This is a genomic window from Rhizobium sp. WSM4643, from assembly GCF_025152745.1.
Lineage (GTDB): Bacteria > Pseudomonadota > Alphaproteobacteria > Rhizobiales > Rhizobiaceae > Rhizobium > Rhizobium leguminosarum_I.
Genome location: NZ_CP104040.1, coordinates 3592501 through 3650171 on the forward strand (window position 1 = coordinate 3592501; position 57671 = coordinate 3650171).

The following is a 57671-nucleotide window of genomic DNA, read 5'->3' on the forward strand; positions in this document are numbered from 1 at the left end:
CAGATGAGGGAGCGGCGCCCACCGCAGAAGACGCGTGAGCGGACAAAGCCCGCCGACAACGCCGCGGCTAAGCGGGTTACCCTTCACCGCGCCCTTTCCAAGCTCGGTTATTGCTCCCGCACGCAGGCCGAACGTCTGATTGCCGAAAATCGCGTTGCGGTCGACGGCCGCACCGTCAGCGATATCTCCGCATGGGTCGATCTTGCCACCGCAAGGATCAGTATCGATGGTCTCGTCATCGCTGCCGAAGCGAAAATCTATCTGATGCTCAACAAGCCCCGCGGTCTCGTCACCACCCGCCACGATCCCGAAGGCAGGCCGACGGTCTATGATTGCCTCAGGGATTTCGACATTCCGCATCTCTCTCCGGTCGGCCGGCTCGACAAGGCAAGCGAGGGCCTGCTGCTTTTCACCAACGACACCGAATTCGCCCAGATACTGCTCGATCCGGTCACGCATGTGACGAAGACCTATCATGTCCAGATCGACCGCATCATGGACGATGAGGACATTGCCGCCATGACATCGGGCATCCGCCACGACGGCGAATTGCTGACGGCGACCGCCGCGCGGCGCCTGCGCCAGGGCGACAGGAATTCATGGATCGAGGTCGAGCTCGACGAGGGCCGCAACCGCCAGATCCGCCGGATGCTGGAGGCGCTGGGCACCGAATGCCTGCGCCTTGTGCGCGTCGCAATCGGCGGGCTCGAACTCGGCGAACTGCCGAAAGGCGCCGTGCGTGCGCTGAGCGAACCGGAATTGCAGGCGCTGCGCCGGAGAACCGGCATGGAAAGGACGAGACGCAATTGACTGCTGCGACGGAAATGGCGCCGCACGATTTCTGGCAGGAGCTTCACCCGCCCGGCACCTTTGCCGGCAATGGGGAATTTACCTCCTTCTATGTCGCCGTGCTCGAGGACGGCCGTCAGCTTCGCCTGCCGATCCGTGTGCTGGCCGATGGCGATCACGCCCTCGCCTCGCTGATCGTCAATCAGGCAAGCTTCGCCGTGCTCGATGCGCTCGCCGAACGCCTTACCGAAAAGATCAGGCCCATGCGCATCGATGTCGTCGCCGGCATGCCAACGCTCGGCCTGACGCTGGCCGCCGCCGTGGCGCAGAAACTCGGCCATAGCCGCTACGTTCCGCTCGGCACCTCGCGTAAATTTTGGTATCGCGACGAGCTCTCCGTTGCCCTGTCTTCAATCACCACGCCGACACAGCAGAAACGCCTCTATATCGATCCGCGCATGTTGCCGCTGCTTGAGAGACGGCGCGTCGCACTCATCGATGACGTCATTTCCAGCGGCGCCTCGATCGTCGCCGGCCTTCATCTGCTGACGGGCTGCGGTATCGAACCCGTCGTTATCGGTGCCGCCATGCTGCAATCGGAGCGGTGGCGCGACGGCCTCGCAGCCGCCGGGCCGCAATGGAACGCGCGCACCGTCGGCGTCTTCGCAACCCCCATTCTGGAGCGGAACGCCATGGGCCGGTGGCAGGCACCACCAGCTTGACGCGAGATATGAGGATTGTTCAATCTCTGCCTGAAAGCGCTCTGTACAGCGCATGAGGAACGATTACAGTCCGCCTGATCGATGAAACAACGGACCCGCCCATGTCGTTCGATGCGCTCGCCAAGGCGACCGGAACCGGCTTTCGCTTCTTCGATTTCGCCTATGTCGGCCTGCCGGCGATACCCGATCGACTTGACTTCCCCAGCAATGAAACTAGAGCAGGAAGTCTTCACCCAATAATGAAGGACAGTCGAGCGCCGTGCGAATTCTCTCCGAAGCCCATTTCCCGGAATTGCCCAACTATTACCGCGGTAAGGTGCGCGAGAATTACGATCTTCCGGACGGACGCCGCATCATTATAAGCACCGACCGGTTGAGCGCTTTCGACCGCATCCTCACCTGCATCCCCTATAAGGGCCAAGTGCTGACGCAGACGGCGCGCTACTGGTTCGAGGCGACGAAAGACATCTGCCCGAACCACGTTCTCGACTATCCCGATGCGAATGTCGTCATCGGCAAGCGGCTTGACATCCTCCCGGTCGAGATCGTCGTGCGCGGTTATCTCGCCGGCACCACCGGCACCTCGATCCTGACGCTTTATAAAAAGGGCGAGCGCGAGATGTACGGCATGCGTCTGCCCGACGGTATGCGCGACAACCAGGTCCTGCCCGAACCCGTCATCACGCCGACCAGCAAGGAATTCGACGGCGGTCACGATGAACCGCTGACGCCGGCCGAAATCGTCACGCGTGGCCTTCTCACGAAAGAGCAATGGCAGACGCTGTCGACATATGCGCTCGCCCTCTTTGCCCGCGGCCAGGAGATGGCGGCGAAAAACGGCCTGATTCTGGTCGATACCAAATACGAGTTCGGCACTGATGGTGACGGCAACATTATCCTCGCTGACGAGATCCACACGCCGGACAGCAGCCGCTACTGGCTTGCCGAAAGCTATCCGGCAAGCTTTGCCGCCGGGAAACGCCCGGTAAGCTTCGACAAGGATTTCGTCCGCGCCTGGGTGGCGGAGCGTTGCGATCCCTATAAGGACGAGATCCCGGAAATCCCCGCCGAACTGATCGAGCAGACCTCGGCCGTCTACATCAAAGCCTACGAGGCGATCACCGGTGAGCGTTTTGTTCCAGACAACAGCGGCGAGACGCCGCTTGCTCGTGTCCGAACCAACCTCGCCCGCTATTTCCCTTGAAAAGACGAACGCGAAGGCCGCCAAGCCGTTCACCGGCTTGCGACGTTTCACCCATCGCGCTAGAGCGCCGCGCGTCCGAGAGGACGCGATAAGGACGCTCTATCACTTTGAATTGGCGCATAATCCTTCCCGAAAATCGATTCCGATTTTCGGGGTTATGCGCTAGCATCGGAAAAAAGGGGTATCGGGCTCAGCCCGGCGGGGAACAAATGGCAAGAAGGCCAAGACGCAAGGCCGAGGAAACGCGGGAAGACATTCTCTCCATGGCGGAGATGCTGTTTCGCGAGCGGGGCTTCGTCGCGGTGTCGATCGCCGATATCGCCGGCGCGCTCCACATGTCGCCCGCCAATGTCTTCAAACATTTCCGTTCCAAGGTCGCGCTCGTCGATGCGATCGCCGGACGCCATCTCGACGATGCCGCCGAGCGCTTCGCCGCCTTCGATGAGAAGCTGCCGCCAAAGGAACAACTGCTCCGCTTCATCCTGCGCCTGCTGGAAAGCCACCTGCAGGACATCCAGAAGAACCCTTACATCTTCGAAATGGTACTTTCGACGATCGAAGCCAAACTCGAGGCCGGCAATCGTTACCGCGCCCGCATCGAGGCGAAGCTCGGCGAGATCATCCGTGAAGGCATGGCGGAGGGACGTTATCATTGCCGCCATCCCGAGAGCGCGGCGCGTACCGTTGCAGACGTCCTGGCCTGCGTGCTGCACCCTGTCCTGATCGCTCGCGACGACAAGGAGACCCTTGTGCACCGCGCCGAAAAAATCGTGTGTTTCGTCGATGCCGCACTGCAAAATAGCGCTTGCTAAGTGATGATTGCTGAATTACGTCACTTCGTAAAGCTTTTGTTAAATTCGGATAACGGCATTTGAAACCAATCCTGATGCTTGTACAAGCCTGTGCTCGGCCCAGCCGAGCGCTGGATCGAGCGCATAGATTGAATGGCGAATGCTACCGCACAGGAATTCAGCATGATACGGCGTGCCCTCCTCATCCCCTCGGCCCTGGCATTCGCAGCCCTTCTCGCCGCCTGCAGCGACAGTGGCTCCAAGCCTGCGGGCAATGCGGGTGCAGGCGCGGCACAGCAGGCTGCCCCGGTCGGCGTGATCGCGTTGACGAAGGGCACGTTCCCGATCACCACGATCCTGCCTGGCCGTGCCGAGACATTTCAGACCGCCGATATCCGGCCGCAGGTGAGCGGCCTGATCCGCGAGGTCGCCTTTAAGGAAGGCGGCGAAATCAAGAAGGGCGACCTTCTCTACCAGATCGAGGATGCACCCTACATAGCCGCCGTCGAGCAGGCCAAGGCGGCAATCTCCAAGGCGCAAGCCAGCGTACCGAGCGCTGAAAGCAATCTCGACCGCTACCAGCGCCTCGTCGGCAGCGGTGCCACCCAGATCGAATTCGAAACGGCCAAGACGACGCTGCTCCAGGCCAAGGCCGAAGTCGAGTCGGCGAAGGCCGCGCTTTCCGCTGCACAGATCGACCTCGACCATACCAGGATCGTCGCCCCTTTCGATGGCATCATCGACCAGACGGCCGTTAATGTCGGCAACGTCGTCTCTGCCAACCAGACGACGGCGCTGACGACGATCCGCCAGCTCGATCCGATCTATATCTCTCTGACGGAATCGAGCACCAACCTGCTGAGGTTGCGCGACGCGATGGCCGCCGGCAACATCGAGGGTGCGGAGAACGTCGCCTTCCACCTGATCCTCGAAGACGGCAAGGAATACAATCAGCAAGGCAAGCTCGACATGTCGAAGCAGGTCGTCAGCGAGACCACCGGCACCTTCATCATTCGTGTGCTCTTTCCCAATCCCGACCGCATCGTGCTGCCCGGCATGTATGTCCGCGCAACCGTCGAGCTCGGCGCCGAGGCCGGTTATGCGCTGCCGCAGTTGGCGACAAGCCGTGACGCCAACGGCCGGCTGACGGCACAATTCGTTTCCGCCGACGGCAAGGTCGAAACCCGCGCCTTCGAGAACAGCTCGCCCTCCAACAATTCCTGGCTCGTGACCGAAGGCATCAAGGACGGCGACCAGTTGATCGTCACCGGCCTCCAGTCCGTCACGGCGGGCATGCCGGTGAAACCGGTCCCGATGAAAATCAATGACAACGGCGTGGTCGTGCCTGCCGAACAGCCTGCGGCCGGTGACGCTGAGAAGGCCGCAGCGAAATAATCGCTGCAGGCCCGCATCGTCACCGTCCCAGCCGCACAGGAACAACCGATGGCCAAGTTTTTCATCCGACGTCCAATTTTCGCCTGGGTCATTGCGATCACCATCATGCTCGCCGGCCTGCTGGCGATTTTCACCCTGTCGATCTCGCAATACCCCGACATCGCCCCGACGACGGTTCGCATCAACGCCACCTATCGCGGCGCCAGCGCCGAGACGGTCGAGAAATCGGTGACAACGATCATCGAAGACGGCATGACCGGCCTCGACGACCTCACCTATATGACCTCGACCTCGTCGACCGGGTCGGCCAACATCCAGCTCACTTTCGGAACCAGCATCGATCCTGACATCGCCCAGGTGCAAGTGCAGAACAAGCTGCAGCTGGTCCAGTCGCAGCTTCCGGGCGACGTCATCGATGCCGGCATCAGCGTGACGCGCTCGACCTCGAGCATCCTTCTCGTCGGCTCGCTTGTTTCGACCGATGGCAAACGCAACTCCGTCGACCTCGGCAATATCATGTCGACCTCGATCGAGGATCAGATCCAGCGCCTGGAAGGCGTCGGCAGCATCAATGTCTTCGGTTCGGGATACGCCATGCGCGTCTGGCTCGATCCGTTCAAGCTACTGAAATACCAGTTGACGCCGAGCGACGTGACGTCTGCCATCCAGGCCCAGAACACCCAGGTCTCCGTTGGCTCGCTCGGCGCCCAGCCGACGATCCCCGGCCAGCAGATCAACGTCACCATCACCGCCCAAAGCCAGCTGACCACCGTCGCCGATTTCGAGCACATCATCCTGAAGGTCGAAAAGGACGGCGCGACGGTGCGCTTGAGCGACGTCTCGCGCATCGAGATCGGTCAGGAAAGCTATGGGGGGAGTTCGCGCTACAACGGCATGCCTTCGAGCGGTTTTGCCGTCAACCTCGCAATCGGCGCCAACGCGATCGATACCGCCGCCCGCGTGCGGTCCGCACTGGATGTCATCGGCCGCACTCTGCCGGAAGGCGTAAAGATCACCTATCCCTATGACACGACACCCTTCGTCGAACTGTCGATCGAGAAGGTCGTGCATACGCTGATCGAGGCAATCGTGCTCGTCTTCGTGGTGCTGCTCGTCTTCCTGCAGAATCTGCGCGCCACGCTGATCCCGACCATCGCCGTTCCCGTGGTGCTGCTCGGCACCTTCGGGGTGCTGGCGGTCACCGGCTACTCGATCAATACGCTGACGATGTTTGCCATGGTGCTGGCGATCGGCCTTTTGGTCGACGATGCGATCGTCGTCGTCGAAAACGTCGAACGCATCATGTCGGAAGAGAAGCTTTCGCCGCTCGAAGCGACGGAGAAATCGATGGGCGAGATCACCGGCGCCATTGTCGGCATTGCGCTCGTGCTGACCGCCGTCTTCATTCCGATGGCCTTCTTCGGCGGCTCGACAGGCATCATCTATCGCCAGTTCTCGATCACCATCGTATCGGCCATGCTGCTGTCGGCACTCGTTGCGATCGTGCTAACGCCGGCGCTCTGCGCCACGATGCTGAAGCCGGTCAGCGAACACCGGAAACACCGGGTCGGCGACTGGTTCAACCGCAACTTCACGCGCTCGACCAACGCCTATGTCAGGACCATCGGCTATCTCCTGAAACGGCCGATCCGCGTCATGCTGGTCTTTCTTCTCGTCGGCACCGGCTGTGCCTATCTATTCACCCGACTGCCGAGTTCTTTCCTGCCGCAGGAAGATCAGGGCGTGCTGCTGACCATCGTCACCACGCCGCCTGGCTCGACCACGCAGCAGACCCAGGCCGTCGTTGAGAAGGTGGAAAACTATTATCGCCAGAATGAGAAGGATGCCGTCGAATCGGTCTTCGGCGCCCTCGGCTTTGGATTCAACGGCTCCGGCCAGAACAGCGCCATCGTTTTCACCAAGCTCAAGGATTTTTCGCTGCGCACCGATCCAAATCTGAGTGCTCAGTCGGTTGTCAGCCGGGCGCTTCGCAGCTTCTTTGCGATGCGCGAGGCACAGGTCTTCGCGCTCCTGCCGCCGGCAATCCAGGGCCTCGGCGTGTCGAGCGGCTTCTCGATGTATCTCGTCGATACCGGCGGCCACGGCAACGACGCTCTGACGGCAGCCTCCAAGCGGCTAATCCAGATGGGCAACAGCTCGGGTAAAGTCGTGGCGCTGCGCAGCAGCAACAAGGAAGTCGAGCCGCAGATGCGCATCGTACTCGATCAGGAAAAGATCGGCGCCATGGGCGTCGACATCGCCTCGGTCAATTCGATGCTGTCGATCATCTTCACCGGCCGCGACGTCAACGACTTCACGTTGAACGGCGAGATCAAGCCGGTCTACGTCGAGGGCGATGCGCCCTTCCGCATGCAGCCGAGCGATCTCAACCACTGGTACGCCCGTAACAATGACGGCGAAATGGTGCCATTCTCCGCCTTTACCCGCACCGAGTGGGTGAACGGCGCGCCCTCGCTTGCCCGCTTCAATGCCGTCAGCGCCATTCCGCTTGACGGCGCTTCCGCACCCGGAGTTTCCTCCGGCGATGCGATGAACGAAATGGAAGCCCTGACCAGTGAGCTCGGCGGCGGCTACACGGTCGCCTGGCAGGGCATTTCCTATCAGGAGCGCCTTTCCGGCTCGCAGGCGCCGATGCTTTATGCGATCTCGGTTCTCGTCGTCTTCCTCTGCCTGGCAGCGCTTTACGAAAGCTGGTCGATCCCCTTCTCGGTGATCATGGCGGTGCCCGTCGGCATCCTCGGAGCGTTGACGGCGGCAACCCTTTTCGGCCAGGCGAACGACGTCTATTTCAAGGTTGGCCTGCTCACCACCATCGGGCTGGCGGCGAAAAACGCCATCCTGATTGTCGAATTCGCCAAGGATCGTATGGAAAGCGGCATGGGACTCTACGAGGCGACATTGGAAGCGGCCAGATTGCGCCTGCGACCGATCATCATGACTTCGCTTGCCTTCATTCTCGGCGTCGTGCCGCTGGCGATCGCGACAGGCGCGGGCTCGGCGGCACAGAATGCCATTGGTATCGGCGTTCTCGGCGGCATGCTGGCGGCGACGATGCTCGGAATTTTCTTCGTGCCGTCGTTTTTCGTCGTCATTCGACGCATCTTTGCCACACGCGGCAAAAATGCGGCAGGACTGTGATATAAATGCACTGTGATAATGCAGTTCGCGTTGCTACATTGCGCCCGACTGCTTCGGAATGGTGTTTTTGGTAGAACGAAGCGCGGCGGCCGATAGTGAAGCATGAAGCTTCGGACAAGAATTGACTTGCTCGAGTACAGGATGAAATGAATGGTATCTCTTCGTTTTGCCACACCGGCATTATTGTTATTGTTGTCGGGCTGCGTTGTGGGCCCGGATCATGTTCCTCCTGAGATGCCGCTGCCCGCCAAATTCGGAGAGGGTGGAACCAAGAGCGATGGCGATGTTGCTACTGCAGCATGGTGGACCGCCTTCAAGGATTCAAGACTGAACGGCTACGTCAAGGCCGGCCTCGATCAGAACCTGACAGTTCAGCAGGCGATCGAAAGAATCAATGCAGCTTCCGCAAACGTCACCACCGCCGGTGCCGGCGGCCTGCCGAACCTGAACGTCGGCGCTTCGCAGACGGTCAGCGGCGAGAAAGGCGAGCTGCGCAACCAGTTCGACACGCGCCACACCAGTGCCGGCGAAGTCCAGCTGAGCTGGCTGCTCGATCTCTTCGGGCTCTACAAGCGCAGCACCGAGAGCGCGCTTGCCTCGCTTGATTCTGCTTACGCATCGGCTGACGTTGCCAGGCTGACCCTCATACAGGACCTTGTCTCGAGCTATATCGACGTTCGCTTCTTTCAGCAGCGCCTGGCGCTTTCGAAGGCCAACCTGAAGTCTCGCCAGGAAACCTACGAACTCACCAAGTTTCAGCTGGAAGCCGGCGCCGCCTCGCGTCTTGACGTCGTTCAGGCCGAAGGTCTCGTCCAGTCGACGCTCGCCGAAATTCCCGGCCTCGAAACCAATATCCGCATATCAGCCCATCACATCGCCACGCTGCTCGGCCTGCCGGCTTCGGCTCTTGTCGATGAATTGCTGAAGGGCTCCGGTCAGCCGGTATTCCGCGGCGGCATCACCTCCGGCATCCCGGCCGACCTGATCCGCAATCGTCCGGACATCCGCGTCGCGGAACGTGATCTTGCCGCCGCAACGGCCAATATCGGCGTTGCCCAGGCGCAGCTTTATCCGAGCATCTCGCTTAGCGGCTCGATCTCGCCGTCTTACATCAACCAGCGTGGCATCCATGGCGGCCTGACGCCATGGTCCTTCGGCCCGACGCTCAACCTGCCGATCTTCGATGGTGGCCGCCTTCGCGCCAACGTCAAGTCGGCACAGTCCGATGCCGCCACTGCCTATCTCAACTGGAAATCGACGGTGCTGACCGCGGTCGAGCAGGTCGAGAATGCGCTCTCGGCCGTCCGGCGTGACGCACAAACGGTCGCGGCGCTTCAGGCCCAGGTGAAGACCACGCAGGAAACGCTGGAACTTTCGACTGCATCCTACAAGGACGGCGCCTCCTCGCTGCTCGACGTTCTCGACGCGCAGCGCCAGGTTTCGCTGGCCCAGGCAAGCCTTGCCGCATCCGTCCAACAGATGGCAAAGGACTATGTCTCGCTGAACATCGCGGTTGGTGGTGGCTTCGCCCCCGGCGGCAAGACGACCGCACCGGCGGCGAAGGTTGTGGCTGTCAAGGGCTGACGGCTGCCGCAATCGACTTGAGAAGTACAAAGCCTCGCGATTGCCTCGCGGGGCTTTTTCTTGCCTGCGGCGTGCCGCAATCGAATAATTGCGATAAGATGCATTTGGATTCGACATGCAGAAAAAGCTGCGCTATCACTCTGATTAAACGATTAATCAGAGTGATCGTCGATCATGGCAGCACCGCGCCCGGGACCGAACCTCAGCAGGATAGCGATGTCGCTCGGCGTCTCCGTCGCCACGGTCTCCAATGCGCTTTCCGGCAAAGGCCGGGTCTCCGGCCAATTGGTCGAAAGAATTCGCGAGCATGCGGCGGAACTTGGTTACGTCCCGAGCCAGGCCGGCCGGGCGCTACGGACCGGCCGCAGCGGCGTTCTCGGCCTGGTGCTGCCCGATATCGCCAATCCGCTGTTCCCGAAGATCGCGCAGGCGATCGAATTCGCGGCCTCCGCCGCAGGTTACGGCGTGCTGATCGCCGATTCCCGCGGCGATGTCGCCGCCCAGACCGAGGCGATCAACCGGCTGGCCGAGCGCGGCGTCGACGGCATGGTCATCATTCCCCGCCGCGCCACCCGCATTTCGGCCGCGGCCTGTCCGGTCGCCATCATCGATACTCCCTCGACGCCTGGAAACACCGTTGCCGCCGACCATTGGCAGGGCGGCCACGAAATCGCCGTTCATCTCGCGGGCCTCGGCCATCGCCGTATCCTCATCATCGGCAACAATCAGGAATCCAACGTCCAGAACGACCGCGCCGGCGGCATCCGCTCCGGCATGCGCCCGGGCATGCATTCGGAAACCCTGTGGATCGACCGGCTGGAGCGGGAGAACGGCAGTGGCTGCCCGCTCGGCCTCGCCGAAAAAGTCAGACAGGGTTTCACCGCCTTCGCAGCCCTCTCCGACCTGCAGGCGTTGCGGGCGCTGACGGAGTTGCAGCAGGCTGGCATCAACATTCCCACTGACGTCAGCGTCACCGGTTTCGACGACCTCATCTGGTCGCCTGTTGTCACGCCATCGCTGACGACGGTCCGGATGGACATGGATAGGATTGCCGAAATTGCCGTATCGGCGCTGGTGGATACTATAAAAACAAGCACCATCCGGGAGGGCGTGCTCGTTACCGCGGAGATCGAACGCGTCGCCATGCAGCTGATCGTCCGCCAATCATCCGGTCCTGCGAAGCCGGCACCAAAAACCTCGGAGATGGAGAAAATGTGAGATGAAAAAAGCTTTCATTGCCTCGGCAGCACTCCTCCTCGACACCGCGCTCGGCCCGATCAAAGCCGAGATCGATGCATGCCTGCCGTCGCACGAGACCGGCAGTGCACTCACCTTCGATCTGCCGGTTGCAGGTGCTGCAAACCTCAAACGTTTCGGGTGAAATCATGGGCGTCTGGATCGACACCGATATGGGCTTCGACGACATCGCCGCCATTCTGGTGGTGCTGCAGTCGGAATTCGAGATCGACGGCGTATCGCTGGTCTTCGGCAATACGCCTCTGGCGCAGGTAAGAGTGAACGCCGCCGGCGCCGCCAGTGCCTTCGGCTGGAAGTTTCCCATCCACACCGGCCGCGCCATGCCCGTGCTCGGCAAGCTCGAAACCGCGCAGGCGATCCTCGGCGAAACCGGCATCCCGACATCAGGCAAGAGCCTGCCGAAGGCGGCGGCCCTTGCCGACAGCGATGCCTTCGCAGCACTCTGCCGTTGGCTGGAGCGCCAGGGCCAGCACCGTATCCTGGCGCTCGGGCCCCTCACCAACATCGCCGCCGTGGCGCTTGCCCGGCCCGATCTTGCCGCCCGTATCACCGAACTCGTCTGGATGGGCGGCGGCGTCACCAGCGGCAACCATACGGCCTCCGCCGAATTCAACGCGCTCGCCGATCCCGAGGCCCTCTCGATCGTCATCGCCCATGGCCTTCCGCTGCGCATGGTCGATCTCGACCTCTGCCGCAAGGTGCTGGCAAGGCCCGAGGACACCGAACCCATGCGCAATGCCGGCGGCGCCAATGCAGAGCTGATCACCGATATGTTCTCGGCCTATATCCGCATCGGCACCAGCCGCGGCCGCCCGGCCATGGCAATCTACGACCCCTCTGCCGCCGTCGCCTTCGTAGCCCCTGATGTCGTGAGCTTCCGTCCCGCCCGCATCGACGTCGAGCTGCAGGGTGCCCTCACCCGTGGCCGCACCATCGTCGAGACCCGCGCCACGCATGCGACCTTCAATGCCCAATTCGCCGCCGACATCGATGCCGACACGGCGCGTGTCATCATTCTCGCCGCTTTGGTCAACGAGGCCCGCAAATGAACGCCACCCCTCGTCAGGAACCCGCCGATCTCAATGATCCCGCCTTGCGCGCCCGCGCCGTCACTGCAGCGCGCGGCGACGCCCCTTTCGACGTGCTGATCACCGGCGGCCGGCTGCTCGATGCGGTAACGGGCCTGATCCGGCAAGCCGATGTCGGCCTCGTCGGCGCGCTGATATCAAGCGTCCATGCCCCGGCAAGCCGAACGGATGCCGTCAAGACAATCGATGCTTCGGGCCGCATCCTGACGCCCGGCCTGATCGACACGCACATGCATGTCGAAAGTTCGATGGTGACGCCGGCCGAATATGCGAACGCCGTCTTGCCGCGCGGCGTGACGACGATCGTCTGGGATCCGCACGAATTCGGCAACGTCCATGGGCTCGACGGCGTGCGCTGGGCGATCGAGGCGGCGCGCGGCCTGCCACTGCGCGTGATCCTGCTCGCGCCCTCCTGTGTGCCTTCCGCGCCAGGCCTGGAAATTGCCGGCGCCGATTTCGATGCTGCCGTCGTCGCCGAGATGCTGCGCTCCTCCGCCGTCGGTGGCGTCGCCGAAGTGATGAACATGCGCGGCGTCATCGACGGCGATCCGCGCATGACCGCCATCGTCAATGCCGGCCTTGCCGCCGGCAAGCTCGTCTGCGGCCATGCCCGCGGCCTCGAAGGCGCCGATCTCAACGCCTTCATGGCATCGGGCATCACCTCCGACCACGAACTTACCTCCGGCGCCGATCTCCTTGCCAAGCTTTCCGCCGGCCTGACGATCGAGCTGCGCGGCTCTCACGACCATCTGCTGCAGGAGTTCGTCGAGGTGCTGAACGGTCTCGGCCACCTGCCTCCCACCGTCACGCTCTGCACCGACGACGTCTTTCCCGACGAACTCCAGGAAGGCGGCGGCCTCGACGACGTCATCAGGCGCCTGGTGCGCTACGGCATGAAGCCGGGATGGGCCATCCGTGCAGCGACCTTCAATGCCGCACAACGTCTGCAGCGTCCCGATCTCGGCCTCCTCGCCGCCGGCCGCCGCGCCGACATGGTGCTCTTTGACGACCTCACGGAATTCCGCGCGCGGCTGGTCATATCAGGCGGCCGTATCGTCGCCCGCAACGGCAGCATGCAGGTGGCCGTCCAGCAGATTGATACGGCGCCGCTTGTCAATTCGATGAAGCTGCCGCCGCTGACCGAGAATGATTTCCGCATTCCGGCCCAGGGCGAGCGCGTCCGCGTCGCCACCATCGACCGCCCGCGCTTCACGCAATGGGGCGAGGCCGAAACCGAAGTCAGGGACGGTTTCGTCGTGCCGCCCGTCGGCAGCGCCATGATCTCCGTCGTCCATCGCCACGGCAAGACCGACAGCATCCCGCGCATCGGCTACCTCACCGGCTGGGGTGAATGGCGCGGCGCCTTCTGCACCACCGTTTCGCATGACAGCCACAACCTCACCGTCTTCGGCGGCAATGCGGGCGACATGGCGCTCGCCGCCAACGCCGTCATATCAGCCGGCGGCGGCATGGCGGTCGCCAAGGACGGGCGGATCGAAGCGATGCTGCCGCTACCGCTCTCCGGTCTGGTGACGGAGGCATCACTGAAGGACACCGCCTTGGCCTTCGTCCGCATACGCAGCGCAATGGAAAAGATCGTCGACTGGAAACCACCCTATCGGGTCTTCAAGGCCTGTTTCGGCGCAACGCTCGCCTGCAATGCCGGCCCGCATCAGACCGATCGCGGCATTGCCGATGTGGTAACGGGGACAGTGATGGCGAGCCCGGTGCTGGAGATTCTGTAAGCCGGGACGCACAGACAATATGACGATGGGTGCGCCGTGTGGCCCGCTCATCCGGCTGCCGCCACCTTCTCTCCGCTGGGGAGAAGAGACTCGAGACTCGCCGCGACGTCTCGATTCCACCTTCTTCCCTCGGGGAGAACGTGCCCGTAGGGCGGGTGAGGGGGCGGCAAACGCCGGAGCTTACCCTTGCAACTCCCGCTCCACCAACGCCACCCAATAAGCCGCTCCATAGCCAAGCGCGGCATCGTTGAAATCATAAGCCGTATTGTGGTGCAGCGCCCCGTCCATCGCCGGACCGTTGCCGAGCCAGACATAGCAGCCCGGTGCATTCTGCGCGAAGAAGGCGAAATCGTCTCCCGCCGTCGATGGCGGAAAGCTTGTCCGCACCTTCTCATTAAAGACCGCACCAGCCGCACCAAGCGCCCGCGCCGTCGCATCCGCATCGTTGACGACAGGCGGAATCCGCCGCTCGAACGCATAGTCCACGGCGATGCCGTACATGGCCGCAGTACCATGCGCCAACCGTCCGATCTCGGTCTCCAGCTGATCGCGCACCTCAGGCGAATAGGCCCGCGCCGTTCCGCCGATCTCGACGACATCGGGAATGACGTTCAGCGCCTTCGGGTCGCCCGCCTGCAGGAAACAGGCGCTGACGACCGCCGGTTGCAGCGGATCGATCACCCGTCCGACAATCGTCTGCAGCGATGACAGGAAGGTGCCGGCGGCCGTGATCGGATCGCGGCCGAGATGCGGCTTGGCGCCATGTGTGCCGGTCCCGCGGAAGGTAATCCGCCAACTGTCGGAGGAGGCAAGCTGCGGTCCCTCGACCACGGCGATCTCATCGACCGCAAGCCCAGGCATGTTGTGCAGCCCATAGACGGCATCGCAGGGAAAAAGTTGAAACAGCCCCTCCTCCACCATGCGTTTCGCTCCGCCGCGCCCCTCTTCGGCCGGCTGGAAGATGAAATGCACTGTACCGGAAAAATTCCGTGTCGCCGCCAGATGCCGGGCGGCGCCGATGAGCATTGCGGTATGTCCGTCATGGCCGCAAGCATGCATCTTACCTGATACTGTCGATTTATAAGGCCGCTCCGCCATCTCAGACATGGCAAGCGCATCCATGTCGGCGCGGAGCCCGATCCTGCGCGTGCCGTTGCCGAGCTGCAGCGTACCGACCACGCCGGTACCGCCGAGTCCGCGATGCACGGTGATGCCGGCCTCTTCGAGAAGCCTCGCGACAATGCCGGCGGTACGCTCCTCCTCGAAACCGAGTTCGGGATGGGCGTGCAGGTCGCGGCGCAGGGAGGTCAGAAACGGCAGCTCGTCATTCATCCGGGCGGGAATGCTCATCGGGCAATGCTCATGGGCCTGGATATCCTGTCAAGCGAAACGGGCGCCCAACCGGCGCCCGTATCAGATCATCCGTTGTTCATCAAACGGCCCACAAGTTCAACCCCTCAGGCTTCCTCGACGAACACCGCCTCGCGCTTCTTCTTGACGCTCGGCAGGAAGACGACGATGAGGACGGCGGCCGCAATCGCCAGGAGAACGGCGCTGATCGGTCGCGTGACGAAGGTCGTGGGATCGCCGCGCGACAGGATCATGGCGCGCCGGAGATTTTCCTCGAGTAGCGGCCCGAGCACGAAACCGAGTAGGAGCGGCGCCGGCTCGCAGCGAAGCTTTGCCAGCACATAGCCGATGAGCCCGAAGAAGGCGACGGCATAGAGGTCGTAGACGTTGGCGTTGACGCTGTAGACCCCGATCGAGCAGAAGGCCATGATGACGGGGAAGAGCACGTAGTAAGGCACGGTCAGCAGCTTCACCCAGAGCCCGATCAGCGGCAGGTTGAGGATGACCAGCATCAGGTTGCCGATCCACATTGAGGCGATGATGCCCCAGAACAGCGCCGGCTGTTCGGTGGCGACGTTCGGCCCCGGCACGATGCCCTGGATGATCATCGCACCGATCATCAGCGCCATGACAGGATTGGCCGGAATGCCAAGCGTCAGCAGCGGAATGAACGAGGTCTGGGCCCCGGCATTGTTGGCCGATTCCGGTCCCGCGACGCCGGCAACCGCACCCTTGCCGAATTCCCCCGGCGTCTTCGACATCCGCTTTTCCACCGTATAGGAGGCGAAAGAGGCAAGGACGGCGCCACCGCCCGGCAGGATGCCGAGCGCCGAGCCGATCGCCGTACCGCGAATGACTGGCGCAATCATCTCCTTGAATTCCTGGCGGGACGGCAAAAGGCCGGTGACCTTGGCCATCAGCACCGTGCGTGTCGACTCGCCCTCGAGGTTGCGAAGGATTTCGGCAACCCCGAAGACGCCGACGGCAAGCGCCACGAAGTTCAACCCGTCGGCATATTCGCGGATGCCGAGCGTGAAGCGCGGCGTGCCGGTATAGATGTCGGTGCCGACCAGGCCGAGTAGCAGCCCGAGCGCCACCATCGCCAGCGCCTTGACGACAGAACCGTGGGCGAGAGCAATCGAGGAAACGAGACCGACGACCATCAGCGAGAAATATTCTGCCGAACCGAATTGCAGCGCGATTGCGGTGAGCGGCGGCGCGAAGATCGCGACGAGGAAGGTCGACACGGTGCCAGCGAAGAATGAGCCGAGGGCCGCAATCGCAAGTGCTGCCCCCGCCCTGCCCTTGCGGGCCATCTGGTAGCCGTCGATCGCGGTGACGGCCGAGGAGGATTCGCCCGGCATGTTGATCAGGATCGCCGTCGTCGAACCGCCATACTGCGCGCCGTAATAGATGCCGGCGAGCATGATCAGCGAGGAGACTGGTTCGAGCTGGAAGGTGATCGGCAAAAGCATGGCGATCGTCGCCGTGGCGCCGATGCCGGGCAGCACGCCGATCAGCGTGCCGAGCAGCACGCCGATCAGGCAGAAGAACAGGTTTTCCGGAGTGCCGGCTGTTGCAAAGCCGAGCGCGAGATTGCTGAAAAGATCCATCATCGCCTCCTAGAACCGGACCCAGGGGCCGAAGCGCTCGAACGGCAGGCCGAGCCCGTAGCTGAAGACCGCCACCGAAAAGATCGTCAGCAGCAGCGAGAGGATGATCGCGAAGAACACGTTCATCTTTTGCGATGCGAAGCAGGCGATGAAGGCGGTGAGGAACAGTGACGGTGCAAATCCGAGACCGCGCACCGTCAGCCCGAAGAACACCGGTGCCGGCAGGATGAAGAGCATGCCGCGCCAGGCAAACGGGTCGATTGGCTCGCCCTCGACGCGGAGTGCCTGAATGAAGATGATCGCGCCGAGAAGCACGAGCACACCGGCAAGCACCAACGGAAAATAACCAGGCCCCATGCGCACTGCCGTGCCGAGGTCGAGCCCCAGCGACTGGATGGCGAAGAAAGCACCGGTCGCGACGAAAAGCGCGCCGCAGATCGCATTGGTGGTATCGAAACTGATGGACTTCATGGTGTCTCCTGGGGTTGGAGATGATTGATGTGACGCGGTCACAAAGAAAGTAGCCCCTCATCCGCCTGCCGGCACCTTCTCCCCGCACGCGGGGAGAAGGGGATACGCCGCAGACCTCTCGCCCTATCCCACCGTTGTGTTAGGCAGGTCCCCTCTCCCCGCACGCGGGGAGAGGGTTAGGGTGAGGGGCTTGGCCAGCACGCCCAGGATGCGGGTATACTCTCAGTCGGCATACTCGCCGGCGGCCTCGATGATCGGCTTCCAGCGGGCGATCTCGCTTTCGAGCTTGGCCTTCAGCGCAGCCGGCGTCGCATCGGCGTCGGAAGATGGCGCCGTGCCGAGCTCGGCGAAGCGGGCGCCGACATTCGGATCCTTCAGCGCGACCTGCAGCGACTTCGACAGACGTTCGTTGATCGCAGCCGGCGTGCCCTTCGGCGTATAGATGCCGTGCCAAATGCCGACTTCAAAACCCGGCAGCCCGGCTTCGACGGCCGTCGGAATGTCCTTCATCACGTCGAGCCGCTTGGGCGAGGTCACGGCATAGGCCTTGATCGTGCCGCCCTGAATCTGCTTGGTCGTGTTGGTCGTCTGATCGCACATCACATCAACCTGACCGCCGAGCAGATCGGTCATGGCAGGGCCGGTGCCCTTGTAGGGAACGGTCGTCAGCGGCGTCTGGATGGCGCTCATGAACATCATGCCGCAGAGATGCGAAGCCGCGCCGATGCCGGCATTGGCGACCGTCACCTTGTCCTTGTTGGCCTTGATATAATCGATCAGTCCCTTGAGGTCGGCCGGCTTCATGTCCTTGCGCGCAACGATCGTCATCGGCACCTCGGTGACGAGGCCGACATAGTCGAAGGCGCCGAGCGTGTCGTAGGCGAGCTTGCGGTAGAGTGTGGCGCTGGTCGCCATGCCAATATGGTGCAGCAGGATGGTGTAACCGTCGGGATCGGCACTCGCCACCCGGCCAGCGCCGAGCGTGCCGCCGGCGCCGCCGACATTTTCGACGACGATCTGCTGGCCGAGATCCTTCGACATGGATTCGGCGACCAGGCGCGCGACGGTATCGGTGGGGCCACCGGCCGCAAAGGGCACGACCATGGTGATGGTGCGCTCGGGATAGGTCTGCGCCGAAGCGGCGCCGACGAGAAGAGAGACCGCGGCGGCCGCGGTCAGACCGAGCATGGCCTTCAGAATTTTCATCGTTTCCTCCCTGATGAAATAAGCGAGCCCGCCGACACATCCTCCGCGCCGGGGATGACCTATTTGCCGCCGGGAAAAATCGACCCGCAATCATTGCAGCTGCTTTCGAAAGACGATTTTGCAACAGTGCGATGCAGCATGGGTCGATTTGGAAACAAACGGCCGATGCGATGGGTGGAAATCCACCCATCGCACTATGAAGTCTGCCTTATTTTTTGGGAGGCAGCACCACTTCGCCGGTCTCGATCAGCGATTTGAGGTTGGAGAGAATGCGTGGCCAGCCGCCGGAAACGGCGTTGATAAGCTTGGAATTCTCGACCGCGATGGAATGGGTCACCGTCAGCTTGGTGGCCGCATCGTTGACCGCCTCGATCTCCATCACGCATTGCGAATAGCCCTCGGCCTTCAGCTCCGGCATGAACTCGTTCCGCCATTTCAGCACGAGCCGTTTCGGCGGATCGCATTCCAGGATCTCGCCGGTATCGGCGACTGATCCGTCCTCGAACAGAAGCTTCCAGGCAGCGCCCGCTCGCCACTCGGTCTCGAAATGGGCGCCAAGCCAGAATTTCTTCATGAACTCGGCCGTCGTCAGCGCCGCCCAGAGCTGCTCCGGTGTCGTGCGGATAAAGGTGACATAGTTGTATGTACTGCCAGCCATGATGATACTCCCTTTCGGCCAGGACCAGAACAGGATGATTTTAGGCCGACCCGGCCAAAAATCTGATTCCTGTTCTCAATTAAATAGCTGGAGCATGATGTCGTCCGAAAACCGCTTACACTTTTCGGCATCATGCTCCGGATACTCTCGATGGCCAGGCCGCGGATCTAGTGGCCGCCCTTGCCTTCGAGGGTCTGCTTCAGATCGGCGAGCGCATTCAGCTGCTGCCGTTCGAATTTGTTGATCCAGCGTTGCGCGATCTCGTTGATCGGCACGGGATTGATGAAGTGCAGTTTCTCCCGGCCCTGGCGCTTGGACGAAACGAGGCTCGCCTCCTCCAGGATCCCAATATGTTTGGCCACGGCCTGGCGCGTCATCGCAAGCCCCTCGCAGAGCTCAGCCAGAGTCTGGCCGTTCCTCGCATACAGCCGATCTAGCAACTGCCGCCGGCTCGCATCCGCCAGAGCCCGGAAAACCCCATCATCATCCATGTCTTTATATGGAACCATTTGGTTGCCTATCTTTCCTCCTTATAGGCAACCAAATGGTTGCATGTCAAGCCGTAAAATGTGGTTGGAATGCATGCGCCTTTAAAAGGGGCGCTAACTTTCGGCGGTCAGCATCCGCTTGTCGAGACCGTATTTCTGCATCTTTTCGTAGAGTGTCTTCCGGGAAATGCCGAGCGATTCATAGACCGGCCTGAGGCTGCCGCCATGAGCCACCAGCGCGCTGGCAATGACCCCTCGTTCGAATTCGGCGACACGTTCAGCAAGCCCGGTCGCCTCCTCGGCTTGGCGCCCGCCATTGTCGAGACCGAGGACCAGACGGTCTGCGGCATTCCTCAATTCACGCACATTGCCGGGCCAGTCGCGCTGAGCGATGTCGGAAATCACGTCCGGCGGCACGGCCATCTCGTCGCGGCCGTAGCGGGCCGCCGCCTCCCGCATCAGCTGCAGAAAAAGCAACGGAACATCCGCCCGCCGCTGCGACAGCGACGGCACATGCAGTGTCGCGACGTTCAGTCGATAGAAGAGGTCGGCGCGGAAGCGCCCCGCCGCCACCTCCGCCTCCAGATCGACCTTGCTTGTCGCGATGAAGCGCACGTCGAGCGCCACCACCTCGTTCGATCCGAGCCTGGAGATCACCCGCTCCTGCAGCACCCGCAGGAACTTCGCCTGCAGGTCGAAGGGCATGGAGCCGATCTCGTCGAGCAGAATCGTGCCGCCGCGCCCATGTTCGAATTTTCCGTAGCGCGGCCTTACCGCGCCCGGAAAGGCCCCCACCTCATGGCCGAAGAGTTCGCTCTCGATCAGGTTTGCCGGAAGTGCGGCGCAATTGATCGCGATGAACGGTCGGCTCGCCCGGGCGCTGATGTCGTGGAGTGCCCGCGCCACCACCTCCTTGCCGGCCCCCGTTTCCCCGACGATAAGCGTATCGGCATCGCTCGCCCCGATCGCCCGGATGCGGTAGCGCAGGTCCACCATCACCTGCGTGCGCCCCGGCAGCCGCGCCTCGAGATCGTCGCGCTTGCCGGCGACCGCCTTCAGCAGCCGGTTTTCGAGCACGAGGCCACGCCGTTCCATCGCTCGGCGGATGACGCCGGCAAGCATTTCCGGCGTGAACGGCTTCTCGATGAAATCATAAGCGCCTTCGCGCATCGCCCTCACCGCAAGCTGCACGTCGCCGTGGCCGGTGACGAGAATGACAGGTACCTCCGGGTCGATCTCGCGGATCTTCTGCATCAGCGTCATGCCGTCGATGCCGGGCATGCGGATATCGCTGACGACGACGCCGGGGAAGCTGTAGCCGATCAGCTCCAGCACATGATCGCCGTTCGAAAAGGTCTCGACGCTGAAGCCGGAGAGCTCCAGCGCCTGCGCCGTCGAGCGTCGCAGTTCCTCCTCGTCGTCGACCAACAGGATCTTCGCATCGTTCATTCCGCCGCCTCCGGCATCAGCCCTGCCGCCGATCGCAGCTCGATGCGGAACACCGCGCCCCCTTCGGGATGATTGGCAGCAGTGAGACTGCCGCCGAAATCCTTGATGATGTTATAGGAGATCGAAAGCCCGAGACCGAGGCCCTTACCGACGCCCTTCGTCGTGAAGAACGGGTCGAAGATGCGCTCGGCGATTGCGGCTGGCACGCCCGGCCCATGGTCCCGCACCGTCAGCACCACCTTGCCGGCCTCCTCGAAGGCCGAAACCTCGATGCGCCGGTCATTAAGCCCTTCCACCGCATCGGCCGCATTCGAGATCACGTTCACCAGCACCTGCTGCAGACGCACGGAACCGGCGCGCACCACCGGCGGACGTGGCCCGAGATCGAGCAAGAGCTCGGCATCTGCCGCCTTCAGCCGCCAGGCGATGATCTCGAGCGTGTCGCGCATCGCCTCGTCGAGGGAAACGGGACCGAGCTTCTCGTTCGGCTTGCGGGCGAAGTTGCGCAGGTGCCGGCTGATCGATGCCATCCGGTCGATCAGCCCGCCGATACGCCGGATATTGTCGCGCGCCTCCTCCGTCCGTCCGCGATCGATGAGCACCGAGGTACTGTCCGTATAGGTCTTGGCCGCGGCGAGCGGCTGGTTGAACTCGTGCGAAAGAGCAGCCGACATCTGTCCGAGACCGGCGAGTTTTCCGGCCTGGATCAGGTCGGCCTGCGTTTGGCGCAGCTGCTGCTCGGTCAGCCGCCGCTCGGCGATCTCCTCTTCGATACGGCTGTTGACGCGGGCAAGATCGGCCGTGCGCTCCTCGACACGTCGTTCCAGCTCGTTGCGCGCCTCGGCCTGCATCTGCATGCGCTCGGCGAGCCGCGTCCGCCGCTGGCGCAGAACCGCCACCGTAAGCCCGGCGATGCACAGGATGAGAAAGACGGCCGCAAGCGCCGTGCGCGCCTGGGTGCGGATGGAACTCGTTTCCATCAGCACGTTCACCGTCCAGTCCTCGGCCGGCATGTAATGCGAGAGCACCAGATATTCGCTCGAGCCGCGCTCGTCGGCCAACGTCATCAGCTCATGCTGCTCGAAACGATGTCGCGTCACTGGCAGCGCCGTCAGCCTGGCATTGGCATAGCGCCGCGACGCCTCGGTGCGGGCGATGCGATCGGCCGTCAGCGGCAGGATGGCGCCGTAAAGCCATTCCGGGCTGCCGGACATGAAGATGATGCCCTCGGGATCGGAGACGAAGATCTTGTATTCGCCGCCGCCCCAGGAGGATTCGATCGTGTCGATATCGACCTTGAAGACGATGACACCGCGAATATCCGCGCCTGTCCGGATCGGTGCGGCAAAATAATAGCCGCGCTTCAGCGAGGTTGTGCCGAGCGCGTAGAACCGCGCCTGCCGGCCTTCGATCGCATCCTGGAAATAGGGTCTGTAGCTGAAATTCTGTCCGATGAAGCTTGCAGGCCTATCGTAATTGCTGGCCGCGATCGTCTCTCCATCCGGCTTGACCACATAGATGTCGGAGGATTTAAGCAGCCCATTAATCGCCTTGAGATAGAGATTGGCCGCATCGCGCAGCGCCGCATCTTCAGGCGCGCTCACCAGTTCCTTGATATCGTCGTGATCTGCGATCAGCGCCGGTAGCGCCTCGTAGCGGTTGAGATGGCCGCTGAGTGCCGAAACGGCAAGGCGCAGCGCCGTTCCCGCCTGCGCCGAGGCTTCTTCCATATAGGCGCGCGTGGCAATCGCGCTTCCATAGGTGAAGAAAGCGAAGATGATCAGCGGCACCACCAGCAACACCGCTATCGCACGATATCTCGAAGACAGAACCGGCTCCTCCCTTCCTGCCTCCACTCCCCAGCGAGGCATGCCCGACGGCACCGAGTTTAGTGAGGCCGGCAAGGATTTCCAAGGGGCTGCCCAAACTTGACACCGCCAAGGGCGGATGTCCTATTGCTGCACTGCAAGGAGACCCCGCCCATGAGCGACGACCAGACGCCCGCCGACAGCAAGCTCACCACATCCAAGCGCCGCTGGGCGGCCGAGGGAAAGTTCCTGACCGGCCGCATCAGCCGCCCGGAAGCCGAGCGCCTGCCGCCCGGCCAGCACCTTGTCAAGAACTGGCCGGTGCTCGATCTCGGCCAGCAGCCTGTTGTCTCCACTGGTACCTGGCGGCTCGAGGTGCGCGGCCTCGTCGAAACGACGCTCACCCTCACCTGGACCGACTTCCAGGCGATCGAACAGAGCACCAGGGTCAGCGATATCCACTGCGTCACCACCTGGTCGCGCTACGACAACAAATGGAACGGCGTTTCGACGCGCGATCTGCTCGACCTCGCCATGCCGAAGCCGGAAGCAGCTTACGTCATGCTGACGAGTTATGACGGCTATACCACCAACCTGCCGCTCGCCGATTTCGCCGCCGAGGATGCGATCCTCGCCACCGCCTGGGAAGCCCTGCCGCTGACGCCGGAGCATGGCGGCCCGATGCGGATCGTCGTGCCACATCTCTATTTCTGGAAAAGCGCCAAATGGCTGCGCCGCATCGAGCTGATATCAGCCGACCAGGCAGGCTTCTGGGAAAAGAACGGCTACCACATGTATGGCGATCCGTGGCGCGAGCAGCGCTATTCCGACGACTGAGCCTTCGGTTGCGAGAAGCGGCGAAGCGCAAACACACCCAGGCCGAACAAAGAGGCAAGCCCCGTCAGAGACGCCATGCTGGCGGCATGGAATGGGATCCCGCTCCAGCGCGGCTTGACGATATCGGCTGTGTTGAAGGCCTCGCCGCTGAACCGGCAGGTGATGAGCGCGAGACCGCGCCGCACCATGTCAGCATCGACAGCGGAAATGATTTCGCCTGCAGCAGCCCTCTCCCGCGGCATCTCGCGCATCGAAAGCAAGACGGCCTTGGTCGCGGCCAGATAGGCATGGGCGCATTCGTTGAACGGGCTTTCCTCAGCCGTCACGCTGCCCGGCATCCGGCCCCACAGACAGTAGGAATACTGGATCTCGGCATAGTTCAGCATGCGGCGAAACGGCTCGTTCGTATCGACTGCACGGGATGCAAGGTCGATAATCCCACTGCGATAGTCAGACATGACTGCCATCTCGCCATGGGAAATTTCCGGGATATCCAGGCCTGCATGGCTGCCGCCATCGCTGCGACTATGGGCAAAAGCGCTTCCGGCAATGAATAGAAGCAAGGTCGCGCTGAGACCAAGAAATGCAAGCCGTCGATAGAGATAGCGTGCCATCCCGCCAACTTGCCTTCCTGTCCTCGGACTCCTGACGGACGAGAGAGGAATACGGCGCCGCCACATATCCCTTCTCCCCAAGGGGAGAAGATGCCGGCAGGCAGATGAGGGGGTGAGCAGCAAAGCTGCGAATGCACTGAGCACAAGCGAAGGGCAACATATAGGGCGCGCCGTGCGGCCCCCTCATCCGACCCTTCGGGCCACCTTCTCCCCGCTGGGGAGAAGGGGTAGCAAGTCGCCACCTCGATACGCCGGATCACCGAAACGCTGGCCGCAGCCCGCCCTTAACCGCAAGCCGCTTTTCCGCCAATGCTCCGAAGGCAAGGCCCAAGGTTGCCCAGAGGATCACATGCATGCCGAGTGAGGTCGTGCGGAACCGCCAGAGCATCATCGCCGAGAAGTTCTCCGGCACCTCGTTGATCGGCGGCAGCAGATAGAGCACGAGGCCGATGAAGACGAGATAGGCGATGCCGGCGATGATCGCGCCGTTCCAGAGACCGAAACGCTCGGAAAGGCGGCGCGACAGCGCCACTGCGGCAACCAGCGCCGCAAGCGAGACGACGATCATCAGGAAGAAAAGCTCGGTCCTGGCACCGATCGTGTCGGGATTGCCGACCGCCGGCGGGTTGGCCGGATACTTGATACCGGGAACGAGGACAACCGCCACGAACGCGGCGATGGCGATGACGGCCGAGGTGCCGCGTGGCGAAAGGCTGCTGAAGCGGCCTTGCACGAAAGCGAAGGCGAGCGCAAAGAGCCCGCCGACGGCGACGCTGTAGGCCATGACGCCGGTGAAAAGGCCAAGACCGGCCTGTGTGGCGCGGCTTACGATTTCGGGTTCGGCAGCCTCGCCGGCCGCCTGGGCGCTTGCCTCCTCGAAGGCGATCGCCGCATCGACCAGCGGCTCGCCGAAAGTATGGGCGAAAGCGAAAACGAGGATGCCAGCCATCAGGCCCGCGAGCATGCCGCGAAGCAGAAGATTTCCAACCATGTTAGGAACTCCGATCGCGAAGCGCGTTAATGGCAGGGAAAGCCGAGGAGATGGCGGCCGTCATGCACGAATTCGTGCACATACATGCCGTTGAACAGCGCCATCGCGCCTTCCTCGGTGCCGACGAAATAGAGGACGATGAGCATCAGCAGGCCGCCGAAGATCGCCCAGGGCAGGATCTCGCCTACAGGGATCGGCGCCGGTACAGCAACGGGCGCGAAAGTGGTGTCAGACATGTATTCCTCCGGGAATGACGCGTTCAGTCGAAAGAGTGCTTGTGCAGTAGGGTCTGACTTCCAGCGCGAAGAGCTCACGCTGGTCACAGTGGCGCGACCGCGCCGGACTTACACCGGCTTCCAAACCCGCAACAGCACGGTTATATCTGCACGCCGAAGAGACTGTCAACGAAACTTCACAAGCCGGCGAAGGACGCTGTCGCAGCATTCGGGAGACAAGAACGACTGTGAACACGCGCCTCACCTGGATCTGCCACGGCGCGACGGCAGCAAGCCGCAAGGCCCTGTTCCCGCTCGACGAACCGCTCGAGGACAAGGCAGTAGAGGAGGCCGGCAGGATGACCCCCCCGCCCCGCGCCGATCGCATTGTCACGAGCCCCGCCTTGCGCGCCCGTCAGACTGCTGACGCGCTCCGCCTCCAAGCCCGGATAGATCAGGCGCTTTGCGACTGTGACCATGGCCGCTGGGCCGGCAGGTCAATCGCGGCGATCGGGACCGAAGAGCCGGAAAACCTCATGGGGTGGATGAGCGATCCGGAAGCGGCTCCGCATGGCGGCGAGAGCCTTGTTGATCTGCGCAAGCGCATCGCCGGCTGGATGGATGGACAGACTGTTCTCGACGGCCACATCATTGCAATCAGCCATGCGGCCGTCATCCGGGCAGCGATCGTGCATGTGCTTCAGGCGCCACTCTCCTCCTTCTGGCTGAGCGACGTCGAGCCGCTTTCCGTTATCCGCATGACCAGCAACGGACAGCGTTGGTCTCTGCGCTTCCAGCATTAGAGACTGCTGATCTTATCCAGCTTTGCACAAGCAAATCGCGTCATCTCTGTTGAACCCGGCTTTGCGGGAACTACTTCCTTGTCCCAAGGAGATGGAAGAATGACATATGATTGGAGTGGCGAGCGCACACGACGCCTGCGTTTCATGCGTGTCGCCACAGTCACGGTTCTGGTCGGTCTCATTGTCAGCGTTCCGCTGCTGATCGTCACCGCCTGAAGCACTGGAAAGGGCGAGCGATGCATTAGCACGCTCGCCTTCGTTCTCCCGCATGAGCCAGTCTTCCGAACAATCAAGGGCATCGCGCTGATAACGACGCCCTGATTCCCCACAAGCCTGTCGGGTCTCTCTGCGGCACGCAACAGGCTGCTGCCTCTGATAATTCGCCTTCTGGTTTCAACAAACATTTCAGACTTTCGTGATATTTCCGCGAAGGTGGAGATGGAGAAGGCATGATGCCGGTGTTTTTCCAAAGCAGGGCCGGACGGCAATGCGTGTCGATCGTGGTGTCTGGAGTGACCCTCTGGCTTCTCGGCACGCTGCTACAGCTCGACGACAGCCTGGTCGCCTTCCTGATCGGATTCGGCGAGTATGGCGCCGACAAGCTCGTTCTGGCGCTCGGCATCGCCGGCGCCATGAGCTTCATCTATTCGGTGCTGCGCATCGCCGACCTGCGTAAGGAAATGGAACTGCGCGCGGCCGCCCAGGCAAAAGCCGATTGGACCGCGACCCACGACCATCTCACCAAGCTGCCCAACCGCTACGCCTTCGAGCGCAAGATCCTCTCACGGCCGATCAAGGACGACGAGGCCGAGATCGAGGAGTGGGACCGCAACGTCACCATCTTCTCCGTCGACCTCGACGGCTTCAAGAAGGTCAACGATCTTGTCGGCCATAAGGGCGGCGACATCCTGTTGATCGAGGTTGCCAGACGCATCTGCGCGCTCGGCAATGCCGACTGCGTCTATCGCTTCGGCGGCGACGAATTCATCATCGTCGCCTTCGCCCTGACGGCACAGCGTGAGGAGCGTTTTGCCAAGCTGCTGATCCAGGCCGTCACCCGGCCCATCCATATCGATGGCTTTGCCGTCGAAGTCGGCGCCAGCGTCGGCTACGACCGCTGGGCCGAGGGAGCCGAGCCGCTGGAAGATGCCGCCCACCGTGCCGACCTCGCCATGTACGAGGCGAAATCGCGTGGACCCAACCACTGTTTGGTTTTCGAACCTTCGATGCAGGACAAGGTAACGGAACGTGCCGCTCTGGAAACCAGGCTGCGTGCCGCAATTTCCAACAAGGCGATCAAGCCCTTCTATCAGCCGCTGATCGACCTGAAGACCGGTCAGCTCTGCGGCTTCGAGGCGCTGGCGCGCTGGATCAGCGACGACGGTGTCAATATTCCTCCGCCGGTCTTTATCGATATCGCCGAGGAAACCGGCATGATCACGGCGTTGTTCGAGGATCTTCTCGCCCAGGCCTGCAGCGACGCCCTCACATGGCCGGAGCATGTGACGTTGTCCTTCAACGTCTCGCCGGTGCAGATGGAAGACAGATTGCTGACGTCGCGCATTCTCAAGGTGCTTTCGGCAAGCCGGCTGCCGCCGCAGCGCCTGGAAGTGGAGATCACCGAAAACGCGCTGATCCAGGATCCCGCCGTCGCCGCCCTCATTCTTGACGAGCTTCATGCGGCCGGCATCCAGATCGCCCTCGACGATTTCGGCACGGGCTATTCGAGCCTCGCCCAGCTCGCCCGCTATCGTTTCGACAAGATCAAGATCGACAAAAGTTTCATCGCCACCTATCGCGACGACGAGCGCCAGGAAAAGATCGTTCGCGCCATGCTCGGTCTCGGCAGGAGCCTCAACATCAAGACGACGGCCGAAGGCATCGAGGAGCACGGCCAGCTCGCCTTCCTGCTGCAGCTCGGCTGCGATATCGGCCAAGGTTACCTTTTCGGCAAGGCGATGCCCGCCGCCGCGGCGGGCATCTTCATCGGCGATCGCAATGCCAGCCTGGCCTCCATGGCCTGACGGTATGCTCTAACCTTTTGTTCTGACGCAATTCCCGGCAACCGCTTCGCGCTTTGCCAGGAGCTTTCTCTAAAAAACCTGGCGCATGATCACGAAGAGCACGAAGGCGATCGCGATCGAGGCCGGCAGCGTCAGCACCCAGGCCATCAGCATGTTGCGCACCGTCGACCATTGCAGGCCGGAACCGTTCGCCGCCATGGTGCCGGCAACGCCGGACGACAGCACATGGGTGGTCGAGACCGGCAGGCCGAGATGGTCGGCCGAAGCGATGGTGACCATCGCCACGACTTCGGCTGCCGCACCCTGACCATAGGTCAGATGCGTCTTGCCGATCTTTTCGCCGACGGTGACGACGATGCGCTTCCAGCCCACCATGGTGCCGAGGCCGAGCGCGATTGCGACCGCCACTTTCACCCAGAGCGGGATGAACTTGGTCGCGTTGTCGACTGCCTTGTGGTAGTTCGTGACCGCGCTGAGGTCGCCGGCGTCCATCGGCAGCAGCTTCTGTTTGTCGATCAGCTTCAGCGCCTCGCCGATCAGATAGATGTCGTTGCGGACGTTGCCGACGAGATTGGTCGGCACCGCTTCGAGCGTCGCGAAACCGGCGACCTCGGCACTGGTCTGGTGGATATATTGCTGCAGGGCCGGCGTCGTCGCATCCGTCCAGGTCTTGTTCTTGACGGCGTTGCCGACCTCGGCCTTGTAGTCCGTGGCGGTCACGCCAGGCTTCACATATTTGCCGAGCGCGGTTTCCACTTGAGTCGATGCCGACTTGTAGGCTTCGAGATAGTTGACATCGGGCGTGCGGTTCAGCGCGAAAGCCGTCGGCACCAGGCCGATCAGGATGAGCATGATGAGGCCCATGCCCTTCTGGCCGTCGTTGGAGCCGTGAGCGAAGCTGACGCCGGTGCAGGTAAAGATCAGGATCGCGCGGATCCAGAGCGGCGGCGGCTGGCTGCCCTTCGGTTCGGCATAAAGCGCCTTGTTGCGCACCAGAACCTTCATGACCAGCAGGAGAACAGCGGAAAGGCCAAAGCCGATCAGCGGCGAGATCAAAAGCGACAGGCCGATATTGGTCGCCTGCGACCAGTCGACGCCGCTGGTGGCCGTGCCTGCCGGCGCCAGGACCTGGTTGGCAAGGCCGACGCCGATGATCGATCCCACAAGCGTGTGCGAACTCGATGACGGCAGGCCGAGATACCAGGTGCCAAGGTTCCAGACGATCGCGGCGATCAGCAGCGCGAAGACCATGGCAAGGCCGGAGCCGGAACCGATCTGCAGGATCAATTCCACCGGCAGCAGCGCCAGGATGCCGAAGGCGACGGCACCGCTCGAAGTCAGCACGCCGAGGAAGTTGAAGAAGCCGGACCAGATGACGGCAAATTCCGCCGGCATGGAACGGGTGTAGATCACGGTGGCGACCGCATTGGCCGTATCATGGAAACCGTTGACGAACTCGAAGCCGAGCGCGATGAGCAGCGCAAGGCCGAGGAGAATCCAGGGAACGGCAACTGCGGTCGTCAGGTCGCGGGCGAGTGCATAGGCGACATATCCAAGGCCGCAAACCAGAACGAGTGCGAACAGCGGCAAGAACCACTTGCCGGCCGAATTCGAACTGTGGAGCGGGTGGGAAGCGTCGCTATGAACCTGGCTGGGGGCAATATCGGCCATGGCATAGTTCCTTATTCCGTTTGCAAATTTGCCTTTTGTTAATAATTCCGCCGCGTGAAGCTCTCATGACGCCCTGGCTGATCCGCCCGTAAGACACTGACACTGCGCGATATTACCCGTCACATGCTCGTCCGGGCGCATTCGTGAAACATGCCGTATGTCGATCGCGGCCGCCCAAGACGGTCGTGAGCGCTTCGACAAAAAACGAGCAGCGGGCGAATAACTTCTTTCCGCCGGAAGCCTCGACGCTAAGTTTGGTCGTGACCACAACCGTGCGGAGTCTTTGAGACATGGCATCGACCGACCTGCTCCTCACTTTCAACGCCGGTTCCTCGACGGTGAAGGTCGGCATCTTCGCGATCGATGGCGATGCGGCGCGGCGCATCGGCAAGGGTGTGATCGATTTTCGCGCCGAGCCGCTGTCTCTCAGCCTGACAGCGGGGCCACAGACATTCGAGATGCCGCTGAAGGCGGAGACGACGGAAGACCTGCATGGCGTCATCGACGAGACCTTTTCCCTTCTCGCCGGGCATTTCGATATCACCGCCGTGCGCGCAGCCGGCCACCGCGTCGTCCATGGCGGCGACCGCTTCACCAGCGCCGTCGCCCTTGATGACGCCGCGATCGATGCGGTCGACGCGCTGACCTCGCTTGCGCCCCTGCACCAGCCGCAGGCGCTACGTTTCATCCGTGCGCTCCGGCATCTGAAACCGCATCTTGCCCAGACGGCCTCCTTCGATACGGCCTTCCACGCCACGCAGGACGATCTCGTTCGCCGCTTCGCTATTCCTCGCACGCTGCATGACGAGGGCATCAAGCGCTACGGCTTCCACGGCCTGTCCTATAAATTCATCGCCGGAGAGTTTCGCCGCAAGGCGCCGCCCGCGGCAAAAGTGGTCGTCGCCCATCTCGGCAGCGGCGCCAGCCTCTGTGCGCTGGATGACGGCGTCAGCCGCGATTGCAGCATGGGCTTTTCCACGCTCGACGGCATCCCGATGGCGACGCGTCCGGGCTGGCTCGATCCCGGCGTCATCCTGCATCTGGCCGGTGAGAGGAAACAGTCCTTCGAGGAGATCGAGGATCTGCTCTATCACCACGCCGGCCTGCTCGGCGTCTCCGGCATCAGCGCCGATACGCGCGACCTGTTGAAGGACGGACGGCCGGAGGCACACCAGGCGATCGACCTCTTCACGCTGCGCATTGCCGGTGAAATCGGCCGCATGGCGGCGACGCTGAATGGCCTTGACGCTATCGTTTTCACCGCCGGCATCGGCGAACATCAACCGGAGATCCGCGCAGGCGTAGCCAAGCGGCTGTCCTGGCTTGGCCTTGCAACCGACGAAAAGGCCAATACTGCCAATGATTTCACCATCAGCACGCGGGAAAGCCGCATCGCCGCCCACGTCATCGCCACCGATGAGGAGCAGATCATCGCCGAGGAGGCACTGTCCGTTCTTGGCAGTGACTGATCCAGATCAACAGCTTGCCGGCATCCGCCGGTAGAATTGACGTTGAAGACGTTTTCGAACGGGAGAAACCCATGGATAAGCATGTCTCGACCGCTGCCCTGACCGATGCCGAACTTACCCTCATCGACCGCTATTGGCGCGCCGCCAACTATCTCTCCATCGGCCAGATCTATCTGCTGGCCAATCCGCTGCTGCGCGAGCCGCTGAAACCGGAGCACATCAAGCCCCGGCTGCTCGGCCACTGGGGCACGACACCCGGCCTCAACTTCATCTATGCGCATCTGAACCGCCTCATCCGCGCTCGCGACCTCGACATCATCTACATCTGCGGCCCCGGCCATGGCGGGCCGGGCATGGTCGCCAACACCTATCTCGAAGGCATCTACAGCGAGATCTATCCCGATATTTCCGAGGATGCAGAGGGCATGCGCAAGCTCTTCCGGCAATTCTCCTTCCCCGGCGGCATTCCGAGCCACGCGGCACCCGAAACACCGGGCTCGATCCACGAGGGCGGCGAACTCGGTTACGCCCTCGTCCATGCCTATGGCGCCGCCTTCGACAATCCCGATCTGATCGTTGCCTGCGTCGTCGGCGACGGCGAGGCCGAAACCGGGCCGCTCGCCGCAAGCTGGCACTCCAACAAATTTCTGAACCCTGCCCGCGATGGCGTCGTGCTGCCGATCCTGCATCTGAACGGCTACAAGATCGCCAATCCGACCATTCTTGGCCGCGCCAGTCACGAGGATTTGCGGAGCCTCTTCGAAGGCTACGGCTATGAGCCCTTCTTCGTTGAGGGTCACGAGCCGCGCGATATGCACCGGCAGATGGCCGCGACCTTCGACAGGGTCTTCGACCGCATTCGCGAAATCCAGGAGCAGGCCCGCAATGGCAAAGCGCCCGATATCAGCCCGCGCTGGCCGATGATCGTGCTGCGCAGCCCGAAGGGCTGGACAGGACCGAAGGAAGTCGACGGCAAGAAGGTCGAAGGCTTCTGGCGCTCCCACCAGGTGCCGGTCTCCAACTGCCGCGAGAACGAAGGGCATCGCAAGATCCTCGAGGACTGGATGCGCAGCTATGATCCGCAGGACCTGTTCGGCAGCGACGGCCGGCTGAAACCCGAGCTGCGGGCGCTCGCCCCTGTCGGCGAGCGCCGCATGGGCGCCAATCCGAACGCCAATGGCGGTTTGCTGCGCAAGGAACTCGATGTTCCAAGTATACGCGACTACGCGGTCGATATCGGCAAGCACGGCAGCGCCATGGTGCAGTCGACGGAAATCCTCGGCCATTACCTCCGCGACACGATGAAGCGCAACGCCAAGGCTGCCAATTTCCGTATCTTCGGCCCCGACGAGACCGAATCGAACCGCCTCGGCAGCGTCTTCGAAGTCACCGACCGTGTCTGGATGGAGGGTATCGAGCCCTACGATGTCCACCTCTCTCGGGAAGGTCGCGTCATGGAGGTGTTGAGCGAACATCTTTGCCAGGGCTGGCTGGAAGGCTATCTATTGACTGGCCGGCACGGTCTATTCTCCTGCTACGAGGCCTTCATCCACATCATCGATTCCATGTTCAACCAGCACGCCAAATGGCTGAAGGTGACGCGGGAACTCGAGTGGAGAAAGCCGATTTCGTCGCTGAACTATCTGCTGACCTCGCATGTCTGGCGTCAGGACCACAACGGCTTCAGCCATCAGGATCCCGGCTTCGTCGACCTCGTCGCCAACAAGAAGGCCGATATCGTCCGCATCTACCTGCCGCCGGATGCCAATACCCTGCTCTGGGTCGGCGACCATTGCCTGCGCACCTTTGACCGCATCAACGTCATCGTCGCGGGCAAGCAGCCGGAGCCGCAATGGCTGTCGATGGACGAGGCGGTGAAACATTGCGAAGCCGGCATCGGCGTCTGGCACTGGGCGAGCAACGAGGACGATACCATTCTGCCCGATCTCGTCATGGCCTGCGCCGGCGACGTGCCGACCATGGAGGCGCTCGCCGCCGTCGATCTTCTGCGTAAGACCATTCCGGAACTGAAGATCCGCACCGTCAACGTCGTCGATCTCCTGGCACTGCAATCCAGGGATCAGCATCCGCACGGCCTGACCGATGAGGCCTTCGACGCGATCTTCACATCAGACAAGCCTGTCATTTTCGCCTATCACGGCTATCCCTATCTCATTCACCGCCTGACCTATAAACGCACCAACCACCGCAACATCCACGTCCGCGGCTTCATCGAGGAAGGCACGACGACGCCCCCCTTCGACATGACCGTCCTCAACGAACTCGACCGCTTCCACCTCGCCATCGAAGCGATCGAGCGTGTACCGGGCCTGAAGGAAAAGGCAGGCGAAGCGCTCGCAGCCTTCCGCGCCAAGCTTGCGGAGCATCACGACTATGTCCGTGAATATGGCGAGGACATGCCGGAGGTGCGAGACTGGACCTGGCCGGCGGCGTGAGGCGAAAACCAGAGGGAATCGCATGGAACTGGTCGGCAGAGATCATCCGGCGGGAGCAATCGTCAAGCAACGTCTAAAGTTGGTGAAAACCATCGGCGCACTGTTCCTTGAAGGCCGCATCGTAAGCTATGCATCTAGGGCAAGCTTCAAGGCCGTCGACCGAGGAAACGACATGAAAAGTTTCGCTGCCACGCTTACCGCCGCCCGGCTGGAAGAGGTGCTCGCCTTCTACATGACGCCCGAAGCCCAGCGCGATGGCTCAGACGATGCCGTCAAGTCAGCTGAGGAACGAGACGCATACGAGAGCCGCGGCGGCGAACGCGCCCGCAACACGGAAGAGGGCGTCAAAGCCTGGTAGGGCAGTTGCGCGCCGCAACCCTTGCGGGTGGCCTATACACCTTCAAGCCGAACCTTCTCCTTCATGCGCCAGACCCGCGGCGTTTCTCCGGTGTATTTAACGAAGAAGCGCGAGAAATAGGCGGGGTCGGCAAAGCCGAGCCGAAATCCGATCTCCTGAACGCTGCCCAGCGTAAAAACCAGCTGGCGTTTCGCCTCCTCAACGAGTTTGCCGGCGATCAATTCATGAGGAGTATTGCCGGTCATCGACCGGACGATACGGGTGAGATGCGTCGGGGAAAGCCCAAGCTCCCTGGCGTAGAAGGACGCGGGCTTGTGTGACCGAAAATGCTGCTGAATGAGCTCGCTCAGCATTTCCATCCGCCGCTCGTTCTCGTTTGGCGGAAGCTCCTGCGTATTCCCCTCATGGGAAATCCTCGCCGTCAGCCGTAGCGCCAAGGCGACATAGGCGGCCAATGCCTCGTTGCGGCCGCTGCGGCGGTTCTCGAATTCGTCGCTCAGCCGCTTCAACGTCTGCATGACATAGGCCGTCTCGGCATGATCGGGATCGAGCGGCGTCAGATGCGGTGTCGCCAACCATTCGCCGAGGTGGCTTCGGTCGCCGGGCGGATGGCTGAGATGGGATCTCAACAGGGTGATCACCAAGCCGTCGATATCGCGTGAAAAACGAAAGCCATGGTTGAGCCCGGGCGGCACGGTGATGATGGCCGGCGGACGGATGGCATGGCTGTTTTCGCCGAAGATCGCATCGCCCGACCCGCCTTCGATGTACAATATCTGAAAGAAACTCTCGTGACGGTGCGGGCGAATCTCCCAGTGATGCAAACTGCTGCGAGAGCGAATTGTCTCGCAATGCAACCAAAAATCGGGCTTTCGCCCGGTATTTTCACCATAGAGTTCGTAGGTAGGGACATGTCTGCTCATAGGGCTGCTCCCGCACTAATGTTCGATTAGTGCAATTTTTTGGCCGGAATGTCCATTGCTGCGACAGAGACAACACGACAGAATCTGGCAAAACGCAAAAATGCAGGGAGGAAGCATTTGCGAACTCAGGTCGCCATCATCGGTTCGGGACCATCCGGCCTGCTGCTCGGCCAGCTTCTGACCGAAGCCGGCATTGACAATGTCATTCTCGATCGTGTGAACAAGGATTACATCCTCGGCCGGGTTCGCGCCGGCGTTCTGGAGGAAGGCACCGTCGGGCTGCTGGATCAGGCCAAATCAGCAGCGAGGCTGCATGCCGAAGGACTGCTGCATGACGGTTTCTCGCTGGCCTTCGACGGCCGCGACCATCGCATCGACCTGCACGAACTGACCGGCGGCAGGCGCGTCACGGTTTATGGACAGACCGAAGTGACGCGCGATCTCATGGAGCGGCGCGAAGAAAGCGGCTCCCTGTCGATTTATGATGCCGTCGACGTCGCGCCGCATGACTTCGACGGCCATTCACCCTTCGTCACCTATGTGAAAGACGGTGTTGCCAAGCGCATCGATTGTGACTTCATCGCCGGCTGCGACGGCTTTCACGGCGCCAGCCGCAAGGCCATCCCTGAACGTGCGATCAGGAGTTTCGAGAAGGTCTATCCCTTTGGCTGGCTGGGGGTCCTTGCCGACGTGGCGCCTGTCAGCCATGAGTTGATCTACGCCAACCATCCAAGGGGCTTTGCGCTCTGTTCGATGCGCTCGGCCACCCGCAGCCGCTACTACATTCAATGCGCGCTCGACGAGAAGATCGAGGACTGGAGCGACGATCGCTTCTGGGACGAACTGAGACGGCGTCTGCCGGTGCATCACGCAGAGGCTTTGGCGACCGCGCCGTCCTTCGAGAAATCGATCGCGCCGCTACGCTCCTTCGTTGCCGAGCCGATGCGTTTCGACCGGCTTTTCCTGGTCGGCGACGCCGCCCATATCGTCCCTCCGACCGGCGCCAAGGGACTGAACCTTGCAGCCAGCGACGTTCATTATCTTTTCTCCGGGCTGATCGAGCATTACCGCGAAGGCTCGAATAGTGGCATCAACGCTTACTCGCAGAAGGCGCTCGCCCGCGTGTGGAAAGCCGTGCGGTTTTCCTGGTGGATGACGACGATGATGCATCGCTTTCCGGATACCGGGGATTTTGACCAGAAGATCCAGGAGGCGGAGCTCGACTATCTCACCCATTCCCGCGCCGCCTCGACGGTGCTTGCGGAGAATTATGTGGGACTGCCATTCTGATAGAAGTGTCTGAGGTGGGCCATGGACCAAAATTCGACCGTAGAACGGGCCGCCGATAGTTCCGCTCTTCGAGCCACAATCATAATTGTACAGTTATGGATTACGGCACTTATTTCATTTTACATCACCATTTCGCATGACAGGTTGGCGCTAAATTTCTCGCAGCTAACGAATACGGCGCTGGAGTGCGCCAAAAAAGGGAGAGAGAGAATGAAGAAGCTATTTCTGGCCGCCATTGCGGCAGTCGTCGTGGGCACGAGCGCCTATGCCGACACCATCAAAGTCGGGGTCATCGGTCCGTTCTCCGGTCCGTTCGCGCTCCAAGGCAAGAACTTCAAGGCCGGCATCGACGCCTATATGGCGGTCAACGGCAACAAGGTCGGCAGCGATACGGTGGAAATCGTCTATCGCGACGTGCCGCAGGCCGATCCCGCCCAATCCAAGGCGCTGGCGCAGGAACTGATCGTCAAGGAAAAGGTCCAGTATCTCACAGGCTTCTACTTCACGCCCGATGCCATGGCGGTGACGCCGATCCTGAAGCAGGGCAATGTGCCGATGGTTATCATGAACGCCGCCACCTCGGCGATCGTGACCAAAAGCCCGCTCGTCGTCCGCACCTCGTTTACCACCTGGCAGACATCGACGCCGATCGCCAAGGTCGCCTTCGACGCCGGCGTCAAGAAGGTGATTTCGGTCGTCAGCGATTACGGCCCCGGCATCGACGCCGAGAACGCCTTCAAGACCGGCTTCGAAAAGGCCGGCGGCCAGATCGTCGAGGCGATCCGCATGCCGCTTGCGACCAACGACTTCAGCCCGATCATGCAGCGCATCAAGGATTCCGGCGCTGAGGGCGTGTTCGCCTTCCTGCCGTCAGGCCCGACGACGCTCGGCTTCGTCAAGGCTTATAATGACAATGGCCTGAAGGCTGCCGGCATCAAGTTCTTCGCGCCGGGCGATCTGACGCAGGAATCCGATCTGCCGGCGCTCGGCGATGCGGCACTCGGCATCCAGACGACCTTCCACTACGCCGTGTCACACGATTCTCCCGAGAACAAGGCTTTCGTCGAGGCGGCGACCAAAGCAATCGGCAACAAGGCCGAACTCTCCTTCCCCTCAGTCAGCGCCTATGACGGCATGTATGTCATCTACAAGATGATCGAGGCGACAGGCGGCAAACAGGATGCTGAGAAGGCCGTCGATGCGGTCAAGGGCCTTGCCTGGAAAAGCCCGCGCGGCCCGGTTTCGATCGATCCGGAAAGCCGCCACATCACGCAGAACATCTATCTGCGCGAAGTCGTCAAGGCCGGTGACGGGACCTACATCAACAAGGAGATTCAGATCTTCGAGAAGCAGGGCGATCCGGGCCTTGCAGCCGTCAAGTAACATCGAGCATCAAGACCGGTGACGGGCTTGGCCTGCGATCAGGCCGAGCCCGCCGCATCGAAGCAAGGGATGTCAATGCAGACAGTCTTCAGCATAGCCGTCGACGCCTTTGCCTATGGCATGGTGCTCTTCGTGATATCGATCGGCCTTTCGGTGACCATGGGGCTGATGCGTGTCGTCAACCTCGCCCATGGCGCCTTCGCGATGATCGGCGGCTACATCGCCTCCTATGTCGCCCGCGACCTCGGCCTCGGTTATGCTGCGGCGGTCATTGCTGCCGTTGTCATCACGATCATCGTCGCCATTCCGATCGAACGTTTTCTCTACCGCCGGATCTATGGCGCGCCGGAATTGACCCAGGTGCTGATGACGATCGGCATCACCTTCTGCGTCATCGGCATCGCCAATTATGTCATGGGACCGACGCTGAAGACCATACCGCTGCCCGCTGCGCTGCAAGGATCGGCCGATCTCGGCTTTCGCACCATTCCCGTTCACCGGCTTTTCGTCATCCTCTGCGGCCTCGCCGTGGCGCTCGCCCTCTGGTTTACGATCGACAGGACGACCTTCGGCGTCAAGCTGCGTGCCTCCGTCGATGATGCGGCGATGGCTGCGGCACTCGGCGTGCGCACCGAGGTCATCTATGCGGTAAGCTTTGCCGTTGCCGTCGGGCTTGCCGCCTTCGGCGGCGTGGTCGGCGCCGAACTCCTGCCCGTCGAACCCTATTACGCACTGCGCTACATGGTCACCTTCCTGGTCGTCGTTTCCGTCGGCGGCGCGGGTTCCATTCCGGGCGCCCTGATCGCCTGCCTGCTGCTGGGCGCGATCGATACGACAGGACGGTATCTGATGCCGGAATTCGGCGAGTTCTTCTTCTATCTGGCCGTGATCGCCATCATCTGCGTCTTCCCCCGCGGCCTTGCCGGAAGGGTGAAATAGGATGGCGCTTGTCATGAATGACGAAACCGGGCCTCTCCAGCATCGTCGCGGGTTCATCACCCGCGATCTTATCGGAATAGCGGTCATCGTAGCCATTGCCGCCATCGGCTATTTCACCTTCCCCGATAATCTCGCCCTTCTGAGCCGGATTATCACGATCGCGCTGCTCGTCCTGTCGCTCGATCTCGTGACCGGTTATTGCGGCGTCGCAACGCTTGGCCATGCAGCACTTTTCGGCTCCGGCGCCTATGCCGCCGGGATCCTGTCGGCGCATTACGGCATCAATGATCCGCTGCTGATGATGCTGGCCGGCGTCGCCGGCGGCGCGGTTGCCGGGCTGCTCTGCGGGGCCATCATCCTGCGTGCGCATGGGCTGCCGCAACTGGTGCTGTCGATTGCACTGATCAACCTCTTCCATGAATTCGCCAACAAGGCCTCGTCCTGGACAGGCGGCAGCGATGGACTTTCCGGCATCGCGCCGGACCCGGTCTTCGGCCTCTTCGAATTCGATCTCTACGGTCACACCGCCTTCTTCTTCGGAATGGCGCTGCTGCTGATCGTCTTCGTGCTGCTGAGGGTCCTGGTTCGCTCGCCCTTCGGCATGCTCTGTCGCGCCATCAAGCACGATCCGCTACGCATCCGCGCCATGGGCGCTTCACCGAAGGCAGCTCTGATCAGGATGTACGCGGTATCAGGTGCCGTTGCCGGTGTCGGCGGCGCCTTGAATGCGATCTCGACACAGGTCGTCGGCCTCGACAGCCTGTCTTTCACGCAGTCGGCCGAAGCGCTTGTCATGCTGGTGCTCGGCGGCACCGGTTCTCTCTTCGGGGCACTTTCCGGTACTGTCATCTTCATGCTCTTCGAGGACTATGTCTCCGCCGCCAATCCCTTCCATTGGCTGACCATGGTCGGCGCGCTGCTGATCGCCGTTGTGCTCTTTGCGCCCAAAGGTCTCTACGGGACGGCCGCAGCCTTCGTTAGCCGCCGCAGGGAGCAACGCTCATGAGCCCGGTCTTCGAAGTCGCCAATCTCAAGAAAGCCTTCGGCGGCCTTGCCGTCACCAATAATGTCTCGCTGACAATGTCACCTGGCGATCGCATCGCGCTGATCGGCCCGAATGGCGCCGGCAAGACCACCTTCGTCAACCTCGTGACCGGTAATCTCTCTCCCGATTCCGGCGAGGTTCGCCTGGGTGGCGAGCTGGTGACGAAGCTCGATGCGATCGGCAGGGTCAGACGCGGTCTTGTCCGCTCCTTTCAGGTGACGCGGCTCTTCCAGGACATGACCCCGGCCGAACATCTGGGACTTGCCGTCCTTCAACGCGATGGAAAGTCCGGGCACATGTTCGGCAATTTCCTGCGTATGCCCGATGTCATGGCCGAGGTCGATGATCTCCTTGGAAAACTCGGGCTGGCTTTCCTGATGCATCGCAAGGTCAGCGAAATCGCCTATGGCCAGCAGCGGCTTCTCGAGATCGCCGTGGCGCTGGCATTGAAGCCGAAAGTGCTGCTGCTCGACGAACCCGCAGCCGGCGTGCCGCAAAGCGATACCGGCCGCATCGAGCAGGCGCTGGCCGATCTGCCCGCCGATCTCGCCGTGCTGATGATCGAACACGACATGGATCTCGTCTTCCGTTTTGCCAGACGCGTCATCGTGCTTGCTTCAGGCGCGATCATCTTCGATGGCCTGCCGGAAGACGTCACCAAGGATGCGCGCGTGCGCGAGGCCTATCTCGGGAGCTATGCCAATGCCAGCCCTGTCGCTTGAGGTCGACAACCTGTCGGCCGGATATGGGCCGACGAGAGTGCTCGAAGGCATTTCCTTCTCCGTGCCGGCAGGTGCCCGGCTTGCCGTGCTCGGCCGCAACGGCATGGGCAAGACCACGCTCTTGGCAACGCTAGCAGGGCAGACAAGGCGATACGAGGGCAGCATCCGTCTCGGCGATTTGGATGTCACGACGGCACCGAGTGCTACACGCGCGCACAAAGGCCTCGGATATGTGCCGCAGGCGCGCTGTGTCTTCCCGACGCTGACAGTCGAAGAAAACCTTTTCGTCGGCTTGAAGGCGCGGCCGAAAACGGCGCTGGAGGAAGCCTATGCGATGTTCCCGCGCCTGAAGGAGCGCCGCCGCAACCTCGGCAGCCAGCTTTCCGGCGGCGAGCAGCAGATGCTCTCCACGGCCCGCACCATTCTCGGCCGTCCCGCCGTCCTGCTGCTTGACGAACCGCTGGAGGGCCTTGCGCCCGTTATCTGCGAGGAACTGATGGCGGCCTTCGCCGACCTTGCCAAGGCGGGAGACATGACCATCCTGCTGGTCGAGCAGCGCATCCAGAGCGCGCTCGATTTCGCCGATCAGGTCGTCATCCTCGAACGCGGCAGACTGGCATGGACCGGAACGCCGGAAAATCTCGCCAGGGATCACCAGGCTGTCGAGAGCCTGCTCGGGGTCGGCGGCCTGCATTGATGGGAATGATCGGCAAAAGCTCCGGCTCTGCTGATTGCCCCCTTTCGCCTTCAAGATTGCGCTGAACCCGCCGAGCAATCCATGCAGTATATCGTCATGACGACGTCATGATTGACCCGTCATGATTATCCTGCCTGAAAGTTTTCCGCTGGCCGAATTGACGGATCGCCTGAAAGGGCGAGAAACACCATGATCGATCAAGCGGCATCAACGTAAGACAAGGCGTAAATCCTCGTTCATAAAGAGGATCGAGTTTATGCCGCTCCCTTTACTTGAATAGTTGAGCTGTAATCGACCGGAATTTGTGGCGCTGACGGGCGGAATTGCTCTGACGCTCCATCTATTTCGGTTGCCAGATACCCGATAGGGTTGCATAGTCGAACAGAAAATCACACGGGAGGTAGAAATGGCAAACCACAAGCCGGTCGCAGGTGACGTATACCAGCCTATTTTCAACGTCGACAACCCGATCGACGGCAACATTCTGGACAATACCAGTTCCACGGATGCCGACGGAGACCAGGTGCGTCTCAACTTCGTCAATGGACAGCGAATTCCGCAACCGGCCGATCCGAACGGGCCTGCCACGACCACCACAGTCGAGGGAAGATATGGCACTCTGACCGTCTATTCCAACGGCAATTACACATACGAGCTCGATCATACCAACCCGGTGGTATCAGCGCTCGGCCCGGGAGACCAACTCGTCGACCAGTTCAATTTCAAGGTCTCAGATGGCAAAGGCGCCACCGACTTCGGCCTGCTCAATATCGCGGTCGACTTGCCGGAACACGGCAACATCTTCGTGAATTTCGAGGATGTCGGCAACCACGACTTCCCGACGGGCTACAAAGGCTTCGATTGGGGCGCCTGGCACGATGGTGACGACGCGACTGTGCGGGAGGAAGCGGATGGCAACCACTATCTGGGAGGAGGCGTGTTCTGGACACCCATCCAAGCCGCCGATGGCGGTCACTTTCAGATCGAGCAATTCAGTGTCGCAAACGGCACATCGGACTATGACAACGTTCTGACGATCGAAGGTCGTCTAAACGGCGATACCGTCTTCTTGGTCACGGTCAACGTCACCGCCGACAGCATTCATGACCCGCAAGTGATCGATCTTAGCGCCTACGGCGAAATCGACTATCTCATCCTCGACACCGAGCCCGTCATCACCGAAACGAGCGGCCCGGATTATTACGGCGCGCAATACGACAATTTTCATTTCATCGTTTGACGAAGGGGGAAAGGGCATCGTATCGCCGGAATCTTTGCACCTTCGCCAAGCGCGCGCTGCTGTAGCTATCTGATACCAAAATCTTGCGATAGCTGACGGGCCTGCGTCTTGCTAGCATAGGATCGTGCGAGGAGGCACCGTTATGCTGGGATGGAGGAAATGATGCAGCCAGTCGGGATCAGGTTAGCGGCGGTCATGTTCTCGCTTGCCGTATGGGCTATTATTATCGCTGTCGCATCTCACCTTTGGGCGACAAAGATGCCTCTATTGCTTCTGACGCTCTACAAATAGGCCTGTCCTCAGCGTTGGCGGAAATGCTGCAGCTCAGGGCGCAACGGGTTTGGTCCCCTCGCCGCGCAAAGGCCAACCAAGACAACTGCGAAGGGCACCATGGACGCTGTTGAAGGTGGGAAAGTCATCGACGCCTCCCGAACATTCCGCCCCAGAGCACAGAATTCTACGCTGATTACTCAAGCGTGGAAGGGAAAACTTTTGGTGAATTCTTAGCCCCGGAACTATGGTGGCACTTGCTGGCGAACTATGAGCAATTGACCTGTGGTCCGCAACGGCTCGAAAGCTGACCAAATTTGCGGAAGGGCACCTTCTTTTGGAGAGGGCGATTGAACCCGCCAAAGGCTGGCAGCCCGCTCGCTATCTCATCCGGAGATTTTTTTGACGCTGACGAAATCCGGCGGGGGTCACATTTCGCGGAATATAGCGGCTGCCACCAAATCAGACTGCAACGGCGATGTGACTTTGATTTGAGATGTCCGTTGGATCTTGGCCTCATAGAGATTCCAGATCGCCAGAAACAAGGTTGTCACGATGAAGATGGCCAGCACTGCGAGATGGATTTTGCCGATGCGGCGCGCGAAATAGGACTTGGCCTTGGCCTCGACAGCCTGGGCCATGGCCCTATTCCGCCTGTCGTTTTCGAGGAGATACCCGGCCATGCGTCCACGTGAACGATCCTGCACGCGGGACCGATCATCGTCCTTTGGCTCTGCACTCAACGCCCGACGCACGGCGCTAAAGATCAGGATCACCAGCAACACCCAGAGCATTAGGAAGGACAGGCCAAAAAGGCGTCCGCTGGGGATGGTCATATCCATCGCAGTCTCCGGGCTACAGAGCAATGATCGCCCCTGACATCAAAGAGGAACTGACATATGATTTCAACCTCGGGGCGCAACCTTCGCTTCGGGTAAGATGATCAGCCATTCACATCTTCGATGGCAGCTGCCAACTCACATACGTATATTTCCCGTCCATTGATAAAGCACCGAAAAACACCTGGGAGACCCCCGCATCACCCGACGGACATGCAGCGCCGTCTGGTGCGCTTTCATCCGCCGTTGTCATGCGAATCTCAGGGGCATTCGCCTCCCGCCGCAAATTCCTCTTCAGGGACCGCCGCCGGCTTTTGCTAGCATCCGGCTCGGTCTCGGCGATCTCAGCGACAACCGCCCGGCTTTAAGTTTGCCAGCGTTGCAAACATTCCAGCGTCGATGCCTTTGAATGTTTCCCAAGCTGGTAAACAAGGGATCGATGCCTTGAATACATCAATGGCCCTATATTTCCCAACGTCAAACGGCAGCTCGCCGATGAATATGACGCGGCGCAAGAGCGGGGCGAAGTCGCCGGGCAAAGGACGGCGCCAACGGGCGTTCCGAGAGGGAACGCCCGCCAACCGCCGCCGATGTCGGGCTAACCCGTAAGGACTTTTATGAAGCCCTGTCATCCGCCGACGCCGCGTGGGGCACAGCGAAGTCGCAGCAGTATCGGCTGCTACTGTCCCGTTTGGGGGTTTCTTGCAATTTGTTCGCCGGTTTGGGGGTTTCTTGCCCCTTCGCCCTGCACTTTCCCCGAGCCTGTCGGACCACTCTCCTTGGAGCCAGGCGCTTCGGCTCCGTTTTGCGGCCCGCCCAACCAATCACGAGTTATGTTGCCGGTGCCCATGCGACCAGCCGCGTATTCGGGTGGGTCTTGGATTGTCTTCTTGGCGGGAGGAGTCTTAGAGTTATCGGTCATCACGATCTCCACTGTTGCGCCTTGTTGGATTGAGTAAGGCGGACCAACGAAAATTATCAGACCAATGAATTGAAAACTACCCTAGGATTTAATTGTCGATTTTTCTGTCTATGGTTGTATAGTTTTAAGGTCCACCAGCGACATCGATGCGCGTTGCCGAGCGCTATGGTGACGAGGACAAAAACCGAATCGTTCGGGATTTACAGCCGACTGTCTTCCTACGCGCTCGCCGCTCCATCGATGCCTGCCGAGGTCCGTGAATCAATAGAGGCGCTGATCGCGGACGAGGGGCCGGCCGCTTGGTTCGCCGTGCGCCAACGCGGTTACGATCTTTCGCGTGACATGGCGGAGATGGGGGCGTGCGTCCGGGTTATCGCAATCCGCAGAAGAAATCGGTGCTGTTCAGGGCACCGGGTTTGCTCATTGGGGCTCTCGCGTTTGGTGCGGCCGGCGGCTGGACCGCGAGCGACTTGCTTGCCTCATTGAGCTCTTCTGGCGGCTCCGAACTGTCGTGCAGGATCAAGGGCAACATCTCCATCGACACGGGCGAGCGCATCTTCCACGTGCCGGAGCAGAAATGCTACGCACAGACGAGGATCAGCCCCCAGTATGGCGAGCGGTGGTTCTGCTCGGAACTTGAAGCTTGGGCGACCGGCTGGCGGAAATCGAAAGCGTAGTGCTTCATCGCATGTCGCACTCGTGTCGCGCAGAGTAGCCGTCACGAGCTTGCGACCATTGAAAATCAATGGCAATTTGTCGTAGGTTGCGCGACATAAAACCAGCCACCAAAGGGCAGCAATCAGCCGATAAGATATTGCTTTTACTTCGGCTTGACTGGTAGCGGAGGAGGGATTTGAACCCCCGACACAAGGATTATGATTCCTCTGCTCTGACCTACTGAGCTACTCCGCCACTGGTCAACGATACCCGCTCGCGAAGCGATGCCGGTTCGTGGGATGAGCGGCTTATAAGGTGCGCTTCGGCTTTGTGTCAAGCGCATGATCGAGAAAAACGGTGGGCTTTGCCGCCTCCCGTTTCCGATGGGTTTCAGGCGGCGACGGGGCTGGCCAAAAGCGCCTTCAGGCAGGCTTCCGCCGAAGGTTCGCGCTCGGAGCGTTCGATGAAACCGCCGCCGAAGACGCGGGCGTTGTCGCCGGGGGCCGAATAAAGCGCGCAGGCCTGGCCGGGTGCGATGCCCGCCTCGCCGACCGTCAGGTCGACATAGGTGCCTGTTGCATCGACATGCAGCACGGCGGGCGCCGGCGCCCGTGTCGAGCGGACCTTGGCGTAACAGGCAAAGCCCTTGCCGGACGCGGCTTCCTGAAGTGTCTCATCGCCCAGCCAGTTGATGTCGCGCAGGTAGACGCGGTGCGTTTCCAGCGCCTCCTTCGGTCCGACGATGACCCGGCGCGAACGGGCGTCGAGAAAGACGACGTAGAGCGGTTCGCCGGTAGCGATGCCGATGCCGCGGCGCTGGCCGATCGTGAAATGCAGGATACCCTCATGGGTTCCGAGCACGCGGCCATCGAGATGGACGATATCGCCGGCAAGCGCCGCATTCGGCTTCAGCTTGGTGATGACGTCGGAATATTTGCCCTGCGGCACGAAACAGATGTCCTGGCTGTCGGCCTTCTTGGCAACGACGAGGCCCATCTCTTCAGCAAGCCTGCGGGTCTCGGCCTTCGGCAGGCCGCCCAGGGGAAAGCGGAGATAATCGATCTGCTCCTGCGTCGTGGCGAAGAGGAAATAGCTTTGGTCGCGGTCGGCATCGGCCGGGCGGAAAAGCGCGCGGCGGCCGGGATTGTCCGGCGAAGGGTTCAGTCCCGAGCGGATATAGTGACCGGTCGCCAGCGCATCAGCGCCAAGCTCCTTGGCGGTCGCCAGCAGATCGGCGAATTTGACGGTCTGGTTGCAGGAAACGCAAGGGATCGGCGTTTCGCCCGCCACATAGCTCTCGGCGAAGGGATTGATCACCGTCTCGCGGAAGCGCTTTTCGTAATCGAGCACATAATGCGGGATGCCGAGCGTTTCACAGACGCGGCGCGCATCGTCGATATCCTGGCCGGCGCAGCAGGAACCGGCGCGGTGAACGGCGGCGCCATGATCGTAAAGCTGCAGCGTAATGCCGAGCACATCGTAACCCTGCTGTTTGAGAAGGCCGGCGACGACGGATGAATCGACGCCGCCCGACATGGCAACGACGACACGGGTCTCTTCCGGCTTCTTGTCAAAATCCAGTGTGTTCAACGATGGTGCCATTCTGCTTGGGTCACGATCCGCCATTGCGCTGCAATTGCGGCGGATTGCTGATCTCCGGCGGGATCGGCCGCCGTCTCTCGATGAGGCACCGATATAGAAAGGATTGTCCCTGGACGCAAGGGGCGGCGTTCGGCGCCTGAGCGTTTCGCATTCCCGTACAAAGAAAGGCGCAGCCGAAGCCGCGCCTTGGAAGCGGGGGTGCGGCTCAAGTGCCGATCAGCTTGTTGCAGGCGAATGCGATGCCCGGATTGGCGATAATGGCGGTCACGAGCGCCAGTCCGATCATCGAGAATGAATAGCGTTTCATAGACATCCTCCTTTCCAGCCCACGACAATTATGCCGCTTCTGCCGCCTTTCTCAAAATGACGAATGCTTGATAGCGCCAGGGGGCATGCGCCGGACGGCTGATCCCCGCTACAGAGCAAGCGCTTCTATCTGCGTGACGAAGCGGCCTTGAGACCGCCGCCGTGGATCAGCGCCTCCGCCTCGTGCTGCGGCATCGGCCGGCCGAGCAGATAGCCCTGCACCTCACTGAAACCTTCGGCGCGCAGCTTCTGCAACTGCTCCTCCGTCTCGATCCCTTCGGCCAGGGTCGTCGCATTGAAGCCGGAGCCGATGCCGGCGACGGCGCGCACGATGGCGAGATTGCCCGCATCCGTCTCGATACCCGAAACGAAGCTGCGGTCTAGCTTGATCTTGTCGAAGGGGAAGGACCTCAGATAGCTCAGCGACGAATAGCCGGTGCCGAAATCGTCGATGGCGATGCGGACGCCGAGCGCCTTCAATGCCCGCAGCAGCGGCAGGCTTTGGTCGGCATCGGTCAGGAATACGGACTCGGTGATCTCGATTTCAAGCCGGTCGGCATTGAGGCCCGTCTCGTCGAGCGCCGCCACCACGGTCGAAAGCAGGCTCGCATGCCGAAACTGGCTGACGGAGAGATTGACGGCGATCCTCAGATGAACGGGCCAACCGGCAGCCGCGCGGCAGGCTTCCCCGATCACCCAGTCGCCGATCGGCACGATGAGGCCGGTCTCCTCGGCAAGCGGAATGAATTCCATCGGCGCCACCAGCCCGCGCTTGGGGTGGCGCCAGCGGATCAGCGCCTCGAAGCCGCCGATGCCGTCATTGTCGAGCCGCACGATCGGCTGGTAGTGCAGTTCGAACTGGCGCTTCTCCAGCGCTTCCCACAGCTCGGCGGTCATCACGTGCCGGCGCTCGGCGGCAAGCCGCATTTCCGTCTCGTAGAAACGATAGGTCGAGCGTCCGCTCTCCTTGGCGGCATAGAGCGCAAGATCCGCGTGCCGCATCAGCACATCCGCGTCGCCGGCATGATCGGGCGCCAAGGCGATGCCGATACTGCAGGTGACGTGCTCCCGGACGCCGTCGAGATCGAAGGCACGGCTCAGCGCCTTGAGCAGCCGCTGCGCAAAACGCACTGCCCGCTCCGGCTCGTCGAGCTCCAGCACGACGGCGAATTCGTCGCCGCCAAGACGGGCGACAAGATCACCCTCCTCCGCCAGTTGACGCAGCCGCTCCGACACCTGGCAAAGCAGCGCGTCGCCGGCGGCGTGTCCCTTGCTGTCGTTGATATGCTTGAAGTGATCGACGTCGATATAAAGCAGCGCAATCGGGCTGTCGGCGGCCGCTTCGACCGCCCGCTGGTTGATACGCATGGAAAATGCCGCCCGGTTCGGCAGGCCGGTGAGCGGATCATGCATAGCGAGATGGGCAAGCTTTGCCTCAACGGCGCGCTCCTCCGTCACGTCTTGCGAGATACCGAGCAGATAACGCGGCGAATGGCCCTCGGGCGTCGGCAGGGCGCGCTTGACGGTGCGCAGGAGGCGCGGCGCACCGTCGGCGCGCAGCATGGTCTCCTCGAAGCTGATCGCCGTATTGGCTTCGAAGGCCCGGCGATCCTGCTCGCGGAAGGCGTCTGTCTGACTGGGAGGAAACAGCGCCCGGTCGGTTCGGCCGACCACGTGCTCCGCCCGCATGCCGACGATGTCGCCGCAGGCCTCATTGAAGAGAATGTAAAGCCCGTCGGCTTCCATGTCCTTGACGAAGACGCCGACCGGTAGGTTGTCGACGATGCTGTCGAGAAGCGAGCGTGTATCGCTGATCTGGCGTTTGGCGGCGTTGACCTCGCTGCGGTCCTGCACGATCGCCAGGATTGCGGCCCTGCCCTCGAAGCGCACTTCTCGGCCATAGGTCAGCACTTCGAAGGTCTCGCCACTCGCCTTGAGGTGAACCCAGCGCTCCGCCTTTTCCATGTCGGTTCGACCGCTGACAGCGTCGATCATCCGTTCCCGCTCATGCTCAGGGCGAATATCCAGAACCGTCATGCGCCGGTATTCGTCCGCACCGTAGCCGTAAAGTGCCGCCGCCGCCTCGTTGACGATGAGAAAGCGCAGCGATGTCGGATCATAGACCCACATCGGCGACGGATGCGTTGCAAACAATGACCGGAAGTCGTCGTTTAATGCTTCGATCTGCTCGGTCTTCTGCAAGGGGGCCATGGAAATTCGCGTGCCGTTGATGCCGATGCCAGGGGTATACCGAGAAAAGTTAAATAAAATCAGAATCATACTCAGGGTTAAACTTTAGGCTTCCGCCTTCAGAATGTGCAAAGCGGCGGTCTGCCATCACGATCTCGGCCCTCGATAAAATGATTTGGGCGCGCTGGAACAATTCCGTCGATCGTGCGTTGCGGCTGATCGATGTCGCATTCGAATTGCTGAGGAGGGTTTCATGGGCAGGTTCGGCACGACGACGGATTACAGCAGAATCAGACATTGGATCGAGGCGCGCGGCGGCCATCCCGCCCGCATCAAGAACGCACCGGACAGCGAAACCGTCCGCGTCGATTTTTCCTCGGAACCGGAAGAGATTTCCTGGGATGAATTCTTCCAGGGCCTCAACGGCAGCAGGCTCGCCTTCCTTCACCGCACCAAGGCTGAAGACGATGCCGCCCGTTTCGGCAAAATCCGCCGCCGGAAACGCCGGCACCATTAATTTGTCTTCTGAAACAGCAAAAAACCCGGCGCCGTTTCCAGCGCCGGGTTTTTCATTTCCTTGGGAGGAAAAACTCAGTCAATATTGAAGGTCAGCGGCTTTGCCTGGCGTACCGCCTGGTGGGCGGTCAACTCAGCAAGCACCGCGTCATCAACCTTGCCGTCGACATAGAGCAGCGCGATGGCGTCGCCGCCCTGCTTGTCGCGGCCGAGCTGGAAGTTGGCGATGTTGACGCCGGCAGCGCCAAGCGTCGTGCCGATGAAGCCGATCATACCGGGAACGTCCGTATTGGTGATGTAGATCATGTGCGAGCCGACATCGGCATCGAGGTTGATACCCTTGATCTGGATGAAGCGCGGCTTGCCGTCCGAAAACACCGTGCCGGCCACCGAGCGTGTCATGCTTTCGGTGGTCACCGTCAGCTTGATATAGCCGTCGAAGACGCCTGTCTTGTCGCGCTTGACCTCGGAAAGCACGATGCCCTTTTCCTTGATCATGATTGGCGCCGAAACCATGTTGACGTCGGCGACCTGCGGGCGGATGAGGCCGGCGAGCACGGCGCTCGTCAGTGCCCGCGTGTTCATGTTGGCGGTGACGCCGTCATAGAGGATTTCGATTTCCTTGATCGGCTCTTCGGTGACCTGGCCGACGAAGGCGCCGAGAACGTCGGCAAGACGGATGAAGGGCTTCAGGATCGGCGCTTCCTCAGCGGTGATCGACGGCATGTTGATGGCGTTGGAGACCGCACCATTGACGAGGTAATCCGCCATCTGTTCGGCCACCTGCAAAGCGACGTTCTCCTGCGCCTCGGTCGTCGAGGCGCCGAGATGCGGCGTACAGACGACGTTCGGCAGGCCGAAGAGCGGGCTTTCCTTGGCGGGTTCGACCTCGAACACGTCGAAGGCGGCACCCGCGACATGGCCCGACTTGATCGCTTCGGCAAGCGCTGCCTCATCGACCAGGCCGCCGCGGGCGCAGTTGATGATGCGCACGCCTGGCTTGGTCTTTGCCAGTGCTTCCTTGTTGAGGATGCCGCGCGTCTTGTCGGTCATCGGCACATGCAGCGTGATGAAATCGGCCCGGGCGAACAGCTCTTCGAGTTCGACCTTGGTGACGCCCATCTCCTCGGCGCGCTCCTTGGAGAGGAACGGATCGTAGGCGACGACGTGCATCTTGAGGCCGATGGCCCGGGCGCAGACGATCGAGCCGATATTGCCGGCGCCGATAACGCCGAGCGTCTTGCCGGTGATCTCGACGCCCATGAACTTCGACTTCTCCCACTTGCCGGCCTGCGTCGAGGTATCGGCTGCCGGAAGCTGGCGGGCGACGGCGAACATCAGCGCGATCGCGTGTTCGGCCGTCGTGATCGAGTTGCCGAAGGGCGTGTTCATCACGATGATGCCGCGGCGCGAGGCGGCCGGGATATCGACATTGTCGACGCCGATACCGGCACGGCCGACGACCTTGAGGTTCGTCGCCGCCTCGATGATCTTTTCCGTCACCTTGGTGGCGGAGCGGATGGCCAGGCCATCATACTTGCCGATGACTTCGAGCAGACGGTCTTTGTCCTTGCCGAGCTGCGGTTCGAAATCGACTTCGACGCCGCGGTCGCGAAAAATCTGGACGGCGGTTTCCGACAATTCGTCGGATACGAGAACGCGAGGTGCCATGATGGCCTCCTTCAAAAGTGTTCAGCGATGAATGAATCAGGAATGGGCTCCGCCCTATGGCGGAGCCGGATGCGATCACCTCAGGCGGTCGCCTGAGCGAGCTGCGCCTTCTGTGTTTCGAAGGCCCAGGAAAGCCAGGGCATCAGCTTCTGCATGTCGGATGCCTCGATCGTGGCGCCGGCCCAGATCCGCAGGCCCGACGGCGCGTCACGGTAGTGGCCGACGTCATAGGCGACACCTTCCTTTTCCAGGAGGCCGACCAGGCCCTTGGCAAAATTCGCCCGACCGTCGTCGTCAAGCGCTGCGATGTCCTTGTCGACGATCTTCAGGCAGACGGAGGTGTTGGAGGCCGTCTCCGCCTTGACGGCGAGATTGGCGATCCAGTCGTTTGCCGCGACGAAATCGTGGATGACCTTGGCATTGGCATCGGCACGCGCGATCAGCCCCTTGAGGCCGCCGACCTGCTTCGCCCAGACAAGCGCATCGATATAATCCTCGACGCAGAGCATCGACGGCGTGTTGATCGTCTCACCCTGGAAGATGCCCTCCGTCAGCTTGCCGCCCGAAGTCATCCGGAAGATCTTCGGCAGCGGCCAGGCCGGCGTGTAGGTAACCAGACGCTCGACGGCGCGCGGCGAAAGGATGATGACGCCGTGGGCACCCTCGCCGCCCAGAACTTTCTGCCAGGAGAAGGTGACGACGTCGAGCTTGGCGAAATCGAGTGCCTGCGCGAAAGCCGCCGAGGTGGCGTCGCAGATCGTCAGGCCCTTGCGGTCGGCCGGGATGAAATCGGCATTCGGCACGCGCACGCCCGAGGTGGTGCCGTTCCAGGTGAAGACGACGTCGCGGTCGAAATCGACGGCGGACAGATCGGGAAGCTCGCCGTAACCGGCTTCGAGCTTGCGCACATCCTTGAGCTTCAGTTGCTTGACGACATCGGTAACCCAGCCGGCGCCGAAGCTTTCCCAGGCGAGCATGTCGACGCCGCGTTCGCCGAGCAGCGACCAGAGCGCCATTTCGACGGCGCCGGTGTCGGACGCCGGAACGATGCCGATGCGGTAATCCGCCGGCACTTCGAGAATTTCACGGGTAAGGTCGATGGCCTGTTTGAGCTTGGCCTTGCCGACCTTCGCGCGGTGCGAACGGCCGAGGGCCGCGTCGGAAAGGGCTTCGAGTGACCAACCGGGGCGCTTCGAGCAGGGGCCAGAAGAAAAATGAGTATTGTTCGGACGGATGTCCGGCTTTGCGGTCTTCGCCATGATGCTATCCTCTCAGATAGAAAGCCCTTCGTTGGGGAAGGGTGTCCCGCCGCCGTGTGTATGGACCCGGCGCGTCATAGTCAAGATCGAAGTGTCGCGGGCGGAACATATTTTGACGCAGGGCGGGATGGCCGCAATAGGAAAGAGCCGCCCGGTCGGGGCGGCTTTCAGATGTCAGGGGATCGGACTTACTTGTAGACAGGCTGCTGCAGCGGGATTTCCGGCGGCGGTTCGTAGCTCGCCTGGGCGCAACCGCCGAAGAGATAGCGGGCGCCGACGCGGGCTTCGTGGGCGCTCAGACCCTTGTCGCGGCCCGGGCCGCCATTGTCGGCATAGCCGAACATGTTGCCGCCATCGATATGCAGGTAACGGTAGCCGACATCGGCCTTGATGTTGCAGGTCACGTCGATCGAAGCGCCGGCCATGAGCGCGTAGGTGAAGCGCCAGTTGCCCTTGCCGCCATGGGTGACCTGGTCGTCGCAGAAGCTGCCGTCATCGGCACAGGCGACGTTGCTGAGGTTCTTCCACTTCACGTAAGAACCGCCGATACCGGCGCCGACATAAGGCGTGACGTAGCCGTAGGTGCCGAGATCGACATAGGCGTTGGCGAGCAGCGTATAGGCTGTCAGCGAAGAGCGGTCGCTCGAGGTGCAGTCCACCAGCGGAAAGCCGCACTGCCCGACCGTCGAGCCGTTGAAATCCGCCTGGGTGAGATAGTCGAAGGTCAGATCGGTGCGCAGATAGCTGTTGATCTGGTAACCGACACCACCGCCGACAGTCCATGTATCGTCCAGATCGGCGTCGTCGAAATCGACCTCCGTGGCGTTGCTGCCCTGGAAATAGCGGGCGCCGCGCAGATCGGTGAAGGCATAGCCGACATCGCCGCGCAGGTACCAGCCAGTCGCTTCGGTGACCGTCACCTCAGGCGGCTGCTCCGGGATAGGCTCGGCAGGGGCGAGGTCCGCGGAATAGGCGTTTGTCGCGATCAACAATGCGGCGAAGATGCCGGACAAGCTTCTTTTCATGGATCCCACTCCAAAATCCCGTTGCGTCGGCAGGCTCGGTCGCTGCCAATCTGGTACGCTTGGGATGGATAATGAATGGGAAACGTTAAAAGCTGCTTAACCACGATTATTTACCTTGATGCCAGGCATCAAGGCGGCCCGAAACATAGATCGGTTTGCTCATCGGGATGGTATGGCCGCGGCGATCGGCTCAAAATAGTGCGCATGCATAACAAAAGCCGGCACTTGTGCCGGCTTTTGACATCTCGCCCCGAAAAAATCAGGCGGCAGTCCGGACGTTCGAGATGGTGCCGATCAGCTCGTTGACGATGCGCTCGATCTGGGCGCGGTCGTCGCCTTCGGCCATGACGCGGATCAGCGGTTCGGTGCCGGAGGGGCGGATGACGAGGCGGCCGTTCCTGGCAAGCTCGGCTTCGGCATCGGCGATCGCCTTCTGCACCTGGATATCCTCCAGCGGCTTGCCACCGCTGATGCGAACATTGCGCAGCAGCTGCGGCACCGGCTCGAAGCGACGGCAGACCTCGCTGACGGTCCGGCCGGTGCGTTTGACTGCAGCCAGGATCTGCAGGGCCGCGACGAGACCGTCGCCGGTCGTGCCGTAATCCGAAAGCACGATATGGCCCGACTGCTCGCCACCGACATTGTAATTGTGCTGGCGCATATGCTCGACGACGTAGCGGTCGCCGACCCGCGTGCGGGCAAGCGCCAGGCCACGCTCATCGAGAAAGCGCTCGAGACCGAGATTGGACATGACGGTGGCGACGATGCCGTTGCCGCGCAGCTGCTGGCTCTCGGCCCAGCTTTCGGCGATGACGGCCATCAACTGGTCGCCGTCGACGATCGAACCGTTTTCATCGACGATGATGACGCGATCCGCGTCGCCGTCGAGCGCGATGCCGATATCGGCGCGCACCTCGTCGACCTTCTTCTGCAGCGCGACGGGACTGGTGGAACCACAATTGAGGTTGATGTTGATGCCGCTCGGCTCGTTGCCGATAGTGACGACCTCAGCACCGAGTTCCCAGAGCACGGCGGGCGCCACCTTGTAGGCGGCACCGTTGGCGCAATCGATGGCGATCCGGAGACCCTGCAGCGTGACGTCGCGCGGCAGCGTGCGTTTGACGTGCTCGAGATAGCGATAGATATCGCCATCGACGCGCTTGGCTCGGCCGATTTCCTCAGCCTTGGCAAGCTGCCCCGATAGATCCTTCTCGAGCAGATCCTCGATCTGCGCTTCGATGTCATCGGAGAGCTTGTAGCCGTCCGGACCGAAAAGTTTGATACCATTGTCTTGGAAGGGATTGTGCGAAGCCGAAATCATCACCCCAATATCGCATCGCAGGGAACGCGTCAGCATGGCAACCGCAGGTGTCGGAATAGGGCCGAGCAGGAACACGTCCAGTCCAGCCGCGGTAAAACCGGCCACGAGGGCATTCTCCAGCATGTATCCTGACAGGCGTGTGTCCTTGCCGATCACCACACGATGACGGTGGGCGCCGTTACGGAAAATCGTTCCTGCGGCGATGCCAACCCGCATCGCAAGGTCCGGTGTCATAGGGAAGACGTTGGCCTGGCCGCGAATGCCGTCCGTACCGAAATAGCGTCTTTTCATCTGCACTCCTGCGCTTTCCGCGCGCCATTCAAGGCAGCGCACCGTTCCAAGCAAATCCGGCTTCAGTGAATTGTCGTCAATCCACGAGCGTGATTCATGCTTGCCTCAATTCAGCGGAATGCCACAAAATGCGGCGATCAGCACGTAAATTAGCAAGAAAAATGATTATATCCCGTTACCAATTGAAAAAGCCGGATCTCCCACGTCGGAAATCCGGCCTTGTTCAAGGTGGTGTCGCTGTTCAATGCGGCTGCGGTTCGAGGCCGCCTTCGGGCTCGTCACCCTTGGTGACGGGCCGTGCGCCGGCCTTCGGAACGGCTGAGCCGCGGCTCGGCGGCGAATCATCGCCGAGATCGCGGGAAGGCTTTTCGCCGCGGATCAGCGCCTTGATCTCTTCGCCGGTCAATGTCTCGTATTCGAGCAGACCTTCGGCAAGGGCGACGAATTCGTCGTGCTTTTCCATCAGGATCGTGCGGGCCTGCGTATAAGCTTCGTCGATCAGGCGGCGCACTTCATTGTCGATCTTCTGCGCGGTTGCCTCCGAAACATTCTTCGACTGCGAAACCGAGTGACCGAGGAAGACTTCCTGCTGGTTCTCGCCATAGGCGACCTGACCGAGCTGATCGGAAAAGCCCCATTGCGTGACCATGGCGCGGGCGAGTTTGGTCGCCTGCTCGATGTCGGAAGAGGCACCCGAAGTGATGTTCTCTTTGCCGAAGGTGAGCTCTTCGGCCACGCGGCCGCCCATCATGATGCAGAGGCGCGAAACCATCCACTTGTAGCTCATCGAGTAGCGGTCGCCCTCGGGAAGCTGCATGACCATGCCGAGCGCACGGCCGCGCGGAATGATCGTCGCCTTGTGCAGCGGATCGGCGACGGCGACATTGAGCGCGGTGATGGCGTGTCCCGCCTCATGGTAAGCGGTGAGCTTCTTTTCCGCCTCGGTCATCGCCGAGGACCGGCGCTCGGCGCCCATCATGATCTTGTCCTTGGCGTCCTCGAATTCCTGCATGGTGACGACGCGCTTGTTGCGGCGGGCGGCCATGAGGGCGGCTTCGTTGACAAGGTTCATCAGGTCGGCGCCGGAAAAACCGGGCGTGCCGCGGGCGAGAATCTTGAGATCGACATTCGGCGCCAGTGGAACGTTGCGGGCATGTACCTTGAGGATACGCTCGCGGCCGACGATGTCGGGGTTCGGCACGACGACCTGACGGTCGAAACGGCCGGGACGCAGCAACGCCGGATCGAGCACGTCGGGGCGGTTGGTGGCGGCGATCAGGATCACGCCTTCATTCGCCTCGAAGCCGTCCATTTCGACCAGCAGCTGGTTCAGCGTCTGCTCGCGTTCGTCATTGCCGCCGCCGAGACCGGCGCCGCGATGGCGGCCGACGGCATCGATTTCGTCGATGAAGATGATGCAGGGCGCATTCTTCTTGGCCTGCTCGAACATATCGCGCACGCGGCTTGCACCGACGCCGACGAACATTTCGACGAAATCGGAGCCTGAAATGGTGAAGAAGGGCACATTGGCTTCGCCGGCGACCGAGCGGGCGAGCAGCGTCTTGCCGGTACCCGGAGGACCGACGAGCAGCACGCCACGCGGAATCTTGCCGCCGAGACGCTGGAACTTCTGCGGATCACGCAGGAATTCGACGATTTCCTCGAGATCCTGCTTGGCCTCGTCGACACCGGCAACGTCTTCGAAAGTCACGCGGCCATGCGCTTCGGTCAAGAGCTTGGCCTTGGACTTGCCGAAGCCCATCGCACCGCGCGAGCCGCCTTGCATCTGCCGCATGAAGAACAGCCAGACGCCGAGAATCAGAAGCATCGGCAAAAGCGTGCCGAGATAGCTCAGGAAGCCGGAAGAACCATCAGTCTCGGGACGCGCGGTGACGGCCACGTTCTTGCCCTGCAGGCGGTCGAGCAGACTGTCGTCGATCACAGGCGAATAGGTCTGGAAGGTATTGTTGTTCTCCAGATATGTCCCGGTCAACCGGTTACCGGTGACCACGACATCCTTCACGCGGCCCGCATCGACCTCACGCAGAAACTGCGAATAAGGGATTTCGCGGGAGCCCGTCTGTGCCGGCGCCGTCTGGAACATACTGAAAAGGGCGATCAGCAGAAGCGCGATGATGGCCCACAAGGCGAAATTACGTAAGTTAGGGTTCATTGAACTCCCCAGCATGGAACAGCCGCCTCATGGCGACAGTCTTATTCGTTTCTAACATAGGGTTGCGCCGCACGATTGCCAAGGCGACACCCCAGGTCAGATGGTTTTTCCGTCAATACTTCTTAAAGGCAGCCTCGCATAGGGCGCCGTCGCGAAAACCGCCGAAAGCCTATTG

Annotated in this window: 47 protein-coding genes, 1 tRNA gene, 1 pseudogene and 1 riboswitch (1 of these 50 running past the window's edge); of the genes and pseudogenes, 26 read left to right on the forward strand and 23 right to left on the reverse strand. The window is 61.5% G+C overall.

Annotation, left to right across the window (positions count from 1 at the left end):
• Nucleotides 1-3: 3 nt before the first annotated feature.
• The 11 genes and pseudogenes from N1937_RS17915 to N1937_RS17965 all read left to right on the forward strand — a co-directional run bounded on the left by N1937_RS17915 (nucleotide 4) and on the right by N1937_RS17965 (nucleotide 13734).
• Nucleotides 4-810, forward strand: a complete 807-nt coding sequence (locus tag N1937_RS17915; protein ID WP_260056646.1) for a pseudouridine synthase — start codon at nucleotides 4-6, stop codon at nucleotides 808-810.
• Between the two features lie 14 nt (nucleotides 811-824).
• Nucleotides 825-1511 carry a phosphoribosyltransferase gene (locus tag N1937_RS17920; protein ID WP_260058974.1) on the forward strand — a complete coding sequence of 229 codons (687 nt, stop codon included), beginning with the start codon at nucleotides 825-827 and terminating at the stop codon, nucleotides 1509-1511.
• A gap of 259 nt (nucleotides 1512-1770) precedes the next feature.
• The gene (locus N1937_RS17925; protein ID WP_222280472.1) at nucleotides 1771-2715 is read left to right on the forward strand and encodes a phosphoribosylaminoimidazolesuccinocarboxamide synthase; all 945 of its coding nucleotides are present in this window, start codon (nucleotides 1771-1773) and stop codon (nucleotides 2713-2715) included.
• Between the two features lie 209 nt (nucleotides 2716-2924).
• Entirely contained in the window at nucleotides 2925-3527 is a 603-nt protein-coding gene (locus N1937_RS17930) for a TetR family transcriptional regulator (protein ID WP_162118807.1), read from the forward strand.
• Nucleotides 3528-3689: 162 nt separating this feature from the next.
• On the forward strand, nucleotides 3690-4901 hold the full coding sequence (locus N1937_RS17935; RefSeq protein WP_260056647.1) for an efflux RND transporter periplasmic adaptor subunit: 1212 nt from the start codon (nucleotides 3690-3692) through the stop codon (nucleotides 4899-4901).
• Nucleotides 4902-4949: 48 nt separating this feature from the next.
• Nucleotides 4950-8060, forward strand: a complete 3111-nt coding sequence (locus N1937_RS17940) for an efflux RND transporter permease subunit (protein ID WP_170277173.1) — start codon at nucleotides 4950-4952, stop codon at nucleotides 8058-8060.
• A 150-nt stretch (nucleotides 8061-8210) separates the two neighbouring features.
• Complete coding sequence (locus tag N1937_RS17945) at nucleotides 8211-9644, forward strand: efflux transporter outer membrane subunit (protein WP_260056648.1); 1434 nt, start codon at nucleotides 8211-8213, stop codon at nucleotides 9642-9644.
• 174 nt (nucleotides 9645-9818) lie between these two features.
• The gene (locus tag N1937_RS17950; protein WP_260056649.1) at nucleotides 9819-10862 is read left to right on the forward strand and encodes a LacI family DNA-binding transcriptional regulator; all 1044 of its coding nucleotides are present in this window, start codon (nucleotides 9819-9821) and stop codon (nucleotides 10860-10862) included.
• Nucleotides 10863-10896: 34 nt separating this feature from the next.
• Nucleotides 10897-11025, forward strand: a pseudogene (locus N1937_RS17955) (ABC transporter ATP-binding protein); the annotation flags it as partial.
• Nucleotides 11026-11029: 4 nt separating this feature from the next.
• Nucleotides 11030-11950 (forward strand): nucleoside hydrolase, encoded by a 921-nt coding sequence (locus N1937_RS17960; RefSeq protein WP_260056650.1) that lies wholly within the window; start codon nucleotides 11030-11032, stop codon nucleotides 11948-11950.
• Nucleotides 11947-13734, forward strand: coding sequence for an adenine deaminase (locus N1937_RS17965; protein WP_260056651.1), 1788 nt, complete (start codon nucleotides 11947-11949; stop codon nucleotides 13732-13734). Before N1937_RS17960 ends, N1937_RS17965 begins: the two co-directional genes overlap by 4 nt.
• A gap of 180 nt (nucleotides 13735-13914) precedes the next feature.
• On the opposite strand, the gene N1937_RS17970 is transcribed toward N1937_RS17965, so the two are convergent.
• The 8 genes from N1937_RS17970 to N1937_RS18005 all read right to left on the reverse strand — a co-directional run bounded on the left by N1937_RS17970 (nucleotide 13915) and on the right by N1937_RS18005 (nucleotide 22840).
• Nucleotides 13915-15084, reverse strand: coding sequence for a M20 aminoacylase family protein (locus N1937_RS17970; RefSeq protein WP_260056652.1), 1170 nt, complete (start codon nucleotides 15082-15084; stop codon nucleotides 13915-13917).
• A gap of 107 nt (nucleotides 15085-15191) precedes the next feature.
• Nucleotides 15192-16697 carry a tripartite tricarboxylate transporter permease gene (locus N1937_RS17975; RefSeq protein ID WP_260056653.1) on the reverse strand — a complete coding sequence of 502 codons (1506 nt, stop codon included), beginning with the start codon at nucleotides 16695-16697 and terminating at the stop codon, nucleotides 15192-15194.
• Between the two features lie 9 nt (nucleotides 16698-16706).
• On the reverse strand, nucleotides 16707-17168 hold the full coding sequence (locus N1937_RS17980) for a tripartite tricarboxylate transporter TctB family protein (RefSeq protein WP_017968058.1): 462 nt from the start codon (nucleotides 17166-17168) through the stop codon (nucleotides 16707-16709).
• Nucleotides 17169-17390: 222 nt separating this feature from the next.
• Complete coding sequence (locus N1937_RS17985; RefSeq protein WP_260056654.1) at nucleotides 17391-18374, reverse strand: tripartite tricarboxylate transporter substrate-binding protein; 984 nt, start codon at nucleotides 18372-18374, stop codon at nucleotides 17391-17393.
• Nucleotides 18375-18582: 208 nt separating this feature from the next.
• Complete coding sequence (locus N1937_RS17990) at nucleotides 18583-19032, reverse strand: SRPBCC family protein (RefSeq protein WP_260056655.1); 450 nt, start codon at nucleotides 19030-19032, stop codon at nucleotides 18583-18585.
• A gap of 167 nt (nucleotides 19033-19199) precedes the next feature.
• On the reverse strand, nucleotides 19200-19523 hold the full coding sequence (locus N1937_RS17995) for an ArsR/SmtB family transcription factor (RefSeq protein WP_260058975.1): 324 nt from the start codon (nucleotides 19521-19523) through the stop codon (nucleotides 19200-19202).
• A gap of 111 nt (nucleotides 19524-19634) precedes the next feature.
• Nucleotides 19635-20969: a sigma-54-dependent transcriptional regulator gene (locus N1937_RS18000; protein ID WP_260056656.1), complete on the reverse strand. Its 1335-nt coding sequence runs from the start codon at nucleotides 20967-20969 to the stop codon at nucleotides 19635-19637.
• The gene (locus N1937_RS18005) at nucleotides 20966-22840 is read right to left on the reverse strand and encodes a sensor histidine kinase (protein WP_260056657.1); all 1875 of its coding nucleotides are present in this window, start codon (nucleotides 22838-22840) and stop codon (nucleotides 20966-20968) included. The genes N1937_RS18000 and N1937_RS18005 overlap by 4 nt, the downstream gene beginning before the upstream one ends.
• A 111-nt stretch (nucleotides 22841-22951) precedes the next feature.
• On the opposite strand from N1937_RS18005, the gene N1937_RS18010 reads away from it, so the two are divergent.
• The gene (locus tag N1937_RS18010; protein ID WP_260056658.1) at nucleotides 22952-23614 is read left to right on the forward strand and encodes a sulfite oxidase-like oxidoreductase; all 663 of its coding nucleotides are present in this window, start codon (nucleotides 22952-22954) and stop codon (nucleotides 23612-23614) included.
• Here N1937_RS18010 and N1937_RS18015 read toward each other — a convergent pair.
• The 3 genes from N1937_RS18015 to N1937_RS18025 all read right to left on the reverse strand — a co-directional run bounded on the left by N1937_RS18015 (nucleotide 23599) and on the right by N1937_RS18025 (nucleotide 25455).
• A complete protein-coding gene (locus N1937_RS18015; protein ID WP_260056659.1) occupies nucleotides 23599-24228 on the reverse strand; it encodes a hypothetical protein in 630 nt (209 codons plus the stop codon). The genes N1937_RS18010 and N1937_RS18015 overlap by 16 nt on opposite strands.
• 256 nt (nucleotides 24229-24484) lie before the next feature.
• Nucleotides 24485-25219 carry a CbtA family protein gene (locus tag N1937_RS18020; protein WP_260056660.1) on the reverse strand — a complete coding sequence of 245 codons (735 nt, stop codon included), beginning with the start codon at nucleotides 25217-25219 and terminating at the stop codon, nucleotides 24485-24487.
• Nucleotides 25220-25245: 26 nt separating this feature from the next.
• Nucleotides 25246-25455 carry a CbtB domain-containing protein gene (locus N1937_RS18025; protein WP_003542661.1) on the reverse strand — a complete coding sequence of 70 codons (210 nt, stop codon included), beginning with the start codon at nucleotides 25453-25455 and terminating at the stop codon, nucleotides 25246-25248.
• Between the two features lie 13 nt (nucleotides 25456-25468).
• Nucleotides 25469-25606, reverse strand: a riboswitch (adenosylcobalamin (AdoCbl) riboswitch).
• Between the two features lie 76 nt (nucleotides 25607-25682).
• Here N1937_RS18025 and N1937_RS18030 point away from each other — a divergent pair.
• Together N1937_RS18030 and N1937_RS18035 are read left to right on the forward strand one after the other, a co-directional pair.
• Nucleotides 25683-26237, forward strand: coding sequence for a histidine phosphatase family protein (locus N1937_RS18030; protein WP_260056661.1), 555 nt, complete (start codon nucleotides 25683-25685; stop codon nucleotides 26235-26237).
• A gap of 452 nt (nucleotides 26238-26689) precedes the next feature.
• On the forward strand, nucleotides 26690-28261 hold the full coding sequence (locus N1937_RS18035; protein WP_260056662.1) for a putative bifunctional diguanylate cyclase/phosphodiesterase: 1572 nt from the start codon (nucleotides 26690-26692) through the stop codon (nucleotides 28259-28261).
• Between the two features lie 69 nt (nucleotides 28262-28330).
• On the opposite strand, the gene N1937_RS18040 is transcribed toward N1937_RS18035, so the two are convergent.
• Nucleotides 28331-29932: an inorganic phosphate transporter gene (locus N1937_RS18040; protein WP_260056663.1), complete on the reverse strand. Its 1602-nt coding sequence runs from the start codon at nucleotides 29930-29932 to the stop codon at nucleotides 28331-28333.
• Between the two features lie 290 nt (nucleotides 29933-30222).
• On the opposite strand from N1937_RS18040, the gene N1937_RS18045 reads away from it, so the two are divergent.
• The 3 genes from N1937_RS18045 (at nucleotide 30223) to N1937_RS31430 (ending at nucleotide 34215) form a co-directional block, all read left to right on the forward strand.
• A complete protein-coding gene (locus N1937_RS18045; protein ID WP_260056664.1) occupies nucleotides 30223-31401 on the forward strand; it encodes an acetate/propionate family kinase in 1179 nt (392 codons plus the stop codon).
• A gap of 71 nt (nucleotides 31402-31472) precedes the next feature.
• Nucleotides 31473-33857: a phosphoketolase family protein gene (locus N1937_RS18050; protein WP_260056665.1), complete on the forward strand. Its 2385-nt coding sequence runs from the start codon at nucleotides 31473-31475 to the stop codon at nucleotides 33855-33857.
• A 22-nt stretch (nucleotides 33858-33879) separates the two neighbouring features.
• A complete protein-coding gene (locus N1937_RS31430; protein ID WP_311202817.1) occupies nucleotides 33880-34215 on the forward strand; it encodes a hypothetical protein in 336 nt (111 codons plus the stop codon).
• A gap of 32 nt (nucleotides 34216-34247) precedes the next feature.
• Here N1937_RS31430 and N1937_RS18060 read toward each other — a convergent pair whose 3' ends face one another.
• Nucleotides 34248-35138, reverse strand: coding sequence for a helix-turn-helix domain-containing protein (locus tag N1937_RS18060; RefSeq protein ID WP_260056667.1), 891 nt, complete (start codon nucleotides 35136-35138; stop codon nucleotides 34248-34250).
• Nucleotides 35139-35255: 117 nt separating this feature from the next.
• On the opposite strand from N1937_RS18060, the gene pobA reads away from it, so the two are divergent.
• From pobA to N1937_RS18095, 7 genes are all read left to right on the forward strand, one after another.
• Entirely contained in the window at nucleotides 35256-36428 is a 1173-nt protein-coding gene (gene pobA / locus N1937_RS18065; RefSeq protein ID WP_260056668.1) for a 4-hydroxybenzoate 3-monooxygenase, read from the forward strand.
• 210 nt (nucleotides 36429-36638) lie between these two features.
• Nucleotides 36639-37811 (forward strand): ABC transporter substrate-binding protein, encoded by a 1173-nt coding sequence (locus N1937_RS18070; protein ID WP_260056669.1) that lies wholly within the window; start codon nucleotides 36639-36641, stop codon nucleotides 37809-37811.
• A gap of 75 nt (nucleotides 37812-37886) precedes the next feature.
• Entirely contained in the window at nucleotides 37887-38750 is an 864-nt protein-coding gene (locus tag N1937_RS18075) for a branched-chain amino acid ABC transporter permease (protein WP_026154560.1), read from the forward strand.
• A gap of 1 nt (nucleotide 38751) precedes the next feature.
• Nucleotides 38752-39756 carry a branched-chain amino acid ABC transporter permease gene (locus tag N1937_RS18080; protein WP_260056670.1) on the forward strand — a complete coding sequence of 335 codons (1005 nt, stop codon included), beginning with the start codon at nucleotides 38752-38754 and terminating at the stop codon, nucleotides 39754-39756.
• Entirely contained in the window at nucleotides 39753-40517 is a 765-nt protein-coding gene (locus N1937_RS18085) for an ABC transporter ATP-binding protein (protein ID WP_260056671.1), read from the forward strand. Before N1937_RS18080 ends, N1937_RS18085 begins: the two co-directional genes overlap by 4 nt.
• Nucleotides 40498-41214, forward strand: a complete 717-nt coding sequence (locus tag N1937_RS18090) for an ABC transporter ATP-binding protein (protein WP_260056672.1) — start codon at nucleotides 40498-40500, stop codon at nucleotides 41212-41214. Before N1937_RS18085 ends, N1937_RS18090 begins: the two co-directional genes overlap by 20 nt.
• A 406-nt stretch (nucleotides 41215-41620) precedes the next feature.
• Nucleotides 41621-42454, forward strand: a complete 834-nt coding sequence (locus tag N1937_RS18095) for a VCBS domain-containing protein (RefSeq protein WP_260056673.1) — start codon at nucleotides 41621-41623, stop codon at nucleotides 42452-42454.
• A gap of 698 nt (nucleotides 42455-43152) precedes the next feature.
• Here N1937_RS18095 and N1937_RS18100 read toward each other — a convergent pair.
• Entirely contained in the window at nucleotides 43153-43566 is a 414-nt protein-coding gene (locus N1937_RS18100) for a hypothetical protein (protein ID WP_222294043.1), read from the reverse strand.
• 1278 nt (nucleotides 43567-44844) lie between these two features.
• Here N1937_RS18100 and N1937_RS18105 point away from each other — a divergent pair.
• Nucleotides 44845-45162: a sunset domain-containing protein gene (locus N1937_RS18105; RefSeq protein WP_222294044.1), complete on the forward strand. Its 318-nt coding sequence runs from the start codon at nucleotides 44845-44847 to the stop codon at nucleotides 45160-45162.
• A 158-nt stretch (nucleotides 45163-45320) separates the two neighbouring features.
• On the opposite strand, the gene N1937_RS18110 is transcribed toward N1937_RS18105, so the two are convergent.
• The 3 genes from N1937_RS18110 to N1937_RS18120 form a co-directional block, all read right to left on the reverse strand.
• Nucleotides 45321-45397, reverse strand: a tRNA-Met gene (locus N1937_RS18110).
• Nucleotides 45398-45532: 135 nt separating this feature from the next.
• A complete protein-coding gene (gene mnmA, locus N1937_RS18115; protein ID WP_222294046.1) occupies nucleotides 45533-46732 on the reverse strand; it encodes a tRNA 2-thiouridine(34) synthase MnmA in 1200 nt (399 codons plus the stop codon).
• Between the two features lie 444 nt (nucleotides 46733-47176).
• Nucleotides 47177-49330 (reverse strand): putative bifunctional diguanylate cyclase/phosphodiesterase, encoded by a 2154-nt coding sequence (locus tag N1937_RS18120; protein ID WP_260056674.1) that lies wholly within the window; start codon nucleotides 49328-49330, stop codon nucleotides 47177-47179.
• A gap of 163 nt (nucleotides 49331-49493) precedes the next feature.
• On the opposite strand from N1937_RS18120, the gene N1937_RS18125 reads away from it, so the two are divergent.
• The gene (locus N1937_RS18125) at nucleotides 49494-49757 is read left to right on the forward strand and encodes a hypothetical protein (protein ID WP_260056675.1); all 264 of its coding nucleotides are present in this window, start codon (nucleotides 49494-49496) and stop codon (nucleotides 49755-49757) included.
• A 74-nt stretch (nucleotides 49758-49831) separates the two neighbouring features.
• Here the strand turns inward: N1937_RS18125 and serA are convergent, their stop codons facing one another.
• The 6 genes from serA to tilS form a co-directional block, all read right to left on the reverse strand.
• Entirely contained in the window at nucleotides 49832-51427 is a 1596-nt protein-coding gene (serA, locus tag N1937_RS18130; protein WP_020486256.1) for a phosphoglycerate dehydrogenase, read from the reverse strand.
• A gap of 80 nt (nucleotides 51428-51507) precedes the next feature.
• Complete coding sequence (locus N1937_RS18135; protein WP_222384626.1) at nucleotides 51508-52686, reverse strand: phosphoserine transaminase; 1179 nt, start codon at nucleotides 52684-52686, stop codon at nucleotides 51508-51510.
• Between the two features lie 188 nt (nucleotides 52687-52874).
• Nucleotides 52875-53711: an outer membrane protein gene (locus tag N1937_RS18140; RefSeq protein WP_162118840.1), complete on the reverse strand. Its 837-nt coding sequence runs from the start codon at nucleotides 53709-53711 to the stop codon at nucleotides 52875-52877.
• Nucleotides 53712-53970: 259 nt separating this feature from the next.
• Nucleotides 53971-55323, reverse strand: a complete 1353-nt coding sequence (glmM, locus tag N1937_RS18145; RefSeq protein ID WP_260056676.1) for a phosphoglucosamine mutase — start codon at nucleotides 55321-55323, stop codon at nucleotides 53971-53973.
• A 241-nt stretch (nucleotides 55324-55564) separates the two neighbouring features.
• Nucleotides 55565-57496, reverse strand: a complete 1932-nt coding sequence (gene ftsH, locus N1937_RS18150; protein WP_260056677.1) for an ATP-dependent zinc metalloprotease FtsH — start codon at nucleotides 57494-57496, stop codon at nucleotides 55565-55567.
• A 96-nt stretch (nucleotides 57497-57592) separates the two neighbouring features.
• Nucleotides 57593-57671 carry the final stretch of a tRNA lysidine(34) synthetase TilS gene (tilS, locus tag N1937_RS18155; protein WP_260056678.1) on the reverse strand. The gene runs 1397 nt beyond the window's last position, so only the last 79 of its 1476 coding nucleotides appear in the window; the start codon falls outside the window, past its right edge; the stop codon is at nucleotides 57593-57595.

Bases quoted from the DNA above. Each gene is read 5' to 3' on its own strand.
- N1937_RS18040 (WP_260056663.1), bottom strand. From the start codon at position 29,932: ATGGCCGATATTGCCCCCAGCCAGGTTCATAGCGACGCTTCCCACCCG.
- N1937_RS17980 (WP_017968058.1), bottom strand. From the start codon at position 17,168: ATGAAGTCCATCAGTTTCGATACCACCAATGCGATCTGCGGCGCGCTT.
- N1937_RS17950 (WP_260056649.1), top strand. From the start codon at position 9,819: ATGGCAGCACCGCGCCCGGGACCGAACCTCAGCAGGATAGCGATGTCG.
- N1937_RS17915 (WP_260056646.1), top strand. From the start codon at position 4: ATGAGGGAGCGGCGCCCACCGCAGAAGACGCGTGAGCGGACAAAGCCC.
- N1937_RS18010 (WP_260056658.1), top strand. From the start codon at position 22,952: ATGAGCGACGACCAGACGCCCGCCGACAGCAAGCTCACCACATCCAAG.
- N1937_RS17930 (WP_162118807.1), top strand. From the start codon at position 2,925: ATGGCAAGAAGGCCAAGACGCAAGGCCGAGGAAACGCGGGAAGACATT.
- N1937_RS18095 (WP_260056673.1), top strand. From the start codon at position 41,621: ATGGCAAACCACAAGCCGGTCGCAGGTGACGTATACCAGCCTATTTTC.
- N1937_RS18035 (WP_260056662.1), top strand. From the start codon at position 26,690: ATGCCGGTGTTTTTCCAAAGCAGGGCCGGACGGCAATGCGTGTCGATC.
- N1937_RS18125 (WP_260056675.1), top strand. From the start codon at position 49,494: ATGGGCAGGTTCGGCACGACGACGGATTACAGCAGAATCAGACATTGG.
- serA (WP_020486256.1), bottom strand. From the start codon at position 51,427: ATGGCACCTCGCGTTCTCGTATCCGACGAATTGTCGGAAACCGCCGTC.
- N1937_RS18080 (WP_260056670.1), top strand. From the start codon at position 38,752: ATGGCGCTTGTCATGAATGACGAAACCGGGCCTCTCCAGCATCGTCGC.
- N1937_RS17995 (WP_260058975.1), bottom strand. From the start codon at position 19,523: ATGGATGATGATGGGGTTTTCCGGGCTCTGGCGGATGCGAGCCGGCGG.
- N1937_RS17970 (WP_260056652.1), bottom strand. From the start codon at position 15,084: ATGAGCATTCCCGCCCGGATGAATGACGAGCTGCCGTTTCTGACCTCC.
- N1937_RS18045 (WP_260056664.1), top strand. From the start codon at position 30,223: ATGGCATCGACCGACCTGCTCCTCACTTTCAACGCCGGTTCCTCGACG.
- N1937_RS18060 (WP_260056667.1), bottom strand. From the start codon at position 35,138: ATGAGCAGACATGTCCCTACCTACGAACTCTATGGTGAAAATACCGGG.
- ftsH (WP_260056677.1), bottom strand. From the start codon at position 57,496: ATGAACCCTAACTTACGTAATTTCGCCTTGTGGGCCATCATCGCGCTT.
- N1937_RS18140 (WP_162118840.1), bottom strand. From the start codon at position 53,711: ATGAAAAGAAGCTTGTCCGGCATCTTCGCCGCATTGTTGATCGCGACA.
- N1937_RS18025 (WP_003542661.1), bottom strand. From the start codon at position 25,455: ATGTCTGACACCACTTTCGCGCCCGTTGCTGTACCGGCGCCGATCCCT.
- N1937_RS17940 (WP_170277173.1), top strand. From the start codon at position 4,950: ATGGCCAAGTTTTTCATCCGACGTCCAATTTTCGCCTGGGTCATTGCG.
- N1937_RS17975 (WP_260056653.1), bottom strand. From the start codon at position 16,697: ATGGATCTTTTCAGCAATCTCGCGCTCGGCTTTGCAACAGCCGGCACT.
- N1937_RS18005 (WP_260056657.1), bottom strand. From the start codon at position 22,840: ATGCCTCGCTGGGGAGTGGAGGCAGGAAGGGAGGAGCCGGTTCTGTCT.
- N1937_RS17990 (WP_260056655.1), bottom strand. From the start codon at position 19,032: ATGGCTGGCAGTACATACAACTATGTCACCTTTATCCGCACGACACCG.
- N1937_RS17985 (WP_260056654.1), bottom strand. From the start codon at position 18,374: ATGAAAATTCTGAAGGCCATGCTCGGTCTGACCGCGGCCGCCGCGGTC.
- N1937_RS31430 (WP_311202817.1), top strand. From the start codon at position 33,880: ATGGAACTGGTCGGCAGAGATCATCCGGCGGGAGCAATCGTCAAGCAA.
- N1937_RS18015 (WP_260056659.1), bottom strand. From the start codon at position 24,228: ATGGCACGCTATCTCTATCGACGGCTTGCATTTCTTGGTCTCAGCGCG.
- N1937_RS17935 (WP_260056647.1), top strand. From the start codon at position 3,690: ATGATACGGCGTGCCCTCCTCATCCCCTCGGCCCTGGCATTCGCAGCC.
- N1937_RS18120 (WP_260056674.1), bottom strand. From the start codon at position 49,330: ATGATTCTGATTTTATTTAACTTTTCTCGGTATACCCCTGGCATCGGC.
- N1937_RS18075 (WP_026154560.1), top strand. From the start codon at position 37,887: ATGCAGACAGTCTTCAGCATAGCCGTCGACGCCTTTGCCTATGGCATG.
- N1937_RS18070 (WP_260056669.1), top strand. From the start codon at position 36,639: ATGAAGAAGCTATTTCTGGCCGCCATTGCGGCAGTCGTCGTGGGCACG.
- N1937_RS17960 (WP_260056650.1), top strand. From the start codon at position 11,030: ATGGGCGTCTGGATCGACACCGATATGGGCTTCGACGACATCGCCGCC.
- N1937_RS18000 (WP_260056656.1), bottom strand. From the start codon at position 20,969: ATGAACGATGCGAAGATCCTGTTGGTCGACGACGAGGAGGAACTGCGA.
- N1937_RS18020 (WP_260056660.1), bottom strand. From the start codon at position 25,219: ATGGTTGGAAATCTTCTGCTTCGCGGCATGCTCGCGGGCCTGATGGCT.
- N1937_RS17965 (WP_260056651.1), top strand. From the start codon at position 11,947: ATGAACGCCACCCCTCGTCAGGAACCCGCCGATCTCAATGATCCCGCC.
- N1937_RS18135 (WP_222384626.1), bottom strand. From the start codon at position 52,686: ATGGCGAAGACCGCAAAGCCGGACATCCGTCCGAACAATACTCATTTT.
- N1937_RS17920 (WP_260058974.1), top strand. From the start codon at position 825: ATGGCGCCGCACGATTTCTGGCAGGAGCTTCACCCGCCCGGCACCTTT.
- N1937_RS18090 (WP_260056672.1), top strand. From the start codon at position 40,498: ATGCCAGCCCTGTCGCTTGAGGTCGACAACCTGTCGGCCGGATATGGG.
- N1937_RS17945 (WP_260056648.1), top strand. From the start codon at position 8,211: ATGGTATCTCTTCGTTTTGCCACACCGGCATTATTGTTATTGTTGTCG.
- N1937_RS18100 (WP_222294043.1), bottom strand. From the start codon at position 43,566: ATGGATATGACCATCCCCAGCGGACGCCTTTTTGGCCTGTCCTTCCTA.
- N1937_RS18050 (WP_260056665.1), top strand. From the start codon at position 31,473: ATGGATAAGCATGTCTCGACCGCTGCCCTGACCGATGCCGAACTTACC.
- glmM (WP_260056676.1), bottom strand. From the start codon at position 55,323: ATGAAAAGACGCTATTTCGGTACGGACGGCATTCGCGGCCAGGCCAAC.
- N1937_RS18085 (WP_260056671.1), top strand. From the start codon at position 39,753: ATGAGCCCGGTCTTCGAAGTCGCCAATCTCAAGAAAGCCTTCGGCGGC.